General features: G+C 74.2%; 48 protein-coding genes (2 of these 48 only partly in view). 19 read left to right on the forward strand and 29 right to left on the reverse strand.

Features of this window, described 5'->3' with window-relative positions; all coding sequences use genetic code 11:
• Positions 1 to 478, reverse strand: the beginning of a protein-coding gene (locus M3673_RS11760; protein ID WP_251533849.1) for a methylmalonyl-CoA mutase family protein. It extends 1,373 nt beyond the left edge of the window; the window shows 478 of its 1,851 coding nt (coding positions 1-478); its start codon is at positions 476 to 478; its stop codon lies beyond the left edge, outside the window.
• 138 nt (positions 479 to 616) lie between these two features.
• On the opposite strand from M3673_RS11760, the gene M3673_RS11765 reads away from it, so the two are divergent.
• The 4 genes from M3673_RS11765 to M3673_RS11780 all read left to right on the forward strand — a co-directional run bounded on the left by M3673_RS11765 (position 617) and on the right by M3673_RS11780 (position 5,267).
• Positions 617 to 1,690 (forward strand): glycosyltransferase, encoded by a 1,074-nt coding sequence (locus M3673_RS11765; protein ID WP_251533851.1) that lies wholly within the window; start codon positions 617 to 619, stop codon positions 1,688 to 1,690.
• 115 nt (positions 1,691 to 1,805) lie between these two features.
• Positions 1,806 to 2,504 (forward strand): succinate dehydrogenase cytochrome b subunit, encoded by a 699-nt coding sequence (locus M3673_RS11770; RefSeq protein ID WP_056863863.1) that lies wholly within the window; start codon positions 1,806 to 1,808, stop codon positions 2,502 to 2,504.
• 13 nt (positions 2,505 to 2,517) lie between these two features.
• Entirely contained in the window at positions 2,518 to 4,527 is a 2,010-nt protein-coding gene (locus M3673_RS11775) for a fumarate reductase/succinate dehydrogenase flavoprotein subunit (protein WP_193661278.1), read from the forward strand.
• On the forward strand, positions 4,524 to 5,267 hold the full coding sequence (locus M3673_RS11780) for a succinate dehydrogenase/fumarate reductase iron-sulfur subunit (RefSeq protein WP_056863861.1): 744 nt from the start codon (positions 4,524 to 4,526) through the stop codon (positions 5,265 to 5,267). Before M3673_RS11775 ends, M3673_RS11780 begins: the two co-directional genes overlap by 4 nt.
• A 90-nt stretch (positions 5,268 to 5,357) precedes the next feature.
• Here M3673_RS11780 and M3673_RS11785 read toward each other — a convergent pair whose 3' ends face one another.
• From M3673_RS11785 to trpS, 4 genes are read right to left on the reverse strand one after another with little or no spacing between them, the layout of a single operon-like run.
• Positions 5,358 to 5,585, reverse strand: coding sequence for an SCO4848 family membrane protein (locus tag M3673_RS11785; protein ID WP_056903686.1), 228 nt, complete (start codon positions 5,583 to 5,585; stop codon positions 5,358 to 5,360).
• Positions 5,582 to 6,646, reverse strand: coding sequence for a YihY/virulence factor BrkB family protein (locus M3673_RS11790; RefSeq protein ID WP_251533857.1), 1,065 nt, complete (start codon positions 6,644 to 6,646; stop codon positions 5,582 to 5,584). Before M3673_RS11790 ends, M3673_RS11785 begins: the two co-directional genes overlap by 4 nt.
• Entirely contained in the window at positions 6,646 to 7,173 is a 528-nt protein-coding gene (locus M3673_RS11795; protein ID WP_193661280.1) for a 2'-5' RNA ligase family protein, read from the reverse strand. Before M3673_RS11795 ends, M3673_RS11790 begins: the two co-directional genes overlap by 1 nt.
• A 9-nt stretch (positions 7,174 to 7,182) precedes the next feature.
• Positions 7,183 to 8,241: a tryptophan--tRNA ligase gene (trpS, locus tag M3673_RS11800; protein WP_056863857.1), complete on the reverse strand. Its 1,059-nt coding sequence runs from the start codon at positions 8,239 to 8,241 to the stop codon at positions 7,183 to 7,185.
• Between the two features lie 90 nt (positions 8,242 to 8,331).
• Between trpS and M3673_RS11805 the strand changes: the two genes are divergently transcribed.
• Entirely contained in the window at positions 8,332 to 9,450 is a 1,119-nt protein-coding gene (locus M3673_RS11805; RefSeq protein WP_193661281.1) for a GNAT family N-acetyltransferase, read from the forward strand.
• Here the strand turns inward: M3673_RS11805 and M3673_RS11810 are convergent.
• The 4 genes from M3673_RS11810 to M3673_RS11825 form a co-directional block, all read right to left on the reverse strand.
• Entirely contained in the window at positions 9,423 to 10,688 is a 1,266-nt protein-coding gene (locus tag M3673_RS11810) for an MFS transporter (protein WP_193661282.1), read from the reverse strand. The genes M3673_RS11805 and M3673_RS11810 overlap by 28 nt on opposite strands.
• Before the next feature lie 130 nt (positions 10,689 to 10,818).
• Entirely contained in the window at positions 10,819 to 11,304 is a 486-nt protein-coding gene (locus tag M3673_RS11815; RefSeq protein WP_193661283.1) for a hypothetical protein, read from the reverse strand.
• 77 nt (positions 11,305 to 11,381) lie between these two features.
• Positions 11,382 to 14,987: an ABC transporter ATP-binding protein gene (locus tag M3673_RS11820; protein ID WP_193661284.1), complete on the reverse strand. Its 3,606-nt coding sequence runs from the start codon at positions 14,985 to 14,987 to the stop codon at positions 11,382 to 11,384.
• Positions 14,988 to 15,111: 124 nt separating this feature from the next.
• Positions 15,112 to 17,325 (reverse strand): NADP-dependent isocitrate dehydrogenase, encoded by a 2,214-nt coding sequence (locus tag M3673_RS11825; RefSeq protein WP_193661285.1) that lies wholly within the window; start codon positions 17,323 to 17,325, stop codon positions 15,112 to 15,114.
• Between the two features lie 180 nt (positions 17,326 to 17,505).
• Here M3673_RS11825 and M3673_RS11830 point away from each other — a divergent pair, with 180 nt between their 5' ends.
• Entirely contained in the window at positions 17,506 to 18,654 is a 1,149-nt protein-coding gene (locus M3673_RS11830; RefSeq protein WP_227488406.1) for an MIP family channel protein, read from the forward strand.
• 28 nt (positions 18,655 to 18,682) lie between these two features.
• Here the strand turns inward: M3673_RS11830 and M3673_RS11835 are convergent, their stop codons facing one another.
• On the reverse strand, positions 18,683 to 19,417 hold the full coding sequence (locus M3673_RS11835; RefSeq protein ID WP_193661286.1) for a hypothetical protein: 735 nt from the start codon (positions 19,415 to 19,417) through the stop codon (positions 18,683 to 18,685).
• Between the two features lie 103 nt (positions 19,418 to 19,520).
• Between M3673_RS11835 and M3673_RS11840 the strand changes: the two genes are divergently transcribed.
• The gene (locus M3673_RS11840; protein ID WP_056863850.1) at positions 19,521 to 20,507 is read left to right on the forward strand and encodes a malate dehydrogenase; all 987 of its coding nucleotides are present in this window, start codon (positions 19,521 to 19,523) and stop codon (positions 20,505 to 20,507) included.
• Positions 20,508 to 20,580: 73 nt separating this feature from the next.
• Here the strand turns inward: M3673_RS11840 and M3673_RS11845 are convergent, their stop codons facing one another.
• The 6 genes from M3673_RS11845 to M3673_RS11870 all read right to left on the reverse strand — a co-directional run bounded on the left by M3673_RS11845 (position 20,581) and on the right by M3673_RS11870 (position 26,891).
• Positions 20,581 to 21,057, reverse strand: coding sequence for a DUF3017 domain-containing protein (locus tag M3673_RS11845; protein ID WP_251533859.1), 477 nt, complete (start codon positions 21,055 to 21,057; stop codon positions 20,581 to 20,583).
• Between the two features lie 10 nt (positions 21,058 to 21,067).
• On the reverse strand, positions 21,068 to 21,919 hold the full coding sequence (locus M3673_RS11850) for a bifunctional methylenetetrahydrofolate dehydrogenase/methenyltetrahydrofolate cyclohydrolase (RefSeq protein ID WP_193661288.1): 852 nt from the start codon (positions 21,917 to 21,919) through the stop codon (positions 21,068 to 21,070).
• 27 nt (positions 21,920 to 21,946) lie between these two features.
• Complete coding sequence (locus M3673_RS11855; RefSeq protein ID WP_251533861.1) at positions 21,947 to 23,077, reverse strand: MFS transporter; 1,131 nt, start codon at positions 23,075 to 23,077, stop codon at positions 21,947 to 21,949.
• A gap of 118 nt (positions 23,078 to 23,195) precedes the next feature.
• Positions 23,196 to 24,776 (reverse strand): bifunctional phosphoribosylaminoimidazolecarboxamide formyltransferase/IMP cyclohydrolase, encoded by a 1,581-nt coding sequence (gene purH, locus M3673_RS11860; RefSeq protein WP_193661289.1) that lies wholly within the window; start codon positions 24,774 to 24,776, stop codon positions 23,196 to 23,198.
• A 145-nt stretch (positions 24,777 to 24,921) separates the two neighbouring features.
• Complete coding sequence (purN, locus tag M3673_RS11865) at positions 24,922 to 25,530, reverse strand: phosphoribosylglycinamide formyltransferase (protein WP_251533863.1); 609 nt, start codon at positions 25,528 to 25,530, stop codon at positions 24,922 to 24,924.
• 20 nt (positions 25,531 to 25,550) lie between these two features.
• Complete coding sequence (locus M3673_RS11870) at positions 25,551 to 26,891, reverse strand: DUF6350 family protein (protein WP_193661291.1); 1,341 nt, start codon at positions 26,889 to 26,891, stop codon at positions 25,551 to 25,553.
• A 149-nt stretch (positions 26,892 to 27,040) separates the two neighbouring features.
• Between M3673_RS11870 and M3673_RS11875 the strand changes: the two genes are divergently transcribed.
• The 3 genes from M3673_RS11875 (at position 27,041) to M3673_RS11885 (ending at position 30,946) form a co-directional block, all read left to right on the forward strand.
• Positions 27,041 to 28,936, forward strand: coding sequence for a hypothetical protein (locus tag M3673_RS11875; RefSeq protein WP_193661292.1), 1,896 nt, complete (start codon positions 27,041 to 27,043; stop codon positions 28,934 to 28,936).
• A 119-nt stretch (positions 28,937 to 29,055) separates the two neighbouring features.
• Entirely contained in the window at positions 29,056 to 29,562 is a 507-nt protein-coding gene (locus tag M3673_RS11880) for an RNA polymerase sigma factor (protein ID WP_056863844.1), read from the forward strand.
• Entirely contained in the window at positions 29,555 to 30,946 is a 1,392-nt protein-coding gene (locus M3673_RS11885) for a hypothetical protein (protein WP_251533865.1), read from the forward strand. Before M3673_RS11880 ends, M3673_RS11885 begins: the two co-directional genes overlap by 8 nt.
• 80 nt (positions 30,947 to 31,026) lie before the next feature.
• Here the strand turns inward: M3673_RS11885 and sucD are convergent, their stop codons facing one another.
• Both sucD and sucC read right to left on the reverse strand, forming a co-directional pair.
• Positions 31,027 to 31,935, reverse strand: a complete 909-nt coding sequence (sucD, locus tag M3673_RS11890) for a succinate--CoA ligase subunit alpha (RefSeq protein WP_056863842.1) — start codon at positions 31,933 to 31,935, stop codon at positions 31,027 to 31,029.
• A 19-nt stretch (positions 31,936 to 31,954) separates the two neighbouring features.
• On the reverse strand, positions 31,955 to 33,115 hold the full coding sequence (gene sucC, locus M3673_RS11895) for an ADP-forming succinate--CoA ligase subunit beta (RefSeq protein WP_056863841.1): 1,161 nt from the start codon (positions 33,113 to 33,115) through the stop codon (positions 31,955 to 31,957).
• Between the two features lie 468 nt (positions 33,116 to 33,583).
• On the opposite strand from sucC, the gene M3673_RS11900 reads away from it, so the two are divergent.
• Positions 33,584 to 34,639: a M23 family metallopeptidase gene (locus M3673_RS11900; RefSeq protein WP_200920035.1), complete on the forward strand. Its 1,056-nt coding sequence runs from the start codon at positions 33,584 to 33,586 to the stop codon at positions 34,637 to 34,639.
• Between the two features lie 69 nt (positions 34,640 to 34,708).
• Here the strand turns inward: M3673_RS11900 and pcrA are convergent, their stop codons facing one another.
• The 5 genes from pcrA to M3673_RS11925 form a co-directional block, all read right to left on the reverse strand.
• Entirely contained in the window at positions 34,709 to 37,156 is a 2,448-nt protein-coding gene (gene pcrA, locus M3673_RS11905) for a DNA helicase PcrA (RefSeq protein WP_193661294.1), read from the reverse strand.
• Between the two features lie 61 nt (positions 37,157 to 37,217).
• Positions 37,218 to 37,580, reverse strand: coding sequence for a hypothetical protein (locus M3673_RS11910; protein WP_193661295.1), 363 nt, complete (start codon positions 37,578 to 37,580; stop codon positions 37,218 to 37,220).
• Between the two features lie 10 nt (positions 37,581 to 37,590).
• Positions 37,591 to 38,061, reverse strand: a complete 471-nt coding sequence (locus M3673_RS11915) for a universal stress protein (RefSeq protein ID WP_056903672.1) — start codon at positions 38,059 to 38,061, stop codon at positions 37,591 to 37,593.
• 51 nt (positions 38,062 to 38,112) lie between these two features.
• Complete coding sequence (locus M3673_RS11920) at positions 38,113 to 39,543, reverse strand: APC family permease (RefSeq protein WP_056863836.1); 1,431 nt, start codon at positions 39,541 to 39,543, stop codon at positions 38,113 to 38,115.
• Between the two features lie 99 nt (positions 39,544 to 39,642).
• Positions 39,643 to 40,728: a glycerophosphodiester phosphodiesterase family protein gene (locus tag M3673_RS11925; protein ID WP_162242270.1), complete on the reverse strand. Its 1,086-nt coding sequence runs from the start codon at positions 40,726 to 40,728 to the stop codon at positions 39,643 to 39,645.
• A gap of 83 nt (positions 40,729 to 40,811) precedes the next feature.
• On the opposite strand from M3673_RS11925, the gene M3673_RS11930 reads away from it, so the two are divergent.
• Entirely contained in the window at positions 40,812 to 41,354 is a 543-nt protein-coding gene (locus M3673_RS11930) for a YbaK/EbsC family protein (RefSeq protein WP_056863834.1), read from the forward strand.
• Between the two features lie 4 nt (positions 41,355 to 41,358).
• Here M3673_RS11930 and npdG read toward each other — a convergent pair whose 3' ends face one another.
• A complete protein-coding gene (gene npdG, locus M3673_RS11935; protein WP_251533866.1) occupies positions 41,359 to 42,096 on the reverse strand; it encodes an NADPH-dependent F420 reductase in 738 nt (245 codons plus the stop codon).
• Positions 42,097 to 42,185: 89 nt separating this feature from the next.
• On the opposite strand from npdG, the gene M3673_RS11940 reads away from it, so the two are divergent.
• The 4 genes from M3673_RS11940 to M3673_RS11955 all read left to right on the forward strand — a co-directional run bounded on the left by M3673_RS11940 (position 42,186) and on the right by M3673_RS11955 (position 49,123).
• Positions 42,186 to 44,267, forward strand: coding sequence for an acyltransferase family protein (locus M3673_RS11940; RefSeq protein WP_251533868.1), 2,082 nt, complete (start codon positions 42,186 to 42,188; stop codon positions 44,265 to 44,267).
• Positions 44,268 to 44,359: 92 nt separating this feature from the next.
• Complete coding sequence (locus M3673_RS11945) at positions 44,360 to 45,391, forward strand: LLM class F420-dependent oxidoreductase (RefSeq protein ID WP_193661297.1); 1,032 nt, start codon at positions 44,360 to 44,362, stop codon at positions 45,389 to 45,391.
• Positions 45,392 to 45,443: 52 nt separating this feature from the next.
• Positions 45,444 to 48,041, forward strand: coding sequence for a bifunctional FO biosynthesis protein CofGH (locus tag M3673_RS11950; RefSeq protein ID WP_251533875.1), 2,598 nt, complete (start codon positions 45,444 to 45,446; stop codon positions 48,039 to 48,041).
• Positions 48,042 to 48,082: 41 nt separating this feature from the next.
• Positions 48,083 to 49,123, forward strand: a complete 1,041-nt coding sequence (locus tag M3673_RS11955; RefSeq protein ID WP_056863831.1) for a mechanosensitive ion channel family protein — start codon at positions 48,083 to 48,085, stop codon at positions 49,121 to 49,123.
• Positions 49,124 to 49,221: 98 nt separating this feature from the next.
• Here M3673_RS11955 and M3673_RS11960 read toward each other — a convergent pair whose 3' ends face one another.
• From M3673_RS11960 to M3673_RS11970, 3 genes are read right to left on the reverse strand one after another with little or no spacing between them, the layout of a single operon-like run.
• Positions 49,222 to 50,478, reverse strand: a complete 1,257-nt coding sequence (locus M3673_RS11960) for a sugar ABC transporter permease (protein ID WP_193661299.1) — start codon at positions 50,476 to 50,478, stop codon at positions 49,222 to 49,224.
• On the reverse strand, positions 50,475 to 51,302 hold the full coding sequence (locus tag M3673_RS11965) for an ATP-binding cassette domain-containing protein (protein ID WP_056863829.1): 828 nt from the start codon (positions 51,300 to 51,302) through the stop codon (positions 50,475 to 50,477). The genes M3673_RS11960 and M3673_RS11965 overlap by 4 nt, the downstream gene beginning before the upstream one ends.
• On the reverse strand, positions 51,302 to 52,405 hold the full coding sequence (locus M3673_RS11970) for a substrate-binding domain-containing protein (protein ID WP_056863828.1): 1,104 nt from the start codon (positions 52,403 to 52,405) through the stop codon (positions 51,302 to 51,304). Before M3673_RS11970 ends, M3673_RS11965 begins: the two co-directional genes overlap by 1 nt.
• A gap of 168 nt (positions 52,406 to 52,573) precedes the next feature.
• Here M3673_RS11970 and M3673_RS11975 point away from each other — a divergent pair, with 168 nt between their 5' ends.
• Entirely contained in the window at positions 52,574 to 53,773 is a 1,200-nt protein-coding gene (locus tag M3673_RS11975) for an ROK family protein (RefSeq protein ID WP_193661300.1), read from the forward strand.
• Between the two features lie 83 nt (positions 53,774 to 53,856).
• Positions 53,857 to 54,345: a DUF5709 domain-containing protein gene (locus M3673_RS11980; RefSeq protein ID WP_056863826.1), complete on the forward strand. Its 489-nt coding sequence runs from the start codon at positions 53,857 to 53,859 to the stop codon at positions 54,343 to 54,345.
• 205 nt (positions 54,346 to 54,550) lie between these two features.
• Here M3673_RS11980 and M3673_RS11985 read toward each other — a convergent pair whose 3' ends face one another.
• Positions 54,551 to 55,015: a GNAT family N-acetyltransferase gene (locus M3673_RS11985; protein ID WP_251533876.1), complete on the reverse strand. Its 465-nt coding sequence runs from the start codon at positions 55,013 to 55,015 to the stop codon at positions 54,551 to 54,553.
• 79 nt (positions 55,016 to 55,094) lie between these two features.
• Here M3673_RS11985 and M3673_RS11990 point away from each other — a divergent pair, with 79 nt between their 5' ends.
• Positions 55,095 to 56,429 (forward strand): HNH endonuclease, encoded by a 1,335-nt coding sequence (locus M3673_RS11990; protein ID WP_251533878.1) that lies wholly within the window; start codon positions 55,095 to 55,097, stop codon positions 56,427 to 56,429.
• Positions 56,430 to 56,438: 9 nt separating this feature from the next.
• Here M3673_RS11990 and guaA read toward each other — a convergent pair whose 3' ends face one another.
• Positions 56,439 to 57,671, reverse strand: the 3' portion of a protein-coding gene (gene guaA / locus M3673_RS11995) for a glutamine-hydrolyzing GMP synthase (RefSeq protein ID WP_251533884.1). Its footprint extends 360 nt past the window's final position; only the last 1,233 of its 1,593 coding nucleotides appear in the window; the start codon falls outside the window, past its right edge; its stop codon occupies positions 56,439 to 56,441.

Here is a 57,671-nt window from a genome sequence, read left to right on the forward strand (position 1 = left end):
CGTCGCCGCGGGCCTCCAGCACGACGGGCGCGAGGTCGAGCAGCACGCCGTCGAGGGCGGTGGCGAGGTCGGCGTCAGGCGCCGCGCACAGCCACAGCGAGGTGACGCCTCCCTCGAGGTCGACCAGGAGGGTCTCGTTGGCCGCCCTGGCCTCGGCGCCGGCGGGCAGGTCGAGGTGGGCGCGCACGTCCCAGTCCCCGGCGCGCTGCGGGCGGCCCTCGGTCCGGAGCCCGTCGAGCAGGTCGGAGGTGCCGAGCGGGGTGACCGCGATGTCGTCGAGGGTGGTGCGGGTCAGCCGCTCCCACACGAGCGCGTCGGGGTCGTCCTCGCCGAGGCGACGCGCCTTGCGCAGCACGCCGGCCGCGGCCCTCTCCCAGTCGGCGCGCTCCCACCGGTCGCCGGCGTCGGCCAGGTCGAGCGCGCCCTGCTCGGGCTCGAGCTCCGCGGGCTCGTCGAGACCGCCTTCGACTTCAGTCATGGCGGCACCCTAGGGACGCGACGTGACGGCGGCCACCGAGTGTGACCTTTTCGACCCCGACTCGCCCCGGGGGCGGTGTTCACCCTCAGGCCGCGCGCCCGTCGCGGTGCCGTCGTCCGGCGGGCCCACCGTGGGCGCATGCGGATCGCCGTGGTCTCCGAGTCCTTCCTGCCCGCCGTCGACGGCACCACCACGACGGTCAGGGCGGTGGTCGACCGTCTCGTCGACCGTGGCCACCAGGTGGTGGTGGTCGCGAGCGGGCCAGGGCTGGCGACCTACCGCGGCGCCCGGGTCGTGCGCATCAGCGCGCTGACCAGGCCGGGCGGCCAGGTCCGGGCGGCCCTCGACGCGTTCGCGCCCGACGTCGTGCAGGTCACGGGGCCGGGCACGATCGGTCGCAAGGCGCTCAAGCACACCCACCGCACGGGCGTGCCCTCCCTGGTCGTGCAGCAGACCCCGCCGCGCGACCTGACCTGGGAGCGCTGGCGCAGCACGGTCGCCGAGCGCACCGACCACCTCGTCGTCACCGCCCCCTGGCTGGCCGACCGCTTCTCCTCCCTCGGCGTCACCGCCGGCACGTGGCTGCCGGGGGTCGACGCCCGCGCCTACACCCCGGCCCTGCGCGACCCGTGGCTCCACGACCACTGGGCGCGGGCGCGCTCGGCCCGCGGCCCCCTGGTGGTGGTCGGCTACGTCGGCAGCCTGCACAAGCGCCACGGGGTGCGGCGGCTGGCCGAGCTGGCCGACGTGCCGGGCATCCGACCCGTCGTCATCGGCACCGGGCCGCAGGAGGACTGGCTGCGCGAGCGACTGCCCGCGGCCAAGGTCACCGGCGCACTGTCGACCGGCGACCTCACCGTGGCGCTGGCCTCCCTCGACGTCCTGGTGCACCCCGGCGAGGAGGAGACCTGCTGCCACGCGCTGCGCGAGGGCGCCGCGAGCGCGCTGCCCCTGGTGGCGCCGCGCAGCGGGGGCGCCCGCGACCTCGTGCTGCCGCTGGAGACCGGCCTGCTCTACGACCCCGACCGTCCCGGGGCCCTGGCCCGCGCGGTCGCGGCGGTGGCCGCCGACCCGCGGCGCGCCCTGCTCGGCCACCGGGGCCGCGAGCTCGCGCTGGACCGCTCGTGGACCGACGCCGCCGACGAGCTCCTCGGCCACCTGGACCGCCTGGCCCGGGGTCACGCGGGCGCCCGCCCCGCGCACGGGGTCTGAACCCGCCCTGAGCGGCGCCTGAGCCGGCCCTGAGGGCCGGCGACCCCCGTCGACGGGGGATATGTCACACGCCACGATGGAACTCACCCCCCAGATGGGGGGTAGCGTTTGTGATGTGGCAACCCCGACTCTCGTCAGAGGAGCGCGCGCTTCGCGCTCGACGATCACGCTGAAGATCCTGATGGCCGCCAGCGGGCTGGTGTTCATCGGATTCGTCCTCGCGCACATGTACGGCAACCTCAAGGCCTTCGGTGGCGAGGAGTCGTTCAACGAGTACGCCGAGCACCTGCGCACCATCGGGGAGCCCCTGCTCCCCGAGAGCGGCCTGCTGTGGATCCTGCGTCTCGGCCTCATCGCCGCGCTCGTGGTCCACGTGGCCTCGGCGTTCGCGCTGTGGAAGCGCGCCAGCGACGCCCGGCCGGTGAAGTACCAGGTCGCCAAGCGCCGCAACTCCTCGCTGTCCTCGCGGACCATGCGGTGGGGCGGCCTGACGATCCTGGCGTTCCTCGTGTGGCACCTGCTCAACTTCTCGATCGTGAAGATCAACCCGGCCGGCGGGGAGACCAACAACCCCTACCAGCTGATGGTCGACACCTTCGACCTGTGGTGGATGACGCTCATCTACCTGGTCGCGATGGCCGCGCTGGCGATGCACCTGCACCACGGCACCTTCAGCGCGATGCAGACCCTCGGCTTCACCCAGACCGTCGCCGCCCGCTCCCGGGCACGCCTGGCCGGCTGGGTCGTCGCCGTGGTCGTCGCCGGCGGATTCTCGCTGGTCCCCCTGTTCACCCTCTTCGGCGTCATCGAGTAAAGGGAGCCCCTCCATGGCAACCACCGACACGTACCTCAACCAGCCGTCGCAGCAGCAGTCCGACGACGCCCACGGCTACTACACGCCCGGTGCGCCGCTCGTCGACGAGAAGGCGCCGACCGGCCCCATCGCGATGCGCTGGACCAACCGCAAGTTCTCCAACGCGCTGGTCAACCCCGCCAACCGGCGCAAGCTGAACGTCATCATCGTCGGCACCGGGCTCGCCGGCGGCGCGGCCGCGGCCACGCTCGGCGAGGCCGGCTACAACGTGAAGTCGTTCTGCTACCAGGACTCCCCGCGCCGGGCGCACTCCATCGCCGCGCAGGGCGGCATCAACGCCGCGAAGAACTACAAGGAGGACGGCGACTCCGTCCACCGCCTCTTCTACGACACCGTCAAGGGCGGCGACTACCGCTCGCGCGAGTCGAACGTCTACCGCCTGGCCGAGGTCAGCACCAACATCATCGACCAGTGCGTCGCCCAGGGCGTGCCCTTCGCCCGTGAGTACGGCGGCCTGCTCGACAACCGCTCCTTCGGCGGCGTGCAGGTCTCGCGCACCTTCTACGCCCGCGGCCAGACCGGCCAGCAGCTGCTCATCGGCGCCTACCAGGCCCTGGAGCGCCAGGTCGCCGCCGGCACCGTCACCACCTTCACCCGCCACGAGATGCTCGAGCTGGTCATGGTTGACGGCAAGGCCCGCGGCATCATCGCCCGCGACATGGCCACCGGCGAGATCGAGACCCACCTCGCCGACGCGGTCGTGCTCGCCTCCGGCGGCTACGGCAACGTCTTCTTCCTCTCCACCAACGCCATGGGCTGCAACGTCACCGCGACGTGGCGGGCCCACCGCAAGGGCGCCTACATGGCCAACCCCTGCTACACCCAGATCCACCCGACCTGTATCCCGGTCTCGGGCGAGCACCAGTCGAAGCTGACCCTGATGTCGGAGTCGCTGCGCAACGACGGCCGCATCTGGGTGCCCAAGAAGGCCGAGGACTGCGACAAGGACCCGCGCGACATCCCCGAGGAGGACCGCGACTACTACCTCGAGCGGATCTACCCCTCCTTCGGCAACCTGGTGCCCCGCGACATCGCCTCGCGCCAGGCCAAGAACGTCTGCGACGAGGGCCGCGGCGTCGGCCCGATGGTCGGCGACTTCCGCCGCGGCGTCTACCTCGACTTCTCCGACGCCATCGCGCGCCTGGGCAAGGACGGCATCGAAGCCAAGTACGACAACCTCTTCGACATGTACGAGCGGATCACGGGTGAGAACCCCTACGAGGTCCCGATGCGGATCTACCCCGCCGTGCACTACGTCATGGGCGGTCTGTGGGTCGACTACGACCTCCAGTCCAACCTCGAGGGGCTCTTCGTCGCCGGCGAGGCCAACTTCTCCGACCACGGCGCCAACCGCCTCGGCGCCTCGGCGCTGATGCAGGGCCTGGCCGACGGCTACTTCGTGCTGCCCAACACCATCCGCGACTACCTCGCGCACGCGCCCTTCGCGCCGATCGACGAGTCGCACCCGGCGGTGGCCGAGGCCAAGAAGTCCGTCGAGGACCGCATCGCGAAGCTGCTCTCCATCCAGGGCACCCGCTCGGCCGACAGCTACCACAAGGAGCTGGGCCACATCATGTGGGAGTACTGCGGCATGGAGCGCTCCGAGCCCGGGCTGCGCAAGGCGATCGACATGATCCGCGAGCTCAAGGCCGACTTCTGGAGCAACCTCAAGGTGCTCGGCACCGCCGACAGCCTGAACCAGAGCCTCGAGAAGGCCGGCCGCGTCGCCGACTTCATCGAGCTCGGCGAGCTCATGTGCATCGACGCCCTCAACCGCCGCGAGTCCTGCGGCGGCCACTTCCGCGCCGAGTCGCAGACCGACGAGGGCGAGGCGCTGCGCCACGACGACGAGTTCGCCTACGTCGCGGCCTGGGAGTTCGGCGGCGACGCCGGCCAGCCGGTGCTGCACAAGGAAGACCTTCTCTACACGGCCATCGAGATGAAGCAGCGGAGCTACAAGTGAACCTGACCCTCAACATCTGGCGGCAGGCCAACCCCACCGCCGCCGGCGCCATGCACCAGTACCACGTGCAGGACATCTCCGAGGACATGAGCTTCCTGGAGATGCTCGACGTGCTCAACGAGCAGCTCAACGAGCAGGGCGAGGACCCGGTCGCCTTCGACCACGACTGCCGTGAGGGCATCTGCGGCTCGTGCGACCTGATGATCGACGGTCAGGCCCACGGCCCCGAGGTCACCACGACCTGCCAGCTGCACATGCGGTCCTTCAAGGACGGCCAGGAGATCACCATCGAGCCCTGGCGTGCCAGCGCCTTCCCGGTGATCAAGGACCTCATCGTCGACCGCTCGGCCTTCGACCGGATCATCCAGGCCGGCGGCTACGTGTCGGTCAACACCGGTGCCGCGCCCGACGCCCACGCCACCCCGGTGCCGCAGGCCGACGCGCTCAAGGCCTTCAACGTCGCCACCTGCATCGGCTGCGGCGCCTGCGTCGCCGCCTGCCCCAACGGGTCGGCCTCGCTCTTCATGGGCGCCAAGATCACCCACCTCGGCCGACTCCCCCAGGGCCAGCCCGAGCGCGACGAGCGCGTGGTCAACATGGTCGCCCAGCACGACCACGAGGGCTTCGGCGGCTGCACCAACATCGGCGAGTGCACCGCGGCGTGCCCCAAGGAGATCCCGCTCGACGTGATCTCCCAGCTCAACCGCGACCTGCGCACGGCGATCCGCAACGGCCACTGAGAGCACCACCGAGTCCCCGCACCACCACACGAAGGGCCCCGACCGCGAGCGGTCGGGGCCCTTCGTCGTGAGCGGGTGCCGGTCTGCCGGTCAGTCCTGGGCGCGGGCCCGCAGCGCCTTCAGGCCGAGGCGGCCCAGCACGACGGCGATGACCAGGTTGACCACGATCAGCACGGTGTGGGCCACCCAGTAGCCGGTCGGGCGGTCCTCCCCCGAGGCGTGCGCCGACCAGAGGTTGCGGGTGAACATCGCGTAGGTCACGACGTTCCACACCGCCACCCCCACCAGCAGCCAGCCGTGCTTGCGCTCGAACCTCATCGGTCCTCCCCCTTGGTCGTCCTGAGCACGACGGCGAGCGCCGCCGCGCCGGTGGCGGCCCCGGCCACGAAGGGCCGGACCCGCGAGCCCGCCGCCTCACCGGCGCGGGCGGTGCCGTCGAGCGCACCCGCGGACGCCAGCGGCGGGCCCTGCACCGGGTCGGCCGGCTCGGCGACCCGGGCGGCGCGCGCGGCGCGCGTGGTGAAGGCGAAGGCCGCGGCGTAGAGCACGAGGCGGGAGAAGTAGTTGATCCACACCAGCAGGATCAGTGCGATCCCGAAGGCCTGGGCCGCCGGCTGCTCGCGGGTGGCGGCGAGCAGCACCCCGGAGAGCTGCTTGAGGGCCTCGAAGACCACGGCGCCGAGCAGCGCCCCCTGCCACAGCGAGCGCGCGGGCACGTGGGGCTCGGCCAGCAGCCGGAACATCGCGTAGAACAGCACCGTGTTGGCGGCCAGGCCGAAGACCACCGTGAGCAGCCGCACCAGCCACGACAGCTCCTCGCCCAGGCCGAGGGCATCGAGGATGACGGTCGAGAACGCGCTCACCAGGCCGGCCACGGCCACCGAGAGCAGGAGCACCGAGCCCAGCACCACCAGGGTCACGAGGTCGCGCAGCTTGCCCACCACGAAGCCGGGCAGCTCGCGGGTGGGGGTCTCGAAGACGACCAGGAGGGCGTCGCGCAGGGCGGAGAGCCACCCGAGGCCCGAGTAGAGGACGCCCGCCAGGCCGATGACGGCGGCCCAGCCGGAGAAGGTGCGGATGTCGGCCAGCGAGACCTGACCCTCGTCCTGGCCGATCAGCCCGGGCAGCAGCTGGTCGATCGCCTCGCGCAGGTCCTGGTTGGCGCCGGGGTAGACCTGGGAGACGTAGCCGACGACGAAGAGGGCCAGGGCCAGGATCGGGAAGACCGACAGGAACCCGAAGTACGTCACGGCGCCGGCCTGCTGGCCGGCCTTGACCGCGCCGTAGTGCTCCTGCATGAGCAGGACGTGGTCGACGCCCGGGCGCCGCCGACGCAGCCCTCGCAGGGCGTCCTGGGCCCGCTGCACGACGGAGGCCATCAGCGGGCCTGCGCGCCGGCGCCGAGCACGAACTCGTGGCGCGGGCGCCAGCCGTGGGCCTCGTCGTGGACGTAGAGGTGGAAGTCGGTCACGTCGAAGGTGCACTCGAAGTCGGCGAGCTCGGCGAAGGCGCGGTCGAGCCGCTCGTCGTCGAGGTGGTGGGCGACCGTGACGTGGGGGTGGTAGGGGAAGCTCAGGTCGACGTCGAGCGGCCCCCGGCGCACGGCCTCGGCCAGCTGCTCGCACTGCGAGATCCCCTCGGCGAGCATCACGAACACGACCGGCGAGACGGGGCGGAAGGTGCCCGTGCCGCGCAGGTGCACCCGGAAGCCGTCGAGACCGTCGGCCACCGAGCGCAGGTGGTCGGAGACCTGCTCGAGCTCGCCGTCGACGATGTCGGTCGGCGGCACGAGCGTGATGTGGGTCGGGATCATGGCCGCGGTGGCGTCGCCGACGGAGGCCCGGTAGTCCTGGAGCTCGCTGGCCCAGGGCTCCGGGATCGCCACCGCCACGCCGATCGTGATCACGGTGCGACCCTAGCGGGACGGGGCGACGAACCCGACCCGCTGGTAGACGTCGCGCAGGGTCGCCTCGGCGACCTCCGCCGCCTGCTGGCGGCCCTGCTCGAGCACGGCGCTGAGGTGGGCCTGGTCGTCGAGCAGCTCCAGGGTGCGCTCGCGGAAGGGCGTCACGAAGTCGACCACCACCTCGGCCAGGTCCTTCTTCAGGTCGCCGTAGCCGCGCCCGGCGTACTGCTCCTCCAGGGCGGAGACCGCCTCGCCGGTGAGGGCGGAGTAGATCGTGAGCAGGTTGCTGACGCCGGCCTTCTCCTCGGGGTCGAAGCGGACCTCGGAGCCGGAGTCGGTCACGGCCGAGCGGATCTTCTTCGCGCTCACCCTGGGGTCGTCGAGCATCTCCACGATGCCGGCCGGCGAGGACGCCGACTTCGACATCTTCGCGGTGGGGTCCTGCAGGTCGGCGATCTTGGCCGTGGCCTTGAGGATGTAGGGCTCGGGCAGCCGGAAGGTCTTCTTGTAGCGGTGGTTGAAGCGCTGGGCGAGGTCGCGGGTCAGCTCGAGATGCTGGCGCTGGTCCTCGCCCACCGGCACGTAGTGGGGGCGGTAGAGCAGGATGTCGGCGGCCTGGAGCACGGGGTAGGTGAACAGGCCGACCGACGCGGCCCCCTCCCCCGCCTTGGCCGACTTGTCCTTGAACTGCGTCATGCGCCGCGCCTCGCCGAAGCCGGTGAGGCACTGCAGCACCCAGCCGAGCTGGGCGTGCTCGGGCACCTGGCTCTGCACGAAGATCGCCGAGCGGGCCGGGTCGACGCCCATGGCCAGCAACTGGGCCGCGGCGCGCAGGCAGCGCTCGCGCAGCACCTTGGGGTCCTGCTCGACGGTGATCGCGTGCAGGTCGGCGATGAAGAAGAACGGCTGGTGGTCGCGCTGGAGGTCGACCCACTGCCGGGTCGCGCCGAGGTAGTTGCCGAAGTGGAAGGAGTCGGCGGTCGGCTGGATCCCGGAGAGGACCCGGGGGCGCGCGCCCCCGGTGGGGGCGCTGGGGACGGCGACGTCCGGCTCGGTCGTGGCGGGCATGGGCCCATTCTCCCCGACGCCGGCCCGGGTCCTCCCCCGGCCCCACAACCCGGTTGCCCGAGCACCGGCCCGCTTGGCAGGGTGCGCGCCATGACCCCGCCACCATCGCCGAGCGCCGCCCCCGTCCTCACCTCGCACGAGGGCGGCCGGACCGTGGTGCTGCGAGGCCACCGCCCCGAGGACGCCCAGGGCTGCCTCGAGCAGTGCCAGGACCCCCTCACCCAGCGCTGGACCACCGTGCCGGTCCCCTACACCCGCGAGATGGCCGAGGACTTCGTGGGCCGCGTCATGCCCGCCGGCTGGGCCGACGGCAGCGAGTGGGGCTTCGTCGTCGAGGTCGACGGCCGGTACGCCGGCAGCGCGTCGCTGCGCCCGGAGGGCAGCGACCGCGCCGAGGTCGCCTACGCCGCCCACCCGTGGGTGCGCGGCACCGGGGCCGTCGAGCAGGCGCTGCGGGTGCTCCTCGACTGGGGCTTCGAGCAGCAGGGCCTGCGCACGGTCGTCTGGTGGGCCGAGCGCGGCAACTGGGCCTCGCGCAAGACCGCGTGGCGCCTGGGCTTCGAGGTCGACGGCTCGCTGCGGGCGTGGCTGCCCCAGCGCGGCGAGCTCCACGACGCCTGGGTCGGCACGCTGCGCAGCACCGACCCGCGCCGGCCGCGCACCCGCTGGCTGGAGGTGCCGACGCTGGAGGCCGACGGGCTGCTGCTGCGGCCGTGGCGCGACACCGACGTCGCGCGGGTCGTCGAGGCGTGCAGCGACCCCGAGAGCCAGCGCTGGCTCGGGCAGCTGCCCGCGCCCTACACCGACCGCGACGCGCGGGCCTGGCTCGAGGACGTCACCGAGCGGCTCGCCACCGGCGGCGCGGTGAACTGGGCCGTGGTCGACCCCGCCGAGCCCGACCGTGCACTGGCCTCGGTCGGGTGGTTCGCCCTGACGCCGTACGTCACCTGCGAGATCGGCTACTGGACCCACCCCGACGCCCGCGGCACGGGCGTGGCGACCCGGGCGCTGCGCGCCGTGGCGCGCCACGCCTTCGACGACCTCATGGTGCGCCGGGTCAGCTGCGCCGCGGCCACCGGCAACACCGCCTCGCGGCGGGTGATCGAGCAGGCCGGGTTCACCACCTACGGCGTCGAGCGGCTCGGCGCCCTCGTGCGCGACGGGCGGGCCGACCTCGTCCTCTACGACCGGCTCGACACCGGGGCGTAGGAGCGCTCCTCGCCGGCACCCACGTCGACGGGGGTGCGGCCCGCGCCGCGCTTGTCGTGCCAGGAGGCGAGCAGCAGGATCGCCACGCCCAGCACCGAGAGCGCCGCACCGACCAGCGCGGGGGCGCGGTAGCCGTAGCCGGCGGCGATGACCACGCCGCCCAGCCAGGCGCCCAGGGCGTTGGCGGCGTTGAGGGCCGCGTGGTTCATGGCCGCGCCCAGGGTGACGGCGTCACCGGCCACGTCCATCAGCCGCAGCTGGAGGTTGACGACGAGGATCGAGCCCACGGCGGTGATGAGGAAGACCACGGGCAGCAGGAACCAGCCGTAGGGGGCCACGGCCCAGAAGGCCAGCATCAGCACGCCCGAGCCGACGCCCGAGACGATCAGCGAGCGGAACACCGACCACGAGGCCAGCTCGCCCGCCACCCACGTGCCGGCGACCATGCCGAGGCCGAAGGCCAGCAGGAAGACCGGCACGGTGCCCGAGCCGAGCATCGCGACGTCGGTCACGGTGGTGGCGATGTAGGAGTAGACCGCGAACATGCCGCCGAAGCCGATCGCCCCGGCCGCCATGGTCAGCCAGACCTGGCTGGAGCCGAAGAACTCGCGCGCCTCCTTGGCGCCGGTGGCCTCCGGGTCGCCCGGGCGGGAGGGCACGAAGGCGAGGACGAGGGCCATGGTGAGGGCGGCGATGACCGCGGTGCCGACGTAGGCCGCGCGCCAGCCGAGGTTCTGCCCCACGAAGGTCGCGGCGGGCACGCCCACCACGTTGGCCACCGAGAGGCCCAGCATCACCGCGGCCACCGCCCGGCCGCGCTTGTCGGGGGCCGCGAGCTCGGCCGCGACCAGCGAGGCGACGCCGAAGTAGGCGCCGTGGGGCAGACCGTCGAGGAAGCGGGCGGCGGTGAGCATGCCGTAGCCGGTCGCGAGGGCGCTGAGCACGTTGAAGAGCGCGTAGGCGCCCATCAGTCCCACCAGCAGGCCGCGCCGGGGCAGCCGCGCGGCGAAGAACGACAGGACCGGCACCCCGGCGACCACGCCCAGGGCGTAGGCGGAGATCACGTGGCCCGCGGTGGGCTCGGAGACGCCGATGCCCTCGGCGATCTGGGGCAGCAGGCCCATGGTCACGAACTCGGTCGTGCCGATCGCGAAGCCGCCGAGGGCCAGCGCCAGCACGGCCAGCGCGTAGCGCGGGTGGGCGCCGGTGCGCTCGGGGGCGGGAGCGGGGGTCGTCATGGGGAGAGCCTTCGATCGATCCAAGTCGGGGGTGACTCCATGCTCCAACCCCGGCGGCGCCCGCGGCTATTCCTGGGACGCCGGTCGCCGTGGATCGTGAGAGGTCTCACGCCGGGAGGCGTCCACGGCCTCAGCAGACCTCGCGCAGCCCCTGCACGGCCTCGCTGAGCCGCTCACGCTCGCGCTGCACCGCGGCGCGGTCCACGGGCGTGCCCTCGGCGTGCTGCTCGGCCTCGGCGGCCAGCCCGTCGAGGGCCGTGCGGGCCTCCTCCAGGCGCGCCCTGGTCTCCCCGCCGAGGTTGTCCTCGGCCGCGGCGAGGGTGTCGCGCAGCGCCGTCAGCTCCCGCTCGGCGGCGGCGGGGTCGGCGCCGATCCGGTCGGCCACCGCACCGGCCTGGTCGGCGACCTGCCCCATCGCCTCCCGCGCCACCGAGCAGGCGGCGTCGCCCGCGGCGTCGGAGGCCGCGTCACGCACCTGCTCCTCGGAGCAGGCGGTCAGCGAGGCCGCGAGCACGCAGCCGGCCAGGAGGGCGGGCAGACGGCTGGGCAGGCGGCTGGGCAGGCGGCTGGGCACACGGCTGGGCACACGGTCGGCTGCGCGGACGGTACGACGCACGGGGGCTCCTCGACGGGCGGGACGGGCGGAGCCACCAGCGTGCCAGACCTGCGGGGACCCAGCCGGCCGCCGCCGGCTCAGCCGGCCAGGTGGGCCCAGCGCGACGACAGCTCGCGCCACGGGCCCACCTCGGCCACCTCCCCGTCGAGCAGCACGACCACGCGGTCGGCCTCGGCCAGGGCGGCCTGCTTGGAGGTGGCGCCCAGCACGGTCGTGCCGCGACCGCGCAGGGCCGTCCACAGCTCGATCTCGGTGGCGGCGTCGAGGGCGCTGGAGACGTCGTCGGCCAGCAGCAGCTCGGTGTCGGCGGCCAGCGCCCGGGCCAGGGCCAGGCGCTGGACCTGACCGCCGGAGAGGCGCACCCCGCGGTGGCCGACCACGGCGTGCGGGCCGCCGGCCTCGTCGACGTCGGCCTGCAGCCGCGCGTCGACGACGGCGCGGTCGAGACCGCGGGCGTGGCCCAGCCGCACGTTGTCGTCGAAGGTGCCCGAGAGCACCCGCGGCACCTGGGCGACGTGCGCGACCTGCCCCGGTCGCAGGAACAGCTGCGGGTCGTCGACCTCCACGTCGTTCCACCGGATCGAGCCGGTGTGGGAGACGAGCCCGGCCAGCGCGGCGAGCAGGCTGGACTTGCCCGAGCCCACCTGCCCGAGCACCAGCACCAGCTCGCCGGCCTCGACGGTCAGGTCGACCCCTACGACGCCCCGGGTGCCGTCGTCGTGCACGGCGTCGACGCCGCGCAGCTCGAGACGGCGCAGCGGCACGCGGTCGCTGGGGGCGGGCTCGGGGGCGGCGCCGGCGACGAGGTCGACGCCGGGGGGCAGGTCCATCAGGTCGACGCCGCCGGCGAGCCGGCTGGTCGCCTGCTGCCAGGCGCGGGTGCCGGGGGCCTCGGTGATGACCGACCCGGCCACCCGGCCGAACCAGTCGAAGCCGTTGACGGCGTTGGCGACCAGCAGCGCGGTGGCGAGGTCCCAGCCACCCGCGACGAGCACGGCCCAGGCGGCCACGACGCCGCACTGCACCATGACCACCGGCACGCCGTCGAGCACGGCCTGCACCCGGTGCTCGCGCACCGCCGCCTCGACGCGTCCGCCGTCGACGTGGCGCAGGTGGGCGTGCACGGCCGGGGTCGCCGCGGCGAGCTTGACCGTGCGGCTCGACTCCAGGGCCGAGACCAGGGAGCGGCCGAAGCGGGCCCGCGCCGCCGACGACGCGGCCGCGGAGCGCCCGGCGATCGGACGACCGACCGAGGAGGCCAGCGCCGAGGCCACCATCACCGCGAGCAGCACCGCGCCCGCCAGCGGGCTGCCGGAGAGCAGGGTGGTGACGACGATGATGATCAGGCCGTTGACGAAGTCGACCCACCGGTCGGCGTAGCGCGCGAAACGGTCGGCGTCCATGGCGCGGGCCACCACCTCCCCGGGCGGGGTGCGGGTGAGGCGCTCCTGGCCGGTCTGCCCGACCAGCACCGCCATGCGCACCCGGAGCATGACCTCGATCCACCAGCGGGGGTAGCGGCGGAAGGCCTCCGCCAGCATGAGCGGCGCGACCATGAGCGCCGCCACGAGCACCACCGTCAGGCCCACGGTCGTGCCCGTCGTCGCGTCGCCCTGCTCGAGGCCCTGGACCAGGCGGCCCCACACGAAGCCGGTGGCCGCGCCGTAGGCCCCCGTCAGGGAGGCCAGCAGGAACAGGGCCGCACCGACCAGGCCCCACGCGGGCCGGATCGCCAGGGCGTGCCTGATGCCGCCGGCCAGGCTGCGCCCGCCCCCGACCTCGGGCAGCGCGGGCGGCGGGCCGCTGCGCCGACGCCCGCCCACCGCGGTCGCGACCGGGGCCCCCGACGACTCCGACCCCGACGACTCCGCCGACTCCGCCGACGTGCCCGGCCGGCCCAGGCCCCCCGGGTCCCCCGGCTGCGCGGCCTGCAGGGCGTCCTCGCCGCCGGCGTCGAGCAGGGTGCGGAAGCGGCCCGGGCCGGCGGCCAGCACGGCGCGCGGGCCCTGCTCGACCACACGGCCCGCCTCCAGCACGGCCACGAGGTCGGCACGGGCGGTGGTGGAGAGACGGTGGGCGACGAGCAGGCCCGTGCGGTCGGCCAGCAGCCGGTCGGCGGCACGGACGACGAGCGACTCGGTGAGCGGGTCCATGCGGGCGGTGGCCTCGTCCAGCACCACCACGGCCACGTCGCGCACGAGCAGCCGGGCGAAGGCGACCAGCTGCTCCTCCCCCGCCGACAAGGTGGTGCCGCCGGGGCCCAGCGCGGTGTCGAGACCGTCGGGCAGACCCGCGACCCACGGCTCGAGGCCCAGCTCGGCGATCGCTGCCTCGATCCGCGCGCGGGGCACGTCGGAGAAGAGCGCGACGTTCTGGGCCAGGGTGCCGGCCAGGATCTCGGTGCGCTGGGTGACCACGCCGACCGCGGCGCGCAGCTGCTGGAGGTCGAGGTCGAGCACGTCGACTCCCCCGAGCAGGACCGTGCCCGGCTCGGGGTCGACCGCGCGCGAGACGAGCGCCGCCAGCGTCGACTTGCCCGATCCGGTGCGCCCCACCAGGGCGCACGTGCGGCCCGCCGGCACGCGCAGGTCGACCTCGCGCAGGGCGAAGGAGCCCTCGGCGTAGGAGAAGTGCAGGTCGCGCAGCTCGAGGTCGAGGCGCCCGGTCGGCACCGGGGCGCCGCCGACCGGCTCCGGCTCGGTGTCGAGCAGCTGGCGCAGCCGCATCAGGGCGCCGAGTCCGGCCTGGAGGTCGGGCAGGTGCTGGGCCAGCGTGGCGATCTGACCGGTGAAGCGGGTCGTGACCAGGAAGAGGGTGACGAGGCTGGCGACCGACAGCCCGCCGTCGACCACCAGGGCCACGCCCACCACGCCCGTGGCGGCGAGCAGCGCGTGCAGCAGGACGCCGGCGCGCCGGGCCACGCGGGTCTCCACCTGGAGCACCCGGTCGAGGCGCTCGTGCACCCGCGCCGAGAGCTCGGCGCAGCGGCGCACGACGTGGGCCTGGCCCAGGCTGGTGCGCAGGTCGTCGCGCCCGGCGACCCCCTCCTCCATCGCCGCGGCCTGGTCGGTCCACGCGATCTCCTCGACGACCTTGCGCCGCGAGACCTCGGGAAGCAGCGGACGGACCACGAGCACCGCGGCCACCGCGAAGAGCGGGAAGAGCAGCCAGGCGGGCCACCACGTGAGCCCGGCCACGACCCACAGCGGCACCACGCCGAAGGCGGTCTGCAGCGCGTCCCACACCTGGCGGCGCACGAGGGTGCCGACCTCGTGGGTGTCGTCGTCGACGCGGTCGAGCACCTCGCCGACCGCCTGCTCCGAGAGCAGGGCCAGCGGCTGGTGCAGCGCCGCGTCGAGCAGGTCGGCGCGCAGCGCGCCCTCGGCGCGGTCGACCACCCCGGCCCACAGGGTGCGCCCGACGGCGTCGAGCAGGGCCGCGCCGACCACGCAGAGCGCGAGCGCCCCGACGAGGGCGACGACGGGGTCGGCGGCGAGCCGACCGGCGACCACGGTGCCGAGGGTCTGGCCGAGGGCCGCCAGGACCGAGGCGGTCAGGGCCACGGTGGCGACCGGGCCCCGCAGGCGACGCCAGTCGACGCGGCGGGAGGGGTCGGAGGTCGAGGGCCTCGTCGGTGCGGACGGGGTGGTGGTGTCGCGCTCGGCGAGGCTGGTCCTGGTCATCGCCCCGCACGCTACGCGCCGGCACCGACGCCGATCGACCGGTTTTCCTCCCGACGCACGACCGGGCCGGCCCCGTCGTACGACAGGACCGGCCCGGCCGGTGGAGCGCGGGTGCGGCGGGACGTCAGGCCAGGGTGGCCAGCGCGTCGTTCAGCGTCTGCGAGGGGCGCATGACGGCGTCGGCCTTGGCCGCGTCGGGGCGGTAGTAGCCCCCGATGTCGGCCGGGCTGCCCTGCACGCCGTTGAGCTCGCCGACGATGGTGTCCTCGGCGTCGGCCAGCGTGGTGGCCAGCGCGGTGAACCTCTCGGCCAGGTCGGCGTCGTCGGTCTGCGCGGCCAGCTCCTGGGCCCAGTAGAGGGCCAGGTAGAAGTGCGAGCCGCGGTTGTCGATGCCGCCGACGCGGCGCGTGGGCGACTTGTCCTCGTTGAGGAAGGTGCCGGTGGCGCGGTCGAGGGTGTCGGCCAGCACCTGCGCGCGGGCGTTGTCGGCGTAGCCGGCCAGGTGCTCGAAGGAGGCGGCCAGGGCGAAGAACTCCCCGAGGCTGTCCCAGCGCAGGTAGTTCTCCTTGACCAGCTGCTGCACGTGCTTGGGGGCGGAGCCGCCGGCGCCGGTCTCGAAGAGGCCGCCGCCGTTCATCAGCGGCACGACCGAGAGCATCTTGGCCGACGTGCCGAGCTCGAGGATCGGGAAGAGGTCGGTGTTGTAGTCGCGCAGCACGTTGCCGGTCACCGAGATGGTGTCCTCGCCGCGGCGGATGCGCTCCAGGGAGTACGCCGTGGCCTCGGCGGGCGCCATGATCTCGATGGTCAGGCCGTCGGTGTCGTGCTCGGGGAGGTACTCGCGGACCTTGGCGATGAGGTTGGCGTCGTGGGCGCGCTGCTCGTCGAGCCAGAAGATCGCCGGGGCGCCGGTGGCGCGGGCGCGGGTGACGGCGAGCTTGACCCAGTCGCGGATCGGGGCGTCCTTGGTCTGGCAGGCACGCCAGATGTCGCCCGGCTCGACGGTGTGCTCGATGAGGGTCGCGCCCGAGCCGTCGACCACGCGCACGGTGCCGGCGGCCGGCACCTCGAAGGTCTTGTCGTGCGAGCCGTACTCCTCGGCGGCCTTGGCCATCAGGCCGACGTTGGGCACCGAGCCCATGGTCGCCGGGTCGAAGGCGCCGTGGGCGCGGCAGTCGTCGATGACGGTCTGGTAGACGCCGGCGTAGGAGGAGTCGGGGATCACGGCGAGCGTGTCGGCCTCCTCGCCGTCGGGGCCCCACATGTGGCCCGAGGTGCGGATCATGGCCGGCATCGAGGCGTCGATGATCACGTCGGAGGGCACGTGCAGGTTGGTGATGCCCTTGTCGGAGTCGACCATGGCCAGCTTCGGGCCGTCGGCCAGGCCGGCCTCGACCGCGGCCTTGACGGCGTCGCCGTCGGGGAGGTCGGCCACGGCCGACATCAGGGCGCCGAGCCCGTCGTTGGGCGAGATGCCTGCGGCGGCGAGCTGCTCGCCGTACTGCTCGAAGAGCGTGGGGAAGAAGGCCTGCACGACGTGGCCGAAGATGATCGGGTCGGAGACCTTCATCATCGTGGCCTTGAGGTGGGTGGAGAAGAGCACGTCGTCGGCCTTGGCCCGCGCGATCTGCTCGGTGAGGAAGCGCCGCAGGGCGGCGACGTTCATGAACGTCCCGTCGACGACCTCGCCGGCCAGCACGGGCACCGACTCCTTGAGGACCGTCACGGTGCCGTCGGCGGCGACGTGCTCGATGCGCAGGGTGTCGTCGGCCTCGATGACCACCGACTTCTCGTTGGAGAAGAAGTCGTCCTTGCCCATGGTGGCGACGTTGGTGCGCGAGTCCTCGCTCCAGGCGCCCATGCGGTGCGGGTGGGCCTTGGCGTAGCCCTTGACCGAGGCGGGGGCGCGCCGGTCGGAGTTGCCCTCGCGCAGGACGGGGTTGACCGCGGAGCCCTTGGTCTTGTCGTAGCGGGCCCGGATCTCCCTCTCCTCGTCGGTCTGCGGGCTCTCCGGGTAGGCCGGCAGGTCGTAGCCCTGCTCCTGGAGCTCCTTGATGGCCGCCTTGAGCTGCGGCACCGAGGCCGAGACGTTGGGCAGCTTGATGATGTTGGCCTCGGGCTTGGTGGCCAGCTCGCCGAGCTCGGCGAGGTGGTCGGCCACCCGCTGCTCCTCGGTCAGCCGCTCGGGGAACTGCGAGATGATGCGGCCGGCGAGGGAGATGTCACGCGTCTCGACCTCGACGCCCGCCTGAGCGGCGTAGGCCTGGATGATCGGGAGGAAGGAGTACGTCGCGAGCAGCGGCGCCTCGTCCGTGTGCGTGTAGATGATGGTGGCCATGGTGTGCGGCGACTCCTCAGGAGCTGGAAGAATTCTTGATGTCAAGATACCCGACGCGTCGGCGACCACGGGTCGCACCGTCCGGGCCCGCCCAGCCTGTCAGCCGGCGGCTGTCTAGTCACCCCGTCGGGGGTGCGCCGGCGGGTTTGGTCGGGTCGCCGCGGGGGGACGACTCCGGGCATGGCCACATCCCCTGACCCCACGTCCTCGGAGGCCGTCACCCCGGCGGCCACCGCACCCTCCGCCCCCGACGGCACCCCCGCCCAGAAGCTGGCCGCCGAGGCGCTCGGCACCGCCGTCCTCGTCCTGGTCGGCTGCGGCTCGCTCGTGCTGGCCTCCAGCAGCAGCGGGTTCGGCGACGCCAACATCCTCTCGGTCGGCCTCTCCTTCGGCCTCGCCGTCACCGTCATGGCCTACGCCGTGGGACGCGTCTCCGGCGGGCACTTCAACCCCGCCGTCTCCGTCGCGGCCGCGGTCAGCGGGCGGATGACGTGGGCCGAGGCCGGCCGCTACGCCGGCGCCCAGGTCGTCGGCGGCATCATCGGCGCCCTCGTGCTGCTCGTGCTCGCGCTCGGCAACGACCGCTTCGAGGCCTTCGACACCAGCCTGGCCGCCAACAGCTGGGGCGACGACGGCACCGGCTACGCCCTCTGGGCGGCGCTGCTGGTCGAGATCGTGCTCACCGCGCTCTTCGTCTTCGTCGTCCTCGCGGTCACCGACCGCCGCAGCAGCGTCAACGCCGCCTTCGCGCCGCTCGTCATCGGCCTGACCCTGGCGGTCATCCACTTCGTGGCCATCCCCCTGACCGGCACGTCGGTCAACCCCGCGCGCTCGATCGGGCCCGCGCTCTTCTCCGGGGTCGACCCGCTGCTGCAGCTGTGGGTCTTCATCGTGGCGCCCCTGCTCGGTGCCGTGGCCGGCGGCCTGGCCTACCCCGCGCTCTTCGGTCGCGACGCCGACCCGGTCGAGGGCTCGGGCCTCAGCTTCTCCCGCCCGGCCAGGGCCCAGCAGCCCGTCGCCCAGCAGGGTGGCCAGCAGGGCTGGTCCCAGGGCGCCCAGCAGGGCGGCTGGGCCCAGGGCGGCCAGCAGGGCCAGCAGGGCTGGGCGCCCGAGCCGGCACCGATCATCCAGGACGGCTGGCAGTGGGACCCGGTCGCCGGGCAGTGGAAGCCGCTCGAGCAGCCCCAGGCGCCCCAGCAGACCGGCCAGCAGACCGGCCAGCAGGGCTGGGGGCCGACCACCGGGCAGACCGGGCAGACGGGTCAGGCCGGTCAGGCCGGCGGGCAGTGGCCCGACGAGGGCGACGGCCGCACCCAGATCCGTCCCTGACCCACCCGCCGACCCACCCGCTCGACGCTCACCCGACGCCGGTGAGGACGACCTCGTCCTCACCGGCGTCGCTGCGCACCAGCCCGTCTCCCGGGGCGTAGGAGTCGACGCGGGTGCCGCTGCGGCTCTCGACCTGGAGCACCACCACGTCGTCGGAGGAGCCGCCGGGGCGCGCGAGGTCCTGGTCGACCGCGACCACGGTGACGACCACGGGCGTGCCAGCCGTGCCCCCGACGGCGAGCCACCCGTCGCCGTACCGCGGCTGCGCCGGCATCCACAGCCCGGCCTCCGCGCCGTCGACCCCGGCCTCGAAGTCGGGCCCGCCCCCGGCGCTGGCCATCCACCACACGTTGCCGTCGACGTCCTGCGCGAAGAGGTCGACCACGCGGCCGCCGCCCGCGCCCCGGCCCGTCGTCACGGTCGTGAGGGCCGTGGTCGGCACACCGGCGACGTCGGGCCCGGCGCTCACGCTGCGGGTCACCTCGAGCCCGGGGCCCTGCGCGCCGGTCGGCGTCGTCGGCGCGGCCAGGGTCGCGACGGCGCCCGGCTCCAGGGGGAACCACGGGTTGTCGACGCGCTCCACGAAGTCGTCGGGGTCGGGCGTGGGCGTGGGCACCGTCAGCAGGTCGACGCCCGTCGGCGGGCTCAGCGGCGCCGAGGAGGAGCAGCCGCCGAGGACGGCGACGGCGGCCAGCGTCACCACCGCGGCGCCCGCACCGCGACGGGAGGGGTGGGCGGGGGGACGGCCGCGGCGCAGACGCATGGCGCCCATGCTCCCCCAGGGCGCGAACCCCGCTGCTGCTGGGCCCCGCGCCGCTGCTAGCGTCGGAAGCCAGACCGCCCCAGGACCTCGTCAAGGAGATCTCGTGAGCCCCACCCCGTTGAAGGTCGCCGTCACCGGCGCCGCCGGCCAGATCGGCTACAGCCTGCTCTTCCGCCTCGCCAGCGGTGCGCTGACCGGCGGCCAGCCGATCGAGCTGCGCCTGCTCGAGATCACCCCCGCGCTCAAGGCGCTCGAGGGTGTCGTCATGGAGCTCGACGACTGCGCGTTCCCGGGCCTGGCCGGTGTCGAGATCGGCGACGACGCGGAGACCATCTTCGACGGCGTCAACCTCGCCCTCCTGGTCGGTGCCCGCCCCCGCGGCCCCGGCATGGAGCGCGGCGACCTGCTCTCGGCCAACGGCGCGATCTTCACCGCCCAGGGCAAGGCCCTCAACAAGGTTGCGGCCTCCGACGTGCGCGTCGGTGTCACGGGCAACCCCGCCAACACCAACGCCCTCATCGCGATGACCAACGCCCCCGACATCCCGCAGGAGCGCTTCTCGGCGCTGACACGCCTCGACCACAACCGCGCGATCTCGCAGCTGGCGGCCAAGACCGGCGCCGCGGTGACCGACATCAGCCACATGACCATCTGGGGCAACCACTCCGCCACCCAGTACCCCGACCTCTTCCACGCCCAGGTCGGCGGACGCAACGCCGCCGAGGTCGTCGGCGACCAGGAGTGGATCGAGAGCACCTTCATCCCTACCGTGGCCAAGCGCGGCGCGGCGATCATCGACGCCCGCGGCTCCTCCTCGGCCGCGTCGGCCGCCTCGGCCACCATCGACGCCGCGCGCGACTGGCTCTACGGCTCCGCCGAGGGCGACTGGGTCTCCATGGCCGTGCGCTCGCAGGGCGAGTACGGCGTGCCGGAGGGCCTCATCTCCTCCTTCCCGGTCACCACGAAGGACGGCGACTGGTCGATAGTGGAGGGCCTGGAGATCGACGACTTCTCCCGCGCCCGCATCGACGCCTCCACCGCGGAGCTCGCCGACGAGCGCGCCGCGGTCACCGAGCTCGGACTCATCTGAGCCACTGACGCGCGAGCATCCCGCGCACACCCACGAGGGCCCGCCCGGAGCGATCCGGGCGGGCCCTCGTGGGCTAGGTGCCCGGCTGGTTCGGGATGGTCTGGGCGAGGAAGAGCAGCACCGCCCCGACGCCGCCGAGCAGGAGGCAGTCGAGCAGCCGGTGGCGCACGGCGAGCATGCCGGCGTCGCGTCGCGGCAGCACCAGCCGGAAGGTGGCCGCACCGACCAGCGCCCCGCCGATCCAGCGCACGCCGAGGCGCCAGTCGCCGGACCAGGCGATGAAGACTCCGGTGGCACCGGCAGCGAGGACGAAGAGGTAGAGCAGGCCGCCGACGGTGGAGGGGTGACGTCGGTCCTCGGGCTCCTCGCCGACGGGGGCCGCGGGGTCGGCCGGGTCGGCGGGGTCGGCCGGGTCGGCCGGGTCAGCCGGGTCAGCGGGATCCGCGACGGCCTCGAGCTCGGCCGCGACCTCCTCGGCCGACGGCACCGGCGGCACGTCGTCGAGGTGGGCGGGGGGCTGCTCCTCCCCCGCGGGCTGTGGCCGGCTCATCAGGGTCACCTCAGACCGTGGCCTTCTCGGCCATCGTGACCAGGTTCGACAGGAGCATCGCCCGCGTCATCGGGCCGACGCCGCCGGGGTTGGGCGAGACCCAGCCGGCGACCTCCCAGACCTCGTCGGCGACGTCGCCCGCGATCTTGCCGTCGACGCGCGAGACCCCGACGTCGAGCACCGCGGCGCCGGGCTTGACCATGTCGGCGGTGATGATGCCGGGCACGCCGGCGGCTGCGACCACGACGTCGGCCTCGCGCACGTGGGCGGCCAGGTCGCGGGTGCCGGTGTGGCACAGCGTCACGGTGGCGTTCTCGCTGCGCCGGGTCAGCAGCAGGCCCAGCGGGCGACCGACCGTGACCCCGCGTCCGACGACCACGACGTGGGCCCCGGCGATCTCGACGCCGTGGCGGCGCAGCAGCTCGACGATGCCGTACGGCGTGCAGGGCAACGGCGCCTCCGTGCCGAGCACCAGCCAGCCCAGGTTGGTCGGGTGGAGGCCGTCGGCGTCCTTGGCGGGGTCGACCAGGCCGAGCACGCGGTTCTCGTCGATGCCGCGCGGCAGGGGCAGCTGCACGATGTAACCGGTGCACGCGGGGTCGGCGTTGAGGCGGGCGACGTGCTCCTCGATCTCCTCCTGCGTCGCGGTCGCGGGCAGGTCGACGCGGATCGACTCGATGCCGACCTCGGCGCAGTCCTTGTGCTTGCCGCCGACGTACCACCGCGACCCGGGGTCGTCGCCGACGAGCACCGTGCCGAGGCCGGGCACGACGCCCTGCTCGCGCAGGGCCGCCACCCGGGCCTTCAGCTCGTCCTTGATCGCCGCCGCCGTGGCGCTGCCGTCCAGCCTCTGTGCCGTCACGACCGCCAGTCTAGGGACGCGGACGCCTCAGCGCCCGACCGGTGCGCCGACGCGCTCGAGGTGGCGCTGCGCGGCGCCGGCGGCGGGGTGGGAGACGACGGCGGCCGTCACCGCGATGCCCGCGATGAGCGCCCACCCCGGCGTGCCGACCTCGAGGGCGAGGAAGGTGTAGAGCGCCGGGAACGCGATCGCCTCGACCTGCATGCCCATGCCCCACACGCCCTGGTAGTCGCCGAGACGGCGGTGGTCGGAGAGCTCGGCCGCGAACCCCCACGACGCGGCCGACTGCCACAGCTCGGCGCCGGTGATCGTGACGTGGCCGACCCACAGCAGCGCGATCGAGACCCAGCCCGCGGTCTCGTGGGTGACGCTGAGCACGAGGCAGGAGGCCACGAAGGCCCACCCCGACCACCGCACGGCCCGCAGCGCGCCCGCGACGGTGTCGGAGCCCCGTGAGGCGCGCACCTGCAGCAGCACCGCCAGCACCGTGTTGGTGCCGAAGAGCCACGCCAGCAGCGTCTGCGGGGCGTCGGTGCGCTCCACCAGCCACAGCGGCACCACCACGTTGAGCAGCACCTGGTTGGACCCCAGGACGCCGTTGCACAACGCGAGCACCACGAAGCCGGGGTTGCGGTAGGCGGCGGGGCCGGCCTGCTCGAGCGGGCCCCGCACCACCACCGGCCGGGCGACCGACGGCAGCCGCGAGACCATCGCGGCGTTGAGCAGCAGCAGCGCGCCGGTGAGCAGCGGGACGGCGACGATCGCCTCGCGCGTGCCGATGCCCAGCGCGACGCCACCGGCCCCGGCCCCGAGGGTGTAGCCGACGTTGCGGGCCGCGCGCATGTACGCCATCGCCCGCACGCGGGTCTCCCGGGGGAAGACGCTGATCCGGTAGACCTCGCGTGCGGAGCGCGCCGCGGTCTCGACGGCGGCGAGGGTGGCGAGCACGGCCACGAAGAGCACGAAGCCACCGACCGCCGGCCACGAGAAGTAGAGCAGGGCCTCCAGCACTGAGGCGAGCACCCACAGCCGCTTCGCGCCGACCCGGTCGCTGACCCGGCCCAGGGGCACCGAGAGCGCCAGCGCGACCCCCGCCGAGACCGACAGCCCCAGGCCCACCTGGGCCCCCGAGAGGCCCACGACCTGGGTGAAGAACACCGCGGTGCCGGTGAGGAAGGAGCCGGTGGCGAAGGCCGACAGGACGCACTGCAGCGCGAGGTCGCGCTCGAGACGGGTGGGTGGGAGCAGACCCGGGGGAGGCGCACGGAGGTTGGGGTCAGTGGAAGAAGTGCCGCGTGCCGGTGAGGTACATCGTCACGCCCGCGGCCTTGCAGGCCTCGACCGTGAGCTCGTCGCGCACCGAGCCGCCCGGCTGCACGATGGCCGTGACGCCGGCGTCGATGAGCACCTGGGGGCCGTCCTCGAAGGGGAAGAAGGCGTCGGAGGCGGCCACGGCGCCGCGGGCGCGGTCCTCGCCCTCGCCGAGGGTGTTGGCGCGCTCGACGGCCAGCCGGCAGGAGTCGACGCGGTTGACCTGACCCATGCCGATGCCCACCGAGGCGCCCTGGCGGGCCAGAAGGACGGCGTTGGACTTCGCCGAGCGGCACGCCCGCCAGGCGAAGGCGAGGTCGGCGAGGACCTCCTCGGAGGCCGCCTCGCCGGTCGCCAGGGTCCAGCCCGACGGGTCGTCGCCCTCGGCCTGGAAGGAGTCGCGCTCCTGCACCAGCAGGCCGCCGCTGACGGGGCGGGTCTCCACCCCGCCGCGCTCCAGCGGCTCGCACACCAGGATCCGGATGTTCTTCTTGCCCTGGAGCACCTCGACGGCGCCGTCCTCGTAGCCCGGCGCGACGATCACCTCGGTGAACACCTCGGCGACCTGCTGGGCCATCGCCACGGTCACCGGGCGGTTGGCGGCGATCACGCCGCCGAAGGCCGAGACCGGGTCGCAGGCGTGGGCACGGCGGTGGGCCTCGGCGACGTCGGCCCCGACCGCCACCCCGCAGGGGTTGGCGTGCTTGATGATCGCCACCGCGGGCTCGGCGAAGTCGTAGGCCGCACGGCGGGCGGCGTCGGTGTCGACGTAGTTGTTGTAGGACATCTCCTTGCCGTGCAGCTGCTCGGCCGAGGCCAGTCCGGCCGCACCGTGGCCGCTGCGGTAGAGCGCGGCCGGCTGGTGCGGGTTCTCCCCGTAGCGCAGGACCGAGGCCTGCTCCCAGGTCGCGCCGATCCAGGCCGGGAAGCCGGTGCCGCGGGAGGAGTCGGTGAGCACGCTGCCCATCCACGAGGCCACGGCCACGTCGTAGGACGCGGTGTGCACGAAGGCCTCGGCGGCCAGCGCCTTGCGCTCCTCCAGGGTGAAGCCGCCCGCGGCGACGGCGGCGAGCACGTCGGCGTAGCGCTGCGGCGAGGTGACGATCGCGACCGAGGGGTGGTTCTTGGCCGCGGCGCGCACCATCGAGGGCCCGCCGATGTCGATCTGCTCCACGCACTCGTCGGGCGAGGCGCCGGACGCGACGGTCCGGGTGAAGGGGTAGAGGTTGGAGACGACCAGGTCGAAGGGCTCCACGCCGAGGTCGGCCAGCTGCGCCACGTGGGTCTCGAGACGGCGGTCGGCCAGGATGCCCGCGTGCACCCTGGGGTGCAGCGTCTTGACCCGGCCGTCGAGGCACTCGGGGAAGCCGGTGAGGTCCTCGACCTTGGTGACCGGCAGGCCCAGCCCCTCGATCAGGGCCGCCGAGCCACCGGTGGAGACCAGGGCCACCCCGGCCTCGTGGAGGCCGCGGGCGAGCTCCTCGAGCCCGGACTTGTCGTAGACGGAGACCAGGGCCCGCTGGATCGGGACGCGCATGTCGCTCATGGAGGGGTTGCTCCTCATCGGTTCGTCGGTCGAGTCGATGAGGGCACCCAGGCGGTCGATGCACTCGCCCCCGCGTGGATCGAGCGGGGCACTCCCCGGTGGTGGTCCCACCTGCGCCAGTCGTGTGCGCCCATCATAGGAGGACTCAGCCGCCGAAGCGCACCCGACGGCCCTCGACCACCACGCCCTCGCGGGCGATGCGGCCCACCGCGTCGACGAGCATCGCGCGCTCGGCGGTCTTGATCCGCTCGTGGAGGCTCGCGACGTCGTCGTCGTCCTCGACCGGCACGACGCTCTGCGCGACGATCTGCCCGGTGTCGACGCCGGCGTCGACGACGAAGAGCGTCGCACCGGTGACCTTCACGCCGTACTCCAGCGCGTCACGCGGGCCGTGCATGCCCGGGAACGACGGCGACAGCGCCGGGTGGGTGTTGACCACGCGACCGCCGAAGCGGCCCAGGAAGCTCGCCCCGACCAGCTTCATGAAGCCGGCCAGCACGACCAGGTCGGGCTCGTGGGCGGCGACGGCGTCGGTGAGGGCGGCGTCCCAGTCCTCGCGCGAGGCGTGCTCGCCCACGCGGTGGACGAAGGTCGGCACCCCCGCTCGCCGGGCACGGGCCAGCCCCTCGATGCCGTCGCGGTCGGCGCCGACGGCGACCACCTCGGCGCCGTACGCCGGGTCGGCGCACGCGTCGAGGAGGGCCTGGAGGTTGGTGCCGGAGCCCGACACGAGGACGACGAGACGGGAGGACACGGCCGGACTCTAGCCCGCGTTCAGCGGCGCGGGCGCGGGGAGCGGCGCAGCCGCGACGCCCAGGGGCGGCCGACGACGGGCGCCGGCGCCTCGCCGTCGAGGCTGCGCGACCGGTGACGCTGCCAGGCGGTGACGAGCAGCCCGCCGACCAGGCCGCCGAGACCGAAGGCGGTGACGGCGTGGACGGTCAGCTCGTGGGCCAGCGGGCCCACGTCGCGCATGCGGCCCGGGCCGACGGCGCCGCCCGCGAGGGAGGCGAGGAGGCCGAGCACGAGACCGGCCACCACTCCCCCGGCGCAGCCGCGCAGCGCGCCCTCGTCCCAGCGCAGGGTCGGTGCCCGGCGCTGGGCCTGCACGGCGACGACCGCGGCCACGAGGGCGGGCAGCGCGACGAGGGCGACCGTCCAGGCGGGGGTCGGTCCGGTGTCGGGCAGGGCGGCCAGCAGCGGGAACATCGGCAGCGGGCCGAGCACGACGGCGGAGGGCGAGACCAGGGTGCCGACGCCGACGGTGAAGCCCGGACCCACGAGGTAGGAGGCGGCGAAGAGCACCGCGTTGGGCACCACGGCGAGGCTGGCCACCGAGAAGGCGGTGGCGTCGCCGGCGTCGGTGTGCAGCTGGGAGAGCACGTTGGCGGCGGTGTCGAGGTCGACCAGGAGGGCCAGGAGGAAGGCCGCCGCGGAGAGGGCCAGCCAGGTCACCAGCAGCCGGCGCGCCACCCGGGACGCGTGGCGCAGCACCGGGGGCACCGCCGGGGCCCAGATGGCGGCGCGGCCCGAGGCGACCGCGATGGCCGGGGTCGCCACCAGCAGGCCCAGGCCGAGCACCCAGCCGAGCACCGGGGTGGTCGCGGGCGCCGTGGTCGCCGTGGCGGCGAGGGTCACTACCCCCACCGCGACCACGGCGTAGGCGACGGTGAAGAGCAGCGCGGCCACCGGCACGGTCCAGTCGCGCTCCCCGTCGCTGATCGCGTCGGCGTCGGGGCCGTGCCCCGACACCGCGTCGCCGACGCGCAGCGCGACCCGCCAGCACGACCAGGCGCACAGGGCCGTGAGCCCGAGAGGGACGGCGGTGACCGCGACCCCGCCGACCACCACGCCCGAGCCGTGGGCCGTCAGCCACGCCAGCGCGCCGACGCGCAGGGCGTCGTGCGGCTCGCCGTGGGCGCCGGCGTCGGTGAGGAACCACCCGATCACCGCCACCGCGAGGCACACCAGCAGGGTCGCACCGGCTGCCACGGCGCCGCCGAGGGTGGCGGTGAGCACGAGCGGTCGGCGGTGGGCACCGCCGGGCGCCGGGCGCCGGCCGGTGGCGCCGGGGGTGCGGCGCGCGGTCGAGGAGTCGGGCAGCAGCGAGGTCATGGCCCGACCATCCTGACCCCGCCCCCCGGCGTCGCGTCGGTCCCACGCCGAGCGGCGCGGGCCCTCGGCGCGGGTGGCGAGCGCCACGCCGGTGACGCGCCGCTCGGGTTGGCGGGCCTCACCGCGGATCGCTTACGTTGGACGACGCCATGGCGGACCCCACCGACTTCGACGCGTTCTACAAGGACGCACGCGCGCGACTGCTGCTGCAGACCTACGCGCTCACCGGGGACCTGGCCGCCTCGCGCCGCGCGGTGCGCGACGCCTTCGTCGCCGCCTGGCACCACTGGCGCAAGGTCTCGCGCAGCGCCGACCCCGAGGCCTGGGTGCGCCCCGTCGCCTGGTCGCACGCGCTGCGACGCCACACCACGCGGCCCTTCCACAAGGAGAAGGGCCTCGACCCCGAGGCCGCCGCCACCCTGGAGGCGCTGGCCGGCCTCCCGCTGCTGCAGCGCCGGGTGCTGCTGCTGGCCCACCTGGCGTCGCTGTCGATGACCGACCTGGCCCGCGAGGTCGGGATCCCCCCGGCCGACGCCGAGCGGGAGCTGCAGAGCGCGACGGCGCGCTTCGGGCTGCTGCGCGACCTGCCCACGCCGCTGGTGCGCACCGCGCTCGAGCCGCTGGCCGAGGTCGTCGCCGAGGCCCGCTGGCCCCGCCCGACCATCGTGCGGCGCACCGGGGCCGCGCGGCGGCGTACGCACACCGGCGTGGGCGCGGCGCTGGTCGTGGGCGCCCTGCTGCTGACGGGCACGCTGGTCACCGACACGGCCGGGGTGAGGCCCACGCTGCAGCGCGACGCCGTGGCCGCGCCCGGCGACTCCGTCGCCCCCGGCGCGGAGAACCCCGCCGACGACGCGCCGACCGACTCCCCCACGCCCGAGCCCGAGCCGCTCGAGGCCGCCGCGCTCCTCGGCGCCGAGGAGGTGGCCGCACGGCTGCCGGGCGGCGGCTGGCGCGAGGCCGCGACCACCGACGGCACCGAGGGCGACGGCCTGGTGCTGCCCTGCCAGGGGGCGCGGTACGCCGACCCCGAGGGCACGGTCGCCCTGGTGCGCGCCTTCCGGGACCGCCCGCGCGGGCAGGAGGCCCCCCGCTCGGCCTGGCAGCTCGCCGAGTCCTCCCGCACCGACCGGGCCGCCCGGGCCGCCTACGACGGCGCCGCCGGCTGGTTCGCCGGCTGCGACGAGCCCCGGGCCCAGCTGATCTCGACCCAGCGCGTCGACGGGGTCGGCGACGAGGCGGTGCTGCTGGTGCTGCGCGACTGGGCCGCGCCGACGCGCACGGTGGTCGCCGGCGTGGCCCGCACCGGTCGCATCGTCACGGTGACCGCCTCCCAGCGCCGCGGCACCTCCGCCGACGACCTGCTCGACCAGGCGCGGCTGCTCGGGGGCGCCGTCGACGGTCTGTGCGACCTCACCGACGGCGGGGCCTGCACCACCCGGGCGCGGCTCAGCCCCGCCGACGCCCTGCCGGTCGGCGAGGTGCCCTCGCTGCTCTCGGCCGTCGACCTGCCCCCGGTCGGCTCGGTCACCCGCCCCTGGGTCGGCACCGAGCCCGAGCGCGCCCGCGACAACGACGCGGCGACGCGCTGCGACCAGACCAGCTTCGTCGGCGACTTCCGCGGCGCGCGCTTCAGCGACAGCCGCACCCGCACGTTCCTCGTGCCGGGTGGACGGCTGCCCACGTCGTTCGGGCTGACGCAGACCGTCGGGTCCCTGCCGGTGCCCCAGGCGCGGGCCCTCGTCGAGCAGGTGCGCTCGAGGATGGCCAGCTGCGCCGACCGCGACCTGGGCACCGACGTGGTCACCGTGACCTCCCAGACCGGTCCCGAGCGCTCCCTCGACGTCTGGGACGTCACCGTCGACGTCTCCGACGACACCTCCGTGCGCTTCGTCGTCGCCCTGCTGCGGCGCGGCACGGCGGTCAGCCAGATCGGCTTCGTGCCCGGCCCCGACGCGACCATGGCGGGCGGCGCGTTCCTCGCGCTCGCCGAGCGCGCCGCCGAGCGGCTGGCCGAGCAGCCGGCCCCCCGACGCGCCGACTGAGAGCCGCTCCGCACGGGTGCGGCGTGTCGTGCAACCGCACGGCCCCGCCGCGCGTACCACTCCCGAGACAGCAGCGACACGGGAGCACGCGACGAGCGCGGGCACGGGACGGAGACGCCATGGACGAACGCGAGTTCGACGACTTCTACGCCGCGTCCTACGCCCGGCTAGTCGGCCAGGTCCACGCCATGATCGGCAGCCGCGACGAGGCCGAGGAGTGCGTGCAGGAGGCCTTCGTGCGGGCCTGGGCGCACCGGCGCAGGCTCGACCGGGCCGACCACCCCGAGGCCTGGGTGCGCACCACCGCCCACCGGCTGGCCGTGAGCCGCTGGCGCCGCACCGTGCTGGGTCGCCGCCCCGCCGACCGCGCCGTCTCCGCGCCGGTCGCCGCCCCGCCACCGAGCGAGGCCCACGTCGCGCTGGTCGCGGCGCTGGGACGCCTGCCCGAGGCGCAGCGCCAGGCGCTGGTGCTGCACCACATCGCCGACCTGCCGGTGCGGGCGGTGGCCCGCGAGGTCGGGGTGCCCGAGGGCACGGTGAAGGCGCGGCTCAGCCGGGGCCGCGCCGCTCTCGCCGCCCTGCTCGCCGACGACGACGGCCTCCAGGAGGGAGCCCACCATGCCTGAGCCCACCGATCCCGCCGACCTCTTCACCCGCTTCCTGGCCGAGGAGGCCCCCGTGCACCCCCTGCCCGCGTCCGAGGTACGCCGCCGCGGCGACCGGCTGCGCCGCCGCCACCGCGCCCTCACAGCCGCCGCCGGCGCCGCTGCGGCCCTCCTCGTCGCCACGCCGCTCGCGCTGGCCACCCGGGGCGCCGAGACCGCCGGCCTCGACCCGGCGGCGCCGAGCCCGACCGCCACCCCGGCGCCGGGCGACGTCGACTGGGTGACCGGCGTGCCCGCCGACTTCCCGCTCGGCGCGGGTCTGCGGGGCCTGAGCGAGCAGCCCGAGGTCGTGCCCGGCTTCGCTCCCGACCCGCCGGTGCGGGGCTGCCAGGGCGGGGCCTACACCGCCGAGGCCCCCGTGCGGGCCGTCGACGCCGTGCAGCTCGACGCACCCAACGCGCCGGGCTCCGAGGGCGGCGTGCAGCGCGGCCTGCTGCTCTACGCCGACGACGACGCCGCGCGGGAGGTGCTCGCGGCCCAGGAGGCGGCGCTCGCGGACGGCTGCGGCTCGGCCGACCCGCTCGTCTCCGACCTCGGCGAGGGCTCGGTGGTCTGGGTCCAGCGCTCCGGCGACGCCGGGGAGGGCGAGCTCGTGCAGCTCGTCACGGTCGGCAACGCCGTGCTCGCGACGTCGACCACGTTCGGCGGCGCCGGCGACGCGCAGGTCGTCGAGCAGACCCGGGAGCTGGCGCAGAGCACCTCGGCCCTCGTGGTCTCCTCGCTGTGCGTCTTCGCCGCCGACCCCTGCTCGCAGCCGCCCGGCGCGACCGACGCCGACGCGACGACGGCCGGCGACCGGGTGCCCGACGGCTTCCCGCTCACCGCGGGCTACCCCGACGACGCCGCCGCCGGGAGCGGTCAGCCGGGACTCCAGGAGCTCTCCCGGGCGGTCGGTCCGCTGACCCTCGCCGCGTGCGGGCGCGAGGTGGCGCTGCCCCCCGGTCGCACCGACCTCGTCCGGGCCGGGTGGAGCGACCGCGACGACCTCCGGCTGCGCAACCTGGCCGTCTTCGCCCGCGCCGAGGACGCCCGCGCCTACGCCGACGACGTGCTCGCGCTCCACCGCGACTGCCCCGTCGACACGGGTGCCACCGGCACCGCCGTCGAGACCGCGGTCGTCGCCAGCGACCTGGGCGAGCAGGCCGGCGTGGTCGTCCGGAGCACCACGGGCGCCGACGCCGCCCCGCCGCAGGTCCTGCACGTGGTCAGGGTGGGTCGGGCGGTGCTGGTCTCGCTGGTGACCGGCCCCTCCGTGCCGGCCGGCTCCAGCCCGGCCGAGGCCGCCGCTCAGAGCGACACCGCCGTGCGCGAGGTGGCGGCCGCGATGGAGGTCTTCGCCGGCTGACGGCGTCCGCCCGCACGCACGAGCGGCCCGCCCCCGGCAGGGGACGGGCCGCTCGTGGCGTACGCGGGGTGGGTCCGGGGTCAGAGACCCTGGAGGATCTCCCGCATCAGCTGGGCGGTCTCCGACGGCGTCTTGCCGACCTTGACGCCCACGGCCTCGAGGGCCTCCTTCTTGGCCTGCGCCGTGCCCGAGGAGCCCGAGACGATGGCGCCGGCGTGGCCCATCGTCTTGCCCTCGGGAGCGGTGAAGCCCGCGACGTAGCCGACGACCGGCTTGGTCACGTGGTCCTTGATGTACGCCGCCGCGCGCTCCTCGGCGTCGCCGCCGATCTCGCCGATCATGACGATCGCGCGGGTGTCGGGGTCGGCCTCGAACGCCGCGAGGGCGTCGATGTGGGTGGTGCCCACGATCGGGTCGCCGCCGATGCCGATGGCGGTCGAGAAGCCGAAGTCACGCAGCTCGAACATCATCTGGTAGGTCAGCGTGCCCGACTTCGAGACCAGGCCCACCGGGCCGGAGCCCGAGATCGTGGCCGGGGTGATGCCGGCCAGGGCCTCGCCCGGGGTGATGATGCCCGGGCAGTTGGGCCCGATCATCCGGGTGCCGCCGTGGTTGCTGGAGCCCTGGAGGTAGGACCACACCTCGGCGGTGTCCTGCACCGGCACGCCCTCGGTGATGACCACGAGCAGGCCGATGCCCGCGTCGATGGCCTCGAGGCAGGCGTCCTTGGTGAACGCCGGCGGCACGAAGGCGACCGACACGTCGGCGCCGGTCTCCTTCATGGCCTCCTCGACGGAGCCGAAGACGGGCAGCTCGACGCTGGAGCCGTCGGCGGCGGTGTGGGTCACGGTGGTGCCGGCCTTGCGGGCGTTGACGCCGCCCACGACGTTGGTGCCGGACTTCAGCATCAGGGCGGTGTGCTTGGTGCCCTCCCCGCCCGTGATGCCCTGGACGATGACCTTGCTGTCCTTGTTGAGGTAGATCGACATATCGCTCTCAGTCCCGTTCTCAGGCGTTCGCCAGCTCGGCGGCCTTGTCGGCCGCGCCGTCCATCGTCTCCACGAGCGTCACCAGCGGGTGGTTCTTCTCCTGGAGGATGCGGCGACCCTCCTCGACGTTGTTGCCGTCGAGGCGGACGACCAGCGGCTTGGTGGCCTCGTCGCCGAGGATGTCGAGGGCGCCCACGATGCCGTTGGCCACGGCGTCGCAGGAGGTGATGCCGCCGAAGACGTTGACGAAGACGCTCTTGACCTGCTCGTCGTTGAGGATCACGTCGAGGCCGTCGGCCATGACCTGCGCCGAGGCGCCGCCGCCGATGTCGAGGAAGTTGGCCGGCTTGACGCCGCCGTGCTTCTCGCCGGCGTAGGCGACCACGTCGAGGGTCGACATGACCAGGCCCGCGCCGTTGCCGATGATGCCCACGGCACCGTCGAGCTTGACGTAGTTGAGGCCCTTCTCCTTGGCCTTGGCCTCGAGCGGGTCGGCCGCGGCCTTGTCCTCGAAGTCGGCGTGCTCGGCGTGGCGGAACTCGGCGTTCTCGTCGAGGGAGACCTTGCCGTCGAGCGCCTCGAGCCGGTCACCGGCCAGACGGGCCAGCGGGTTGACCTCGACGAGGGTGGCGTCCTCCTCGACGAACACCTTCCACAGCGCGAGCACGGTCTGCACGGCCTGGTCGGTGAGCGCCTCGGGGAAGGCCGCCTCGGCGACGATCGCGCGGGCCTTGGCCTCGTCGACACCGGTGCCCGGGTCGATGGCGATCTGCTTGACGGCGTCGGGGTTGGTCTTCGCGACCTCCTCGATCTCGACACCGCCCTCGACGCTGGCGATGCAGAGGTACTGACGGTTGGCGCGGTCGAGCAGGAAGGAGAAGTAGTACTCCTCCTCGATGCTGGCCGCGGGGGCGATGAGCACCCGGTTGACCGTCAGGCCCTTGATCTCCATGCCGAGGATGGCCTGGGCGTGCTGCTCGGCCTCGTCGGGGGTCTTCGCCAGCTTGACGCCGCCGGCCTTGCCGCGGCCACCCGCCTTCACCTGCGCCTTGACCACGCAGACGCCGAGCTTCTCGGCGGCCTCGCGGGCCTCGGCGGGGGTGTTGGCGACGATGCCGGGAGTCCCCGGGACGCCGTGCTTGGCGAAGAGCTCCTTCGCCTGGTACTCCATCAGGTCCACTGATCCACCAGTTCTCTAGTGTGCTGCGCTGTGAGGGCGCCTTGGTTGAGTCGTTGGACGAGCCTGGGCGAGCCTGGGCCCGACGACCGTCCGCTCCCGCGTGAGCACGGGCGGAGGCCTCCGGCACCTTAGTCCCGTCGCGGGCCGCGGCACGAGGGCGCGGGGGCGCGACGTGACCGAGGTCATGCGGTGACGGGCCGCCGTCGTCCACATTTGTCACGGCGCCGAGTTCCGCCTGCTGCACCGGGTCCGTTACAGTCTTGGCTCGTTCGCCCCCGACCACCTGAAAGGGTGGGCCGGCCGCCAGGTCCGGCGCCCCCCACCACCGTCGATCACGGGAGTCACTGCTTCATGGGTCATCACCGAGTCGCACCCACCGGCACCAGCCGCAGCGATCTCGGGACCCCTGACACCCCAGCGGACACCCCGGCTGTCACCCCGGCCTACCGCGGCCGTCGCGTGGCGACCGTGCCCGTCGACTCCGCCGCGACGACCGCCGCACCGGCGGCGCCCTACGTCGGCCGCCGCGTGGCCCGCCCGGCCCCGGTCGTCACCGTCGAGCCGGTCACCGCGTCCGCCGGGCGCCTCGACACCGGCCCGGGTCTCGACGCCGGCACGGTGGACCGGATCCTCGCCGACCTCGAGCCGGTCGACCACACCACCTCCTTCGCCTCCGACCCGACCGAGCTGCTGCCGCTGACGCCGGCGCGCCCGGGTCTGTCGCACCCCGAGACCGCCGAGCTCCGCACCGCGGGCAGGCGCAAGGCCGTCAAGCACGCCGGCGACCGCGGCGCGCTCCTGCGCCGGATGCCCTCGGTGCCGGTGCTCGTGGGGATCGCGGCGCTCGCGGTCTCCGTGGGCGGCGCGGTCACCGCCACCGACACCGACCTGGCCGCCCAGGAGGCGGCGCCCGTCGGCCCCAGCAGCGCCCTCACCGGCTCCAGCGGCGGTGGCGTCGTGGGCCTCGACCGCGAGGAGCGCATCTCGCGCGACTCCAGCCGCGACGCGCTGGGCGACCTCGCCGACGAGCGGCTCGTCGAGGCCGCCGAGGCCCAGGCCGCGGAGCGCAACACCGAGCTGCGCACCCTCGCCAACGCCGCCGAGGTGCAGTCGAAGAAGATCGAGGCCAACCAGTGGGTCCTGCCGCTCAGCGGCTACCGCCTCACCGCGCGCTACGGCGAGTACGGCCTGTGGGCGACCTACCACACCGGCCTCGACTTCGCCGCCCCCACCGGCACGCCCCTCGTGGCCATCGCCAACGGCACGATCACCTCGACCGGTTACGACGGCGCCTACGGCAACAAGACCGTCCTCACCCTCGAGGACGGCACTGAACTGTGGTTCTGCCACCAGACCTCGATCGACGTCTCCCCCGGCGAGACCGTCACCGCGGGCCAGCAGATCGGCACCGTCGGCTCGACCGGCAACGTGACCGGCCCCCACCTCCACCTCGAGGTCCGCCCCGGCGGCGGCGACCCGGTCGACCCCTACGAGGCGCTCTCGGTCAACGGCGTCACGCCGTAGCACCGCCAGGGCCGGGCTCGGCCCCGCACCTCACGTGCCCGCCCCAGGACCCGGCCGCCGGCCTCGGCCTCAGAGCTTCTGCACGGGCGCGTAGCGCAGCAGCAGCCGCTTGACGCCCTGCGAGCCGAAGTCGATCGAGGCCACCGACTTGTCGGCCACGCCCTCGACCGCCACCACGGAGCCGAGGCCGAAGGAGTCGTGCTGCACCCGGTCGCCCGGCTCCAGCGACGGCACCTCGCGCGCCGGCCGCGACTTGGCGGCGGCGTCGGCGCGCAGCGCGGCGGAGGAGAAGTTGCGGCGACCGGCCGCGGTCGGCGAGCCCAGGCCGCCGCCGTAGGAGCCGCCCAGGTCGGGTCGCGACCACTGGGTCTGCGCGGCCTCGGTGCGGCGCCAGTCGACGAGGTCGACCGGCATCTCGTCGAGGAAGCGCGACGCCGGGTTGTGCGACGGCGCGCCCCAGGCCGAGCGGACCACGGCGCGGGAGAGGTAGAGGCGCTCGCGGGCGCGGGTGACGCCGACGTAGGCCAGGCGTCGCTCCTCCTCCAGCTCCGGCTGGTCGCCGAGGGCCCGCGAGTGCGGGAAGACGCCGTCCTCGAGCCCGGTGAGGAACACCACCGGGAACTCCAGCCCCTTCGCCGTGTGGAGGGTCATCAGGGTCACCACGCCGGTGTCGTCGGGGTCGTCGGGGTCGGTGTCGGGGATCTGGTCGGAGTCGGCCACGAGCGCGACGCGCTCCAGGAAGTCGCGCAGACCGGGCGCGACCTGCCCTGCGTCGACGTCGGCGGGGTCGGCCGAGGGGCCCGCCACGGGGTCGTCGCTGAACTCGCGCGCCACTGCGACGAGCTCGGCGAGGTTCTCCGCGCGCGTGGCGTCCTGCGGGTCGTCGGAGTCCTCCAGGGCGGCGACGTAGCCCGAGCGGGCCAGCACGGTCTCGAGCACGACGTCGGCGCGCTCGCCGCCGTCGACCATCGACTGCAGCTCCTCGATCATGGCCACGAAGCCGCGGATGCTGCCCAGCGAGCGGGTCGCGAGCCCGGGCGCCTCCTCGGCGCGTCGCAGCGCCTCCCAGAAGGTCGTGCGGTCGCGCTCGGCGAGCGCGTTGACGCACGCCACCGCCCGGTCGCCGATGCCGCGCTTGGGGGTGTTGAGGATCCGGCGCAGCGAGACCTGGTCGTCGGGGTTGGCCAGCAGCCGCAGGTAGGCCAGGGCGTCGCGCACCTCGCGGCGCTCGTAGAACCGCACACCGCCGACCACCTTGTAGGGCTGGCCGGTGCGGATGAACACCTCCTCGAAGACCCGCGACTGGGCGTTGGTGCGGTAGAAGATCGCGACGTCGGAGGCCCGCGCGCCCTGGTCGACGAGGGTGTCGATCTCGGAGGAGACGAAGCGGGCCTCGTCGCGCTCGTCGTCGGCGACGTAGCCCACGATCCGCTCGCCGTCGCCGGCGTCGGACCACAGCCGCTTGGGCTTGCGGCCCTTGTTGTGGCCGATGACGGCGTTGGCGGTGGTGAGGATGGTCTGGGTGGAGCGGTAGTTCTGCTCCAGCAGGATCGAGGTGGCGTCGGGGAAGTCCTCCTCGAAGTCCAGGATGTTGCGGATGTTGGCGCCGCGGAAGGCGTAGATCGACTGGTCGGCGTCGCCGACGACCATCAGCTCGGCCGGCTCGACGCGCTCAGCGGGCTCCACGGTCGAGGTCGGGTCGGCGAGCGAGGCGTCGTCGAGCTGCTCGGCGCACAGCTGGTGGACCAGGGCGTACTGCGCGTGGTTGGTGTCCTGGTACTCGTCGACGAGCACGTGGCGGAAGCGGCGCCGGTAGGTCTCGCGGACCTCCGGGAAGCGCTGGAGGAGGTGCACCGTCGACATGATCAGGTCGTCGAAGTCGAGGGCGTTGGCCTCGCGCAGGCGTCGCTCGTAGAGGGTGTAGGCGGCGGCGTAGGTCTGCTCGAGGTTGTTGGTGGCCAGGGCCGTGGCCGCCTCGGCGTCGCGCAGCTCGTTCTTGTGGTCCGACACCCAGTGCAGCAGGGCGCCGGGCTGGTAGCGCTTGGGGTCGAGCTCGAGGTCGGCGACCACCAGCGACATCAGCCGCTTCTGGTCGGCGGCGTCGTAGATCGAGAAGCTCGACTTCAGGCCGAGCTTGTCGACCTCCTTGCGCAGGATGCGCACGCAGGCGGAGTGGAAGGTCGAGACCCACATGATCCGGGCGCGCTTGCCGACCAGCTCCTCGACGCGCTCCTTCATCTCGGCCGCGGCCTTGTTGGTGAAGGTGATGGCCAGGATCGAGCCGGGGTGCGCACGGCGCTCCTGGATCAGCCAGGCGATGCGGCGGGTGAGCACGCGGGTCTTGCCCGACCCGGCGCCGGCGACGACCAGCAGCGGCGCGCCCTCGTGCACGACGGCCGCGCGCTGGGGCTCGTTGAGCCCTTCGAGCAGCTCCTCGCGCGTGGGGCCGCGCCGGGTGGTGCGGGGCTCCTCGGGAGCGACGGACTCGAGACCAGGGAGGGGGAACGGGATGCTCATGCTGCCCTCCACCCTACGGCCGCGGTCGGCGTGGTCGGGCAGCGCCGACGCCGCGGTCGGCTCAGTAGGAGCCGTGGGCGGGCGACCAGAAGACCGCGACCGCGATGTTGAGCACCGTGAGCCCCAGCAGCGCCGCCCACAGACCCTGGGCGATGCGCTCCTTGCGCAGGTTGGCCATCACCAGGCCCAGGATGACCAGGCCCACCACCAGCTTGACCCCGATCTTGGCGTGGTCGACGTCGGTGTCGCCGGCCTCGAGCACGCCGACCAGCGCGATCCCGGCCAGGACGGCCGTGCCGGCGCCGTCGCGCATCAGCTCGTTGACCCGCTTGTGCGGCTCGCGGGCCTGCGCGAGCAGGCCGCCGAGGAGGGCCGCGAAACCGAGGATGTGCACGAACAGCAGGACCAGCCGCAGGATCTCCATGCCGCGCAGCCTACGGTCGCGGCGCGCGGGGCCGCGGCACAGGGCGCACGACCAGCACGGGGCAGGGCGCGGAGTGCTGGACCCGCTGGGCGGTGCTGCCGAGCAGCACGGTGCGGCTCAGCCCGCGACCGCCCGCGGCGACGACCACGAGGCCGGCTCCCAGCGCCGAGGCGGCCTTGGTGATCTCCTGGGCCGGCGAGCCGCTGCGGATGCTGGTGCGGACCGTGGGGCCCCAGCCGTCGAGCTCCGCCGCCACGACGCGCACGGCGCTCTCGGCGGCCGCCCGGAACGACGAGGACTCCCCCTCGGCCCGCGTGCGGTCGGCGGGGGCCAGGTCGTCGGCGAAGGCCACCGCGGCGAGCGGACGCACCACCGCCAGCACCGTGACGTCGGTGATCCTGGCCGGGTCGGCGAAGGAGCGCAGGTGGCGCGCGGCGTCGAGCGACTGCTGCGAGCCGTCGGTGGCGACGATGACGTGCACGGGGGCCTCCTCGGGCGTCCGGTGGTGCTGGGGGCTGGTGGGGGGCGGGCCTCAGGTGCGGGGCTCGACGGTGGACTCGCCCCGGGCGCGGCCGTGCGGCCGGTCGCGGCGACCGACCAGGCGCTCCACGACGTAGAGCACCAGGCCGACGGCCAGCAGCCCGCCGCACCACAGCAGCGACGTGGGGTCGTCGTACACGACGTAGGCCAGCAGCACCAGGTTGCCGACGATCCCGACGGCGAGCAGCGCGGTGGGGGCGGTGTAGGTGTCGTCGGCCTCGTCGTGGCCGCGCAGCCTGAGCGCGGAGAGGATGACCAGGCCGTAGATGAAGAGGGTGAAGACCACCGTGACGGTGGCCAGCCGCGCCACCACGTCGACGCCGACGCCGGCGCGGTTGAGCAGGGCGCCGACGACCAGCAGGGAGCAGACCACGACGGCCGCGAAGCTCAGCGCGACCCAGGGGCTGCGGCGGCTGGAGTGGATGCGGGCGAAGACGCCCGGCACGACGTCCTCGCGCGCCATGCCGTAGAGGATGCGCGACTGCGTGACCACCGAGACCAGGGTGGTGTTGGTGATCGCGACCATGGCGATCACGGCGAAGACCACGCTGAGCAGCCCCACGGGCAGGGGCAGCACGCCGGCCTCGACCACCTCCAGCAGGGCGGCGTCGGAGGAGGCCAGGTCGGCCACGGGCACGACCAGGGCCGCGGTCACGGCGACCAGCACGTAGATCACGCCGGCGACGACCATGCCGCCGACGAGGGCCCGCGGGAAGGTGCGGGCCGGGTCGATGGTCTCCTCGGCGACGTTGGCGGCGTTCTCGAAGCCCGTCATCGCGAAGAAGGCCAGCGCGACGCCGGCCACGATCGCCAGCACGGGGTCGCCGTCGGCCCGGAACTCGGTGAGCGTGCCGAAGTCGGCGTCGCCCTGCGCGACGTAGACGACACCGATGACCACGACGATGACCAGACCGGCGATCTCGACGACGGTCATCACCATGTTGGCCACGACCGACTCGGTGATGCCGATGTAGTTGACGACCGCCAGCACGAGGATGAAGACCAGCGCCACCAGCAGGCCCGGGGGCAGCTCCCACACCTCGGCGAAGTAGGCGGAGAAGCCGGTGGCCAGCGACCCGGCCGCGGCGAAGGTGGCCGAGAGCATCGAGATCGTGACGAGGAAGGTCAGCGCGGGGCTGCGGAAGGCCTTGTTGACGTAGAGCGCGGCGCCGGCGGCCTGGGGGTACTTCGTCACCAGCTCGGCGTAGGCCAGCCCGGTGATCGTCGCGACCGACACCCCGACGGCGAAGGCGATCCAGAAGGCGCCCCCGACCGCACCCGCGACGGCGCCGATGAGCACGTAGATGCCGGAGCCGAGCACGTCGCCGAGGACGTAGAAGAACAGCAGCCTCCCGGTGATCGACCGGGTGAGGTCCCCGTCGTCGGGGAGCGCGGTCGTGGTGGCTGCGGAGGAGTCGGCCATCGGCCCACCGAAGCCGCCCCCGGAGCCCGGGGTCAAGCCCGCGGCGGCGCTCTCACCCCGCCGGGTGACCCTGGCCCCCGCCCCGGCGGAGCGGCGGCCTCAGGCCGGCACGCGTACGCCGACCGGCGCCAGCCAGGCCTCGCGGGCCGCCACCGCCGCGTCGGGCTGGTCGGTGATCAGCCCGTCGACGCCGAGCTCGAGCAGCAGCTCCACGAAGCCGCCGAGGTCGCCGTGCGCTGCGGGGCGCTCCCCGGCCTCCTCGCCTCGGCGGAAGGGGGCCGGCAGGAAGTGGTTCTCGGCCCGCAGCGTCCACACGTGGACGGTCAGCCACTCGCGGTGGGCGTCGGCCACCAGGGTGGAGGGGCGCATGCCGCGACCGCCGGGCGCCTCGGCGGCCACCAGCGAGTGGTGGGCGCCGACGCCGTCGGCGTAGCGCTCCACCAGGGCCAGGCCCGCGGGGCTGGCCAGGTCGCCGAAGGTGCGCGGGTCGCCGGCCGCGGCGAGGTCGGCGGGGCGTCGGTCGCGCCGGTCGAGCAGCTGCACCAGGGGCACCCGCACCTGGCCGGCCAGCTGCTGGAGGATCGTGGGCTCGAAGGACATCACCGTCACCCGCGAGCGCGGCGTGTCGACGCCGTGGCGCCGCAGCGTGGCGACCAGCGCGGTGTCGAGCGGCAGCCCGCGCGAGGCGGACCAGGCGGCGTCCTTGAGCTCGATCATGACCCCGATCGAGCGGCCCCGGGCGGACGACTCCGCGGCCACCATCTCCAGCACGTCGTCGAGCGTCGCCACCGGGAGCCGGCCGTCGTGGGCGGCGCTGGCCGGGCGCAGCCCGGGCATCCGCTCGACCACCCGCAGCGTGCGCAGCTCCGAGAGCGGGAGGTCCTCGGCGAACCAGCCCGTCACCTCCTCGCCGTCGACCACCCGCGTGCTGCGGCGGTGGGCCAGCCCGGGGCGCGCGGCGATGTCGGTGGTGCGGGCCAGGTCGCTCTCGTGACGCACCACGAGCACGCCGTCGGCGCTCACGACCAGGTCGAGCTCGATGTCGTCGGCGCCCATCGCGATCGCGGCGCGGTAGGCCTCGAGCGTGTGCTCGGGCCAGGTGCCGCTGGCGCCGCGGTGGCCCACGACGGCGGGGGTCACGGCCAGGGTGCGGGGACGACGGACGGGCAGGGACACGGTGGTCACGACCTCGACGGTGCGTGGCACCTCCGTCCGCGCGGTGACCCCGAGGTGAACGACGCGTGAGGGGCGGTGGGCAGGATGGGGCCGTGGACCTCTCCCCCGTCGGCACCCTGTCGCCCTCGCCCGCCCTCGACCACCCCGACCTGCTCGCCGCGCCGGTGGCCCGCGCCCTGGCCTCGCTGCCGGGCGCGGAGCGTGTCGGCGTGGTCGCCATCGACCCCGACCTGGCCGACACCGCGGCCCTGAGCGAGGCCCACCAGGTGCCGCTGGAGGCCAGCGCCAACTGCGTCCTGGTGGCCGGGCGCCGCGACGGGGAGGAGCGGGTCGCCGCCTGCGTGGTGCGCGCCGACACCCGCGCCGACGTCAACGGCCTGGTCAAACGCACCCTCGACGTGCGCAAGGCGTCGTTCCTGCCCATGGAGCGCGCGGTGGCCGAGTCGGGCATGGAGCACGGCGGGATCACGCCGATCGGCCTGCCGGCCGGCTGGCGGCTGCTGGTCGACGCGCGGGTGCTGGACGTCGAGGTGGCCGTCGTCGGCTCCGGCGTGCGCCGCTCCAAGGTGCTGCTGCCGGGTCGCCTGCTGGCCGACCTGCCCGGGGCCGAGGTGGTGGAGGGCCTGGCCGGCTGACGGGCTAGAAGCCGGTGACCTTGATGCTGGAGTGGATCTTGTAGCGCCGGTTGATCGAGATCAGCACGGCGGTGAGCGGCTCGACCTGGCGGGCCAGGCGCAGCTTGCCGGCGTCGATGCCGGGCCGCCCGGTGACGCTGGCGCACAGCGCCATGACGGTCTCCTTGGCCTCCTTGACGTCGCCGACCACCAGGACGTCCTCGTGGGCCAGCACGTCGTCGTCGCCCCACAGCGAGACCGCCGAGACGTTGTGGAAGGCGCCCACCACGGTGGCCGAGTCCCCCACGATGCGCTGGGCCGACTCCGCGGCCGACCCCTCGCCGCCGTCGATGACCAGGCCGTGCGCGCCGCGCTTGTCGAAGGCCAGCGGGTTCACGCAGGAGATCACCGTCGTCCCGGCCAGCGGGAGGGTGGCGACCAGCTCGTCGTGGCCGTCCCACGGCACGGCGAGCAGCACGAGGTCGGCGCCCGCGCAGGCGTCGGCGTTGGTGGCGCCCGTGACCGTCCCGGCGCCCTCGACGCCGACGAGCCGGTCGGCCACCTCGGCGGCGACCGCCTCGGCCTTGTCGGCGGCGCGCGAGCCCAGCACGACGTCGTGGCCGCCGCGGGCGAAGCGGTAGCCGAGCCCCTTGCCCTGCGGCCCCGTGCCGCCGACCACGGCGATGCGGTGCCGGACCGGGTCGACGCCGTCGGTGGCGTGGTCGGTGGCGGTCTCGGACGTGGCGGCGGGCTGGCTGGTCACGCGAGCGAGTGTGCCAGTGGGAGCGAGGACGCCGTACTCGTCATCAGGTTTTGGTACCGTCGGCCCCTCAACCGCGCAGGAGCTCAGGGGTGGCGAGTCGATACCGCAGCGATGTCCAGGGCCTGCGCGCCGTCGCCGTGCTCGTCGTCATCGCTGCGCACGCCGGTGTCCCGTTCCTGCCCGGCGGCTTCGTCGGGGTCGACGTCTTCTTCGTCGTCTCCGGCTTCCTGATCTCGGGGCTGCTCTTCCGCGAGATGCGCCGGGGCGAGAAGGTCTCGCTGACCGCCTTCTGGTCGCGCCGGGCCCGGCGGATCCTGCCCGCCGCCACGCTGGTCACGGCGCTCACCGTGCTGGCCTCGGTGGCGTGGATGAGCCTCATCGACGCGCGCGAGGTCGTGGTCGACGCCGTCTGGGCCACCCTCTTCGCCGCCAACGTCCGCTTCGCCGACCAGGGTGACTACTTCTTCGCCCAGGACGGTCCCCCGTCGCCGATGCAGCACTACTGGTCCCTGGCGGTCGAGGAGCAGTTCTACGTCGTGTGGCCGGTGCTGCTGGTGCTCTGCGCCCTCGCGGTGCGCGTGGTCACCCGCTCCCCCGAGCGCCGGCTGCCCGAGCGCACCCTCGCCGGCGTGCTGGTCGCGCTGACCGCGGCCAGCTTCGCCTGGTCGGTGGCGGGCACGGCCGGTGACTCCGGCAGCGCCTACTACTCCACCCTCGGGCGGGCCTGGGAGCTCGGCGCCGGCGCGCTGGCCGCGCTCGCCGCGCCGCGCCTGCGCAAGCGGATGCCGGCCCTGGCGGTGCCGCTGCTCGGTGCCGGCGGCCTGCTCGCGGTGGGGCTGGCCTGCGTCCTCTACTCCTCGGCCACGGCCTTCCCGGGGTGGGCCGCGCTCCTGCCGGTGCTCGGCACGGTGGCGCTGCTGCTCGCCGGCATCCGGCCCGGCCCCCGCCACGACCCGGTCCGGGCCCTGCTGACCTGGCGCCCGGTGCGAGTCCTGGGCGACTGGTCCTACTCCCTCTACCTGTGGCACTGGCCGGCGCTGATCCTCGCCGAGGAGTGGGCGCTGCGCCCCCTGACCGGCGCGGAGCGCGCGCTGGTGCTGCTGGTGGTGCTGAGCCTGGCCGCGCTGACCTTCCGCTTCGTCGAGACGCCCTTCCGGCAGGGACTGCCCCCGCGGCTGCTCGTGGCCCCCCGTCCGCTGCTGCTCTACCCGCTGAGCCTGGCCGTGGTCGCCGCGTCCTGCGTCGGCGGGTGGCAGTGGATCGAGGCCCGCACGGGCCAGGGCGACGTGCCCGCGATCGCGGTGGCCGACCCCGCGGGCGCCGACAGCACCGTTGCCCTCGTGCGGGCCTCGGTCAACGCCGCGCGCGACCGGATGGCGGTGCCCAGCGAGCTCGACCCCAACCTGCTGACCCTGCGTGACAGCGTGGCCGACGTCGGCGCGTGCGACTACGAGGAGGACGTGCAGGAGCTCTGCCTGCGCGGCGACCCCGACGGGGAGCGCACCGTGGTGGTCACCGGCGACTCCCACGCCCGTGCCTGGATCCCGGCCGTGGAGCGGATCGCGGTGGAGAACGGCTGGAGGGCCTACTACCTGGTCAAGCCGCAGTGCCCGGCCGCCCACGTGCCGGTGGCGCCGCTCAACGAGCGCCGGGTCTTCACCGAGTGCACCGGCTTCCAGGACTGGGTGGTCGACCAGGTCGAGGCCCTGCAGCCCGACCTCACGATCGTCTCCTCCTCGCCCCCGGTCAACGGGGTGTGGATCGACGGCGAGCTCGCCGCCACGATCGAGCGGGTCGCCCCGGTGCTGGAGGAGGGCTACGACGAGCTCTTCGACGAGCTGCACGCCGCCTCCGAGCGGGTGCTGCTGATCAAGGACGTGCCCAAGTCGGGCATCGACCCCGGCGAGTGCCTCACCACCGGCACCCCCAGCCTCGGCGACTGCATGTTCCAGCCCGTCGAGCGCGCCGAGATCCTCGGCGACGTCGCGGTGAAGTCGGCCCTCCTGGCCGACGCCGAGGTCGTCGACCCGACCCCGTGGCTGTGCTACCAGGGCGAGTGCCCGGTGGTCATCGGCGGCACGCTGTCCTACCGCGACACCGACCACCTGACCACGGAGTACTCCGAGCTGCTGGCCGGCTCCCTGGGCCGCGCCACCGGCATGACCGACTGAGCGCCGACGCACCGATGGTGACAGCACCGCTGTCACGGTAGGGTCGCGAGCGTCGCCGCCGGGACCGGCCCGGCCCCAGGCCCAGGAGACCCATGAAGCTGTCGATGCCCCTCGTCTACTCCGGCAACCCGCGCGAGGCCGCCGACCAGGTCGTCGCGCTCGAGAAGGCCGGTCTCGACATGGTCTGGGTCGCGGAGCCCTACGGCTTCGACGCCCCCACGCTGATGGGCTACCTCGCCGCCAAGACCGAGACCATCGAGATCGGCGCCGGCATCCTCAACGTCTACTCCCGCACCCCGGGGGCGATGCTGCAGACCGCGGCGGGCCTCGACAACGTCTCCGGCGGCCGCGCGGTCATCGGCCTGGGCGCCTCGGGACCCCAGGTCATCGAGGGCTTCCACGGCCTGCCCTACGACAAGCCGCTCGGCCGCACCCGCGAGATGATCGAGATCCTGCGCCTGGGGCTGCGCCGCGAGCCCCTCGTGCACGAGGGCAAGGTCTTCACGCTGCCCCTGCCCGCCGACCAGGGCCTCGGGCTCGGCAAGCCGCTCAAGCTGCTGACGCGCCCCGAGCGCCCGGTCGTGCCGCTGTGGGTGGCAGCGCTCGGCCACGCCAACGTGCGGATGACCGCCGAGATCGCCGACGGCTGGCTCCCCTTCCTCTTCCACCCCGAGAAGGCCCAGGAGGTCTGGGGCGAGCCGCTGGCGCAGGGGCGGGCCAAGCGCTCCGCCGACCTGGCGCCCCTCGAGGTCAGCGCCGGCGGCCTGGTGGCGATCGGCGAGGACGTCGAGGGGATGCTCGACCTCATGCGCCCCACCTACGCGCTCTACGTCGGCGGCATGGGCGCCAAGGGCAAGAACTTCTACAACGAGCTGGCGCGCCAGTACGGCTACGAGCAGGAGGCCGAGCAGATCCAGGAGCTCTACCTCCAGGGCAAGAAGAAGGAGGCCGAGGCGCTGGTGCCGCTGGAGTGGCTGCGCGCGGGCAACCTGGTCGGCCCCGAGTCCTACGTCAAGGAGCGCATCGCCGCCTTCCGCGAGGCCGGCGTCACCAACCTCTCGGTCACCCCCGCCTCCGCCGACCCGGCCGCCACGATCGCCCAGGTCAAGGAGTGGGTGTCCTGAGCGGGTGTCCTGAGCGCCGGGCCCGCAGGGGGCGCGGGATAGCCTCTCGGTGATGGCTGAGCGCACCGCCCCGAGACCCGACCCCGACCCGACCCCCCAGCAGGTACGCCGCGCCCTCGCGCGCGCCGAGCGCGGGGCGGCGCTCGACGTCGAGGAGGCGTCGGTGCTGCTGGCCGCCACCGGCGCCGACCTCGACCGGCTCTGCGCGGCCGCCGCCACCGTGCGCGACGCCGGGCTGCTCGCCGCGGGGCGCCCGGGCGTGGTCACCTACTCGCCCAAGGTCTTCATCCCGGTCACCACGATGTGCCGCGACCGGTGCCACTACTGCACCTTCGTGGAGAGCCCGGGCCACCTCCAGCGCGAGGGCCGACCGCTCTACCTCTCCCCCGACGAGATCCTCGACCTGGCCCGCCGCGGCGCCGAGCTGGGCTGCCTCGAGGCGCTCTTCACCCTCGGCGACCGCCCCGAGGAGCGCTGGCCCGAGGCGCGGCAGTGGCTCGACGAGCAGGGCTACGACTCGACCCTGGCCTACGTGCGCGCGATGGCCGTGCGGGTGCTGGAGGAGACCGGGCTGCTGCCCCACCTCAACCCCGGGGTGATGAGCTGGGAGGAGATGAACCGGCTCAAGCCGGTCAGCCCCTCGATGGGCATGATGCTCGAGACCACCTCGCGACGGCTCTTCGAGACCCGCGGGCTGGCCCACTTCGGCTCCCCCGACAAGGACCCCGCCGTGCGGATGCGGGTGCTCGAGGACGCCGGTCGTCTCTCCATCCCCTTCACCACCGGGCTGCTCGTCGGCATCGGCGAGACCCTGCGCGAGCGCGCCGAGACGGTGTTCGCGCTGCGCGGGGTGGCCAAGGCCTACGGCCACGTGCAGGAGGTGATCGTGCAGAACTTCCGCGCCAAGCCCGACACCGCCATGCGTCACCGCGACGACCTGGGCCTGGAGGAGTACCGCGCCGCGATCGCGGTGACCCGCCTGGTGATGGGCCCCCGCATGCGGGTGCAGGCCCCGCCGAACCTGGTCGACGCCTCCGAGGGCTCCGCGGAGTGCCGCGCCCTGCTCGACGCCGGCGTCGACGACTGGGGCGGGGTCAGCCCGCTCACCCCCGACCACGTCAACCCCGAGCGCCCGTGGCCGACCCTCGAGCGGCTGCGCGCCCACACCGCGGCGGCCGGCCTCGAGCTGGCGCCCCGGCTCACCGTGCACCCCGAGCACGTCCGGGCCGGTCTCGGCGGCGGCAGCCCGTGGCTCGACCCGCGGGTCAGCGCCCACGTCGCGGCGCTCGCGGTGCCCGACGGGCCCGCGGCCGGTCTGGCGCGGGTCGGCGTACGACCGGAGGGGCGGGTGTGGCAGGAGCCCGACGGCGGGGCGGCCTCGCTCACCACCAGCACCGGGCGCACCGACCTGCACGCCAGCATCGACACCGAGGGCCGCAGCGAGGACCGCCGCTCCGACTTCGCCGGGGTCTACGGCGACTGGGACTCGGTGCGCGACGCGGCCGGGTCGACCTCGCTGATCGACGGTGCCCCCGCGGTGCTGCACGCCGAGGGGTCCGCCGCGCTGCGGGCCGCGGAGGCCGACCCCGGCGGGCTGTCCGACGAGCACGCGCTCACCCTCATGACCGCCGAGGGCCCGCTGCTGGATCAGGTCTGCCGGCTGGCCGACGACCTGCGCCGCGAGGTCGTGGGCGACACCGTCACCTACGTCGTCAACCGCAACATCAACTTCACCAACGTCTGCTACGTCGGCTGCCGCTTCTGCGCCTTCGCCCAGCGGCGCACCGACGCCGACGCCTACTCGCTGTCCCTCGACGAGGTCGCCGACCGGGCCGCGGAGGCCTGGGACCTCGGCGCGACCGAGGTCTGCATGCAGGGCGGCATCGACCCCGAGCTGCCCGCGTCGGCCTACGTCGAGCTGGTGGGGGCCGTGCGGCGTCGCGTGCCGCAGATGCACGTGCACGCCTTCTCCCCCATGGAGGTGCTCAACGGCACCGCCCGCACGGGCCTGTCGACCGAGGACTTCCTCATCAAGGCCCGCGAGGCCGGCCTGGGGTCGCTGCCGGGCACGGCCGCGGAGATCCTCGACGACGACGTGCGCTGGGTGCTCACCAAGGGCAAGCTGCCCGCCTCGACCTGGATCGACATCGTCTCCACCGCCCACCGCGTGGGCGTGCCGACGACCTCGACGATGATGTACGGCCACGTCGACAACCCGCGCCACTGGGTCAACCACCTGCGCGTGCTGAGCCGGGTGCAGGACACCGCGCGCGAGCACGGCGCCGCGGAGTTCACCGAGTTCGTGCCGCTGCCCTTCGTGCACACCTCCGCGCCGATCTACCTCGCCGGCGTCGCCCGCCCCGGCCCCACGCTGCGCGACAACCTCGCCGTGCACGCGATGGCGCGGATCCTGCTGCACGGGCGCATCGACAACATCCAGACCTCCTGGGTCAAGCTCGGCGTCGAGGGCACCCGCGCGATGCTGCGCGCGGGCGCCAACGACCTGGGCGGGACCCTGATGGAGGAGACGATCTCGCGCATGGCCGGCTCCGAGCACGGCTCGGCCAAGACGGTCGCCGAGCTGGTGGAGATCGGCGCGGGCATCGACCGGCCCGTGACCGAGCGCACGACCCTGTACGCCGCCCGCTGACCCCGCCCGCGGGGCCGGCCGCGGACCGGGCACGATGACCCATGCGCGTTTCGTGGACCAACGCCCTCATCGCCGGCGGGTCGGCCCTGCTCGGGGCCCTCGCCCTCATCGTGCTGACCCACGTGGTCGCGCGCCTGGTGCAGCGACGCTGGCCGCCCGGGGAGCGGCTCTTCCGCCAGGCCCGGGTCCCCTACCGGGTGCTCGTGCTGGTCATCGCGCTCAACGGCTGGGTGGCCGGCGTGCGGCGTCGCGGTGACGACGAGGTGTGGTGGCACGCCGCGGTCCTGGCGGGGCGGACCCTGTGGATCATCGCCGCGGCCTGGCTGGTCACCGTGGTGCTGCTCTTCCTCCAGGACCTGGGCCTGGGCCGCGCCCGCACCGACGTGCGCGACAACCGGGCCGCGCGCCGCGTCCGCACCCAGGTGCTCATCCTGCGCCGTCTCACCGTGGCCCTCATGGTGGTGGTCGCCCTCGGCGCGATCCTGCTCAGCTTTCCGGGGGTGCGCACCATCGGCGCGAGCGTCCTGGCCTCCGCCGGCCTCATCTCGGTGGTCGCCGCGCTGGCCGCGCAGTCCACGCTGGCCAACGTCTTCGCCGGCATCCAGCTGGCCTTCAGCGACGCCATCCGCATCGACGACGTCGTGATCGTGGAGGAGGAGTGGGGCTGGATCGAGGAGATCACCCTCAGCTACGTCGTCGTCCGGCTCTGGGACGACCGTCGCATGGTGCTGCCCTCGACGTACTTCACCACCACCCCCTTCCAGAACTGGACGCGCCGCAACTCCGAGCTGCTGGGCGCCGTGGAGCTCGACCTCGACTGGCGCGTCGACACCGCCCGGATGCGCGAGGCCCTGCCGGGGGTCATGGCCTCGGCCGGCGAGCTGTGGGACGGGCGCGTCTCGCTGCTGCAGGTCACCGACGCCGTCGCCGGCTTCGTGCGGGTGCGGGTGCTGGTCACCGCCGTCGACGCCGGCACGCTCTTCGACCTGCGCTGCCACGTGCGCGAGCAGCTGGTGGCCTGGCTGCGCGACCACGACCCGGCCGGCCTGCCCCGCACGCGCCTCGAGGTCGAGCGGGACTGAGCCGGGCGCGGGCGGCCGGGTGCGGACGCGCCGACGGGCGGGACCCCGGAAGGGTCCCGCCCGTCGGCGGTGGTGCGGGTGGGGCGGGGCCGGGGCCGCTACCCGCGTCCGCTGGAGGAGCGCACCCGGCGCGAGACCGAGTCGATCGCGACCGCCAGCAGCAGGACCGCACCGGTGACCATGAAGCGCACCGAGGAGTCGACGTTCATCAGGTTCAGGCCGCTCTGGATGGCCTGGAGCACGATGATGCCGAGCAGCGCGGAGTACGCCGACCCGCGGCCGCCGAAGAGGCTGGTGCCGCCGATCACCGCGGCCGCGATCGCGGTCAGGTTGGTGTCGGTGGTGCCGCTGCTCTGCGAGACCGAGGTGAGCTGACCGGCCAGCAGGATGCCGCCCAGGGCCGCGAAGGTCGAGGTCGCGGCGAAGACCGAGAAGTAGATCCGGCCCACCTTGATGCCGGCGCGACGGGCCGCCTCCTCGTTGCCGCCCACGGCGTAGACGTGGCGACCCCAGGTGGTCTTGCGCAGCATGAGGTCCATGACGACGACCAGGGCCACGAAGAGCACGAACAGGTAGCCCCAGCCGCGGTCGATGCCGAGGTAGTAGGTCAGGAAGCCCAGCCCGCCCGCGAGGAGCACCGCCTTGATGCCGACCATGGTGAGGTTGGGCGGGGTCAGGCCGGCCGCCTTGCGCCGGCGCACCAGCAGCAGCTGCGAGCCGACGTAGGCAAGCACGACCACCGCGAGCAGCACGTAGGCCGCACCGTCGCTGAGGAAGCGCTCGCGGGCGAACTGCCGCAGGCCCGAGTCGGTCGGCAGCACGATGGTGCCCTGGTCGCCCAGCACGTAGAGCAGCGCTCCCTGGAAGCCGAGCAGGCCGGCGAGGGAGAACACGAAGCTGGGCACGCCGAGGCGGGTGTAGAGCAGGGCGTAGACCGAGCCGATCAGGGTGCCGATCAGGATGCCGGCGATCATGCCGACGATCAGCGACTGGCTCTTGTTGGCCACCAGCACCGCCATGGAGGCGGCCGCGAAGCCCGAGACCGAGCCGACCGAGAGGTCGATCTCCCCCAGCAGCAGCACCAGCACGATGCCCAGCGCGATGACGCCGACCGGTGCGGCGAAGAGCGTGATGTTGACCAGGCTCTTCGACGACAGGAACGTCGGCTCCTGGGAGTAGAAGACCAGCGAGATGACGATGAGCCCGATGACCACGGGCAGCATGCCGAGCTCACCGCCCTTGAGCCGGTTCCAGACCGCGCGGGCCTGGCCGCCGAGACCCTGGCTCTGGATGAGCCGCTCGTCGGCGATGTCGGCGGCGACGGCCGACTGCGTCTCGTCGGTCGTGGCGCTCACTGGCCCGCTCCCTCGGTGGTGTCGGTGGTGCCGGCACGCCGGCTGGCGCGCGCGGCGACCACGTTGTCGGAGGCGCCGGTGATGGCCGCGACCAGCTGCTCGGTCGTGGTCTCCTCGGTGCGGAACTCCGCGGCGTTGCGGCCCAGGCGCATGACCACGATGCGGTCGGCCACGGCCTGGACGTCGGCCATGTTGTGGCTGATGAGGATGACCCCGAGCCCGGTCTCGCGCAGCCGCTCGACGAGGTTCAGGACCTCCGCGGTCTGCGCGACACCGAGGGCCGCGGTGGGCTCGTCGAGCATGACGAGCTTGGGGTTGCCCACGAGGCTGCGGGCGATCGCCACCGTCTGGCGCTGACCGCCCGACAGCCCCGCGATGGGGATGCGGACCGAGGGGATCTTGGCGGAGAGGGTGCGCAGCAGGCGCCACGCCTCCTTCTCCATCGTGACCTCGTCGAGCACCGGCCCGAGCAGGCGCTCCTGGCCCAGGAACAGGTTGGCGACGACGTCGAGGTTGTCGCACAGGGCCAGGTCCTGGAAGACCGTCGCGATGCCCAGCGCCTGGGCGTCGGACGGGCCACCGACCGAGATCTTGCGGCCCGCGAAGGTGATGTCACCCTCGTCGGGCTGGTAGACCCCCGAGATGACCTTGACCAGGGTCGACTTGCCCGCACCGTTGTCGCCCACGAGGGCGACGACCTCGCCGGCCGCCACCTCCAGGTGCACGTCGGTGAGGGCCTGCACGGCCCCGAACCTCTTGTTGATGCCGGTCAGGGACAGGACGGTCTGTCCCGTGACCGGCTTCTCCGTCGTCGTGGCGCTCATCAGGAGATGCCAGCCTCCGAGCACGCAGCGGCGTAGTCGCCGGTGCAGATGTCGGCGGCGGAGTAGAAGCCGTCGGCGATGACGGTGTCGGCGACGTTGTCGGCCGTCACGACGATCGGGTCGAAGATGTAGGACGTGACGCCCTCGTAGTCGCTCTGGTCGATGCCGGTCTCGCTGGTCGACGCGGGCTCCTCGCCCTGGGCCAGGGCCACGGCCACCTCGGCGGCCGTCTCGGCCTCGATCGGGATGGGCTTGTAGATCGTCATCTCCTGCTCACCGGCGAGGATGCGCTGGATCGCGGCGACCTCGGCGTCCTGACCCGTGATCGGGGGCAGCTCGTCGGAGGAGACGCCGGCGCCGGTCAGGGCCGCGACGACGCCGCCGGCCTGGCCGTCGTTGGCGGCGTAGACGCCCTGGATGTCGCTGGGGTCGTACTTGCTCAGCTGGTCGGTCGTCCACTGCTGGGCGTTCTCGGGGCTCCAGTCGGGGTTGTCGTACTCCTCGGCGATGGTGACGCCGCTGGAGTCGAGCACGCTGTGGGCGCCGGCCTTGAACTGCGCGGCGTTGGGGTCGCTGGGCGCACCGTTGAGCATGAGGATGTTGCCGGTGTCGCCGACGGCCTCGACGAGGGCCTCGGCCTGCATCTGGCCGACGGTCTCGTTGTCGAAGGACATGTAGTAGTCGGCGCCGTCGATGAAGCGGTCGTAGGCGATGACCGGCACGTCCTGGCCCTGGGCCTCCTGGACCATGCCGGTGGCGCCGGCGCCGTTGACCGGGTCGAGCACGACGACGGACGCGCCGGCGGTCAGCGCGCTGGTGAGCTGCTGGGCCTGCTTGGCCTCGTCCTGGTCGGCGTTGTAGTAGTCGACCTCGCAGTCCGAGCACAGCTCGGCGACCGCGGCCTCGAAGAGCGGCTTGTCGAAGGCCTCGTAGCGGGTGGTCTTGGACTCCGGGAGGAGCAGGGCGATGGTGCCGCCGGAGGCGCTGTCGCCGCCGCCGTCGGAGCCGCTCTCGGCGTCGTTGGCGCCGCAGGCGGTGAGGCCGGCGGTGCCGATGGCGAGCACAGCACCGAAGGCTGCGAGGCGGTGCAGGGGTGTGGACATGGTTCTCCCTCGACTGGGGCGGGCACGCCGCCGGGTTGACTGGGTCGAGTGTCAGCCGTCACAGACTTGTCGTCAAGTAGTGAACGCAAAGATGGTCATAACTCGTTACTCGCACGTTGATCATTCACGTCTTGACCACAAGCTGTGACCCGAGGCACAGTTCCGCCCATGACCAGACAGCGTCTCGACGCCGCCCCCGGGTCGACGTCGACGCTGCGCACCGCCAACCAGCACCGCGTGCTCGACGTCCTGCGGGGGCTCGGCGTCGTCGACCCCGCGGTGGCCGGCGAGGACGTCGACGCCCTGCCCGCGGAGTACACCCAGGCCGAGCTCGCCCGCACCACCGGGCTGGCCCCGGCCACGGTGTCCAACATCCTGCGCGACCTGTCGTCGGCCGGGCTCGTCGCCATCGCGCCCGGCAGCGGCCGGCGCGGGTCCTCGGTGAGGCTCGCCGAGACCGCCGGGGTCGTCGCCGGCGTCGACTTCGGCCACAGCCACGTCGCCGTCGCCGTCGGCGACCTCGCCGGCCGGCTCCTCCACGAGGAGCGGCGCCCGCTCCACTCCGGGCTCGACCACCGCGCCGCGCTGGACTGCGCGCACGAGATGCTCCTCGGCATGCTCCCGGGCGGGCCGACCCTGCGCACCGTCGGGCTGGGCCTGCCGGCCCCCGTCACCGCCGACGTCGTGCAGTCCTCCGCGATCCTGCCGTCGTGGGTCGGGGTCAACGCCCGCACCGCGGCCGAGCAGGTCTTCGGCGCCACGGCCCTGGTCGAGAACGACGCCAACCTGGGGGCGCTCGCCGAGCACCGCCGCGGCGTGGGCCGCGGCCACCGCAGCTCGGTCTTCGTGAAGATCTCCTCCGGCGTGGGCGCCGGCGTCGTCATCCGCAACGAGCTCTTCCGCGGCGCCCACGGCAGCGCCGGGGAGATCGGGCACCTGACCCTCGACGAGCAGGGCCCGCTGTGCCGCTGCGGCAGCCGCGGGTGCCTGGAGGCCTACACCTCCATCGGCACGGTGCAGTCGATGATGGGCGGCCAGCTGCCCGGCGCGGTCATCGAGGAGATCGTCGACGCAGCCCTCGCCGGCAACGTCGCCGCCCAGCGCGCCTTCGAGGACGTCGGGCTGCACCTGGGCTGGGGGCTGGCCAGCATCGTCAACCTGCTCGATCCCGACATCGTGGTCGTCGGCGGCGACATGGCCCGCGCCGGCGAGCTCGTGCTCGAGCCCGCGCGGGTCGGCCTGCGCCGCCACGCCCTCGACGCGGCCGCCCTGACGCCCGTCCTGGCCAGCGAGCTCGGCAACCGCGCCAGCCTCGTGGGTGCCGTCATCGTGGCCGCCGAGCGCACCGAGCTGATCGCGCCCGCCTGAGCCGTCGTGAGGTCGGCCCCGCGTCGGGCCCGGGGTCCCTTCGGGTGACCTGACCACGCCGTGGGGCGGCCTACGGTGGGGCCATGACCGAGAGCACTCCTGACCCGACGACCGACGCCGAGACCTACGGCGACTACTCCGTCGACGACGAGGACCAGCCCACCAACATGGACGACCTCGGCGACCCCGACGTCGCCGACGAGCTCGACCGCGGCTACTCCCCGCCGGAGAAGTACTCGGCCGCCCAGGGCTTCGGCAACACCCCCTACGAGGAGGCCACCGGCGAGACCCTCGACCAGCGCGTCGCCCAGGAGGTGCCGGAGGCCGACCCCTACGAGCAGGCCGAGAAGGCCGACGCCGATCCCGACGTGCGCCTCGACCAGCTCGACGACGGCGAGGTCGGCGACGAGCGCGCGGGCCGCCTGGTCGACCCCGACCAGGGCCTCGGCGAGGACGTCGACCAGGAGCTCGTGGGCGACGACGTCGGCATCGACGGCGCCGCGGCCTCGGCCGAGGAGGCCGCCGTGCACGTCGTGCCCGACGACTCCGACCCCGACACCTTCAACGCCTGACCGACGGGCGCAGGACGCAGAAGAGGCCCCCGGCTGCTGCCGGGGGCCTCTTCGCACGTAGTGAACCGCTGGCGTCTCGGGTCACCAGCGGCTCGAGAAGAACGTTAGGCGCTCGCGAGGGCGCTGTCAGCCGCTGCGCCGCGAAATGGCCCGGTCGGGCCATGCGCCATGGCCCGGGGGGCGGCGTACGCCTGGCACGTGCGGGTCAGGCGGGGGTCGCTCCCGCGCCGCCGTCTGCTCCCGGCACCTCCCTCACCCACCGTCGCCACTCCCCCTGCGGCGCGTAGCCGAGCGCCGACCACAGCCCGCGCGCCGGGTCGTTGTCGTCGAGCACCATCGCGCAGAGCCGTTCGGCCCCCAGCGCGGTGAGCCGGCGCTCGGCCGCCGCCACGAGCAGGCGGGCGACGCCGCGGCCGCGCCGGTCGGGCTCGACGGCGAGGCGGTAGAGGTTGGCCCGCCACCCGTCCCAGCCCGCGACGACGCTGCCGACGAGCCGGCCGCCCGCCACGGCGACGAGGACGGCTCCGGGGTCGTGCTCGAGCAGCCGCTGGACGAGGTCGGGCCGGTCCGGTGGTCGCGAGGCGTTCTCGCCGGCCCGGGCCCACAGGTCCAGGAGCTCGTCGACCTCCTCCGTCCGCGCTGCCCTGACCCTGATCTCCTCGACGCCCACCTGGCCAGCCTGCCAGCAACCGTCCACAGCGCGCCGCTCACCATCGACACGAGACGCACGTCGGCGTAGAATCGAACACATGTTCGCATCGCCGGTGGTCGAGGTCGCGGGCCTGGTGGCAGCCCTGGCCACCGTGGCCCCGCTCGATCCTGCGGGTGACGACGGGCGGTCGCGCCGTGCCGATCTCACCGACGCCGAGCTGGTCGACCTGATCCGGGCCCTGGAGGAGACCAAGGCTGCGGCGGCCGCAGCACAGGCCCGGGCCACCGCGCGACTGGCCGCGTCGCAGCGGGCCGCCCAGCGCGCCGCGGGCGTCCGCCGCGACCGCATCGGCGCCGGCATCGCCGCGCAGGTCGCCCTGGCGCGCCGCGCCAGCCACCACCGCGGCACCCGTGACCTCGGCCTCGCGGAGGTCCTCGTCCACGAGATGCCCCACACCCTGCGGGCGCTGGGCGCTGGCGTCCTCACCGAGTGGCGCGCCACCCTGCTGGCCCGCGAGACCGCCTGCCTGAGCCTGGAGGACCGGCAGGTGGTCGACGCCCACCTGGCCGGCGACACCGCCACGCTGGAGGCCCTCGGCGACCGTGAGCTCGTGGCCGCAGCGCGGCGGATCGCCTACGAGCTCGACCCGCACTCCGTCGTGGACCGCAACCGCCGCGCCGCCCAGGAGCGCGCCGTCACCCTCCGCCCGGCTCCCGACACCATGGCCTACCTCACCGCCCTGCTTCCCGTCGCCGACGCGGTCGCCGCGTACGCCGCCCTCGGCCGCGCCGCCGACAGCCACCGCGGGTCGACCGCGGCCGGCCGGGCCGAGACCGAGCGGCGCTCGCGCGGGCAGGTCATGGCTGACACCCTCCTCGAGCGCCTCACCGGCCGCAGCCACGCCGAGCCCGTGCCCGTCGAGGTCTGTCTCGTCATGACCGACCGCACCCTGCTCGCTGACGACGACGAGCCCGCCACGCTGCTGGGCTACGGCACCGTGCCGGCCGACTACGCCCGCTACCTCACCGCCGCGGCCGCCGACGCCGACCACGCCTGGTACCGCCGGCTCTACACCGCGCCCACCACCGGCCGGCTCCTCGCCAGCGACTCCCGCGCCACCCACTTCGGCGCCGGCCTGGCCCGCCACCTGCGGGCTCGCGACCACGCCGTCTGCCGCACCCCCTGGTGCGACTCCCCCGTACGCCACAGCGACCACGTCAGCGCCCTCGTCGACGGCGGACCCACCACCACCGACAACGGTCAGAGCCTGTGCGAGGCGTGCAACTACGCCAAGCAGGCGCTCGACTGGCGCGCCCGCTGCGCCCCGGGCCCACGCCATACCGTCGAGCTCACGACCCCCACCGGCCACACGTACCACTCCACCGCCCCACCCCCACCGGGGGCGGGCAGGCACGCCACCTTCGTCACCTGACGGAGGGGCTCACTCCCACTCGATGGTGCCCGGGGGCTTCGAGGTGATGTCGACCGCGACCCGGTTGACCTCCTCGACCTCGTTGGTGATGCGGGTGGAGATCCGCTCCATGACCTCGTACGGCAGGCGCGCCCAGTCGGCCGTCATGGCGTCCTCGGAGGTGACCGGCCGCAGCACGACCGGGTGGCCGTAGGTGCGGCCGTCGCCCTGGACGCCGACGGAGCGCACGTCGGCGAGCAGCACGACGGGCATCTGCCAGATGTCGCGGTCGAGGCCGGCGGCGGTCATCTCCTCGCGGGCGATGGCGTCGGCCTGGCGCAGCAGGTCGAGGCGGGCGCGGGTGACCTCGCCGATGATGCGGATGCCCAGGCCGGGCCCGGGGAAGGGCTGGCGCCACACGATCTCGGGGGGCAGGCCGAGCTGCTCGCCGACCAGGCGCACCTCGTCCTTGAACAGCGTGCGCAGCGGCTCGACGAGCTCGAACTCGAGGTCGTCGGGCAGTCCGCCCACGTTGTGGTGGCTCTTGATGTTGGAGGCGCCGGCGCCTCCGCCGGACTCCACGACGTCGGGGTAGAGCGTGCCCTGCACGAGGAAGGCGACGGTCTCACCGGTCTCCTTCACCGCCTCGCCCAGCACCTCGGCCTCGGCGGCCTCGAAGACGCGGATGAACTCGCGGCCGATGACCTTGCGCTTCTCCTCGGGGTCGGTGACGCCGGCGAGGGCGTCGAGGAAGCGCTGCTCGGCCTCGACGACCTTGAGGTCGACGCCGGTGGCGGCGACGAAGTCGCGCTCGACCTGCTCGGTCTCGCCCTGGCGCATGAGGCCGTGGTCGACGTAGACGCAGGTCAGCCGGTCGCCGATCGCGCGCTGCACGATCGCGGCGGCCACGGCGGAGTCGACGCCGCCGGAGAGCCCGCAGATCGCGTGGCCGCGCTCGCCGATCTGCGCGCGGATCGACTCGATCTGCTCCTCGACGATGTTGACCATGGTCCAGGTCTGGCGGCAGCCGGCGATGTCGACGAGGAAGTGCTCGAGCACCTGCTGGCCGTGCTCGGTGTGGAGCACCTCCGGGTGCCACTGCACGCCGGCGAAGCCGGCGTCGACGTTCTCGAAGGCCGCCACGGGCGTCGTCGCGGTGGAGGCCAGCACCGAGAAGCCGGCGGGGGCGGCCGTGACGGAGTCGCCGTGCGACATCCACACGGTGTGCTCGGCGGGCACGTCGGCCAGCAGCGTGCCGGGCTC

The sequence above is a fragment of the Nocardioides sp. P86 genome (genome assembly GCF_023712465.1).
In the GTDB taxonomy this organism is placed as follows: Bacteria; Actinomycetota; Actinomycetes; order Propionibacteriales; family Nocardioidaceae; genus Nocardioides; species Nocardioides kribbensis.

Bases quoted from the DNA above. Each gene is read 5' to 3' on its own strand.
- M3673_RS11765 (WP_251533851.1), top strand. From the start codon at position 617: ATGCGGATCGCCGTGGTCTCCGAGTCCTTCCTGCCCGCCGTCGACGGC.
- M3673_RS11775 (WP_193661278.1), top strand. From the start codon at position 2,518: ATGGCAACCACCGACACGTACCTCAACCAGCCGTCGCAGCAGCAGTCC.
- M3673_RS11785 (WP_056903686.1), bottom strand. From the start codon at position 5,585: ATGAGGTTCGAGCGCAAGCACGGCTGGCTGCTGGTGGGGGTGGCGGTG.
- M3673_RS11790 (WP_251533857.1), bottom strand. From the start codon at position 6,646: ATGGCCTCCGTCGTGCAGCGGGCCCAGGACGCCCTGCGAGGGCTGCGT.
- trpS (WP_056863857.1), bottom strand. From the start codon at position 8,241: ATGCCCGCCACGACCGAGCCGGACGTCGCCGTCCCCAGCGCCCCCACC.
- M3673_RS11805 (WP_193661281.1), top strand. From the start codon at position 8,332: ATGACCCCGCCACCATCGCCGAGCGCCGCCCCCGTCCTCACCTCGCAC.
- M3673_RS11810 (WP_193661282.1), bottom strand. From the start codon at position 10,688: ATGACGACCCCCGCTCCCGCCCCCGAGCGCACCGGCGCCCACCCGCGC.
- M3673_RS11820 (WP_193661284.1), bottom strand. From the start codon at position 14,987: ATGACCAGGACCAGCCTCGCCGAGCGCGACACCACCACCCCGTCCGCA.
- M3673_RS11825 (WP_193661285.1), bottom strand. From the start codon at position 17,325: ATGGCCACCATCATCTACACGCACACGGACGAGGCGCCGCTGCTCGCG.
- M3673_RS11830 (WP_227488406.1), top strand. From the start codon at position 17,506: ATGGCCACATCCCCTGACCCCACGTCCTCGGAGGCCGTCACCCCGGCG.
- M3673_RS11835 (WP_193661286.1), bottom strand. From the start codon at position 19,417: ATGCGTCTGCGCCGCGGCCGTCCCCCCGCCCACCCCTCCCGTCGCGGT.
- M3673_RS11845 (WP_251533859.1), bottom strand. From the start codon at position 21,057: ATGAGCCGGCCACAGCCCGCGGGGGAGGAGCAGCCCCCCGCCCACCTC.
- purH (WP_193661289.1), bottom strand. From the start codon at position 24,776: ATGAGCGACATGCGCGTCCCGATCCAGCGGGCCCTGGTCTCCGTCTAC.
- M3673_RS11870 (WP_193661291.1), bottom strand. From the start codon at position 26,891: ATGACCTCGCTGCTGCCCGACTCCTCGACCGCGCGCCGCACCCCCGGC.
- M3673_RS11875 (WP_193661292.1), top strand. From the start codon at position 27,041: ATGGCGGACCCCACCGACTTCGACGCGTTCTACAAGGACGCACGCGCG.
- M3673_RS11880 (WP_056863844.1), top strand. From the start codon at position 29,056: ATGGACGAACGCGAGTTCGACGACTTCTACGCCGCGTCCTACGCCCGG.
- M3673_RS11885 (WP_251533865.1), top strand. From the start codon at position 29,555: ATGCCTGAGCCCACCGATCCCGCCGACCTCTTCACCCGCTTCCTGGCC.
- sucD (WP_056863842.1), bottom strand. From the start codon at position 31,935: ATGTCGATCTACCTCAACAAGGACAGCAAGGTCATCGTCCAGGGCATC.
- pcrA (WP_193661294.1), bottom strand. From the start codon at position 37,156: ATGAGCATCCCGTTCCCCCTCCCTGGTCTCGAGTCCGTCGCTCCCGAG.
- M3673_RS11910 (WP_193661295.1), bottom strand. From the start codon at position 37,580: ATGGAGATCCTGCGGCTGGTCCTGCTGTTCGTGCACATCCTCGGTTTC.
- M3673_RS11920 (WP_056863836.1), bottom strand. From the start codon at position 39,543: ATGGCCGACTCCTCCGCAGCCACCACGACCGCGCTCCCCGACGACGGG.
- M3673_RS11945 (WP_193661297.1), top strand. From the start codon at position 44,360: ATGAAGCTGTCGATGCCCCTCGTCTACTCCGGCAACCCGCGCGAGGCC.
- M3673_RS11950 (WP_251533875.1), top strand. From the start codon at position 45,444: ATGGCTGAGCGCACCGCCCCGAGACCCGACCCCGACCCGACCCCCCAG.
- M3673_RS11955 (WP_056863831.1), top strand. From the start codon at position 48,083: ATGCGCGTTTCGTGGACCAACGCCCTCATCGCCGGCGGGTCGGCCCTG.
- M3673_RS11965 (WP_056863829.1), bottom strand. From the start codon at position 51,302: ATGAGCGCCACGACGACGGAGAAGCCGGTCACGGGACAGACCGTCCTG.
- M3673_RS11970 (WP_056863828.1), bottom strand. From the start codon at position 52,405: ATGTCCACACCCCTGCACCGCCTCGCAGCCTTCGGTGCTGTGCTCGCC.
- M3673_RS11975 (WP_193661300.1), top strand. From the start codon at position 52,574: ATGACCAGACAGCGTCTCGACGCCGCCCCCGGGTCGACGTCGACGCTG.
- M3673_RS11980 (WP_056863826.1), top strand. From the start codon at position 53,857: ATGACCGAGAGCACTCCTGACCCGACGACCGACGCCGAGACCTACGGC.
- M3673_RS11990 (WP_251533878.1), top strand. From the start codon at position 55,095: ATGTTCGCATCGCCGGTGGTCGAGGTCGCGGGCCTGGTGGCAGCCCTG.